52 protein-coding genes (1 of these 52 running past the window's edge) are annotated in these 57,671 nt (G+C 70.3%); 25 read left to right on the top strand and 27 right to left on the bottom strand.

Annotated features, from left to right (window positions below; translation table 11 throughout):
• Positions 1-331, top strand: the end of a protein-coding gene (locus MK177_04450) for a cytochrome P450 (GenBank protein MCH2426566.1). It extends 944 nt beyond the left edge of the window; only the last 331 of its 1,275 coding nucleotides appear in the window; the start codon falls outside the window, past its left edge; it ends in the stop codon at positions 329-331.
• A 55-nt stretch (positions 332-386) separates the two neighbouring features.
• Here the strand turns inward: MK177_04450 and MK177_04445 are convergent, their stop codons facing one another.
• Genes MK177_04445 through MK177_04435 form a run of 3 tightly spaced genes read right to left on the bottom strand, consistent with a single transcriptional unit; the run spans position 387 to position 4,091 of the window.
• Complete coding sequence (locus MK177_04445; protein ID MCH2426565.1) at positions 387-1,424, bottom strand: hypothetical protein; 1,038 nt, start codon at positions 1,422-1,424, stop codon at positions 387-389.
• A 34-nt stretch (positions 1,425-1,458) separates the two neighbouring features.
• Complete coding sequence (locus tag MK177_04440; GenBank protein MCH2426564.1) at positions 1,459-2,628, bottom strand: acyl-CoA/acyl-ACP dehydrogenase; 1,170 nt, start codon at positions 2,626-2,628, stop codon at positions 1,459-1,461.
• Positions 2,625-4,091 (bottom strand): aldehyde dehydrogenase family protein, encoded by a 1,467-nt coding sequence (locus MK177_04435; GenBank protein ID MCH2426563.1) that lies wholly within the window; start codon positions 4,089-4,091, stop codon positions 2,625-2,627. Before MK177_04435 ends, MK177_04440 begins: the two co-directional genes overlap by 4 nt.
• A 93-nt stretch (positions 4,092-4,184) precedes the next feature.
• Between MK177_04435 and MK177_04430 the strand changes: the two genes are divergently transcribed.
• Positions 4,185-5,606, top strand: a complete 1,422-nt coding sequence (locus MK177_04430; protein ID MCH2426562.1) for an aldehyde dehydrogenase family protein — start codon at positions 4,185-4,187, stop codon at positions 5,604-5,606.
• 82 nt (positions 5,607-5,688) lie between these two features.
• On the opposite strand, the gene MK177_04425 is transcribed toward MK177_04430, so the two are convergent.
• Positions 5,689-7,101, bottom strand: a complete 1,413-nt coding sequence (locus MK177_04425) for an amidase family protein (protein MCH2426561.1) — start codon at positions 7,099-7,101, stop codon at positions 5,689-5,691.
• A gap of 43 nt (positions 7,102-7,144) precedes the next feature.
• Here MK177_04425 and MK177_04420 point away from each other — a divergent pair, with 43 nt between their 5' ends.
• A complete protein-coding gene (locus MK177_04420) occupies positions 7,145-8,083 on the top strand; it encodes an alpha/beta fold hydrolase (protein ID MCH2426560.1) in 939 nt (312 codons plus the stop codon).
• 64 nt (positions 8,084-8,147) lie between these two features.
• A complete protein-coding gene (locus MK177_04415) occupies positions 8,148-9,548 on the top strand; it encodes an amidase (GenBank protein MCH2426559.1) in 1,401 nt (466 codons plus the stop codon).
• 33 nt (positions 9,549-9,581) lie between these two features.
• Here MK177_04415 and MK177_04410 read toward each other — a convergent pair whose 3' ends face one another.
• Positions 9,582-10,211 (bottom strand): class I SAM-dependent methyltransferase, encoded by a 630-nt coding sequence (locus MK177_04410; protein MCH2426558.1) that lies wholly within the window; start codon positions 10,209-10,211, stop codon positions 9,582-9,584.
• A gap of 101 nt (positions 10,212-10,312) precedes the next feature.
• Here MK177_04410 and speB point away from each other — a divergent pair, with 101 nt between their 5' ends.
• The 4 genes from speB to MK177_04390 all read left to right on the top strand — a co-directional run bounded on the left by speB (position 10,313) and on the right by MK177_04390 (position 14,913).
• Positions 10,313-11,263: an agmatinase gene (gene speB, locus MK177_04405; protein MCH2426557.1), complete on the top strand. Its 951-nt coding sequence runs from the start codon at positions 10,313-10,315 to the stop codon at positions 11,261-11,263.
• On the top strand, positions 11,244-12,470 hold the full coding sequence (locus MK177_04400; protein MCH2426556.1) for an MFS transporter: 1,227 nt from the start codon (positions 11,244-11,246) through the stop codon (positions 12,468-12,470). Before speB ends, MK177_04400 begins: the two co-directional genes overlap by 20 nt.
• Positions 12,467-13,672: an aminotransferase class III-fold pyridoxal phosphate-dependent enzyme gene (locus MK177_04395; GenBank protein ID MCH2426555.1), complete on the top strand. Its 1,206-nt coding sequence runs from the start codon at positions 12,467-12,469 to the stop codon at positions 13,670-13,672. Before MK177_04400 ends, MK177_04395 begins: the two co-directional genes overlap by 4 nt.
• 248 nt (positions 13,673-13,920) lie before the next feature.
• Positions 13,921-14,913 (top strand): HNH endonuclease family protein, encoded by a 993-nt coding sequence (locus MK177_04390; protein MCH2426554.1) that lies wholly within the window; start codon positions 13,921-13,923, stop codon positions 14,911-14,913.
• Positions 14,914-15,010: 97 nt separating this feature from the next.
• On the opposite strand, the gene MK177_04385 is transcribed toward MK177_04390, so the two are convergent.
• The 5 genes from MK177_04385 to MK177_04365 all read right to left on the bottom strand — a co-directional run bounded on the left by MK177_04385 (position 15,011) and on the right by MK177_04365 (position 19,685).
• Positions 15,011-15,826 (bottom strand): xanthine dehydrogenase family protein subunit M, encoded by an 816-nt coding sequence (locus tag MK177_04385; protein ID MCH2426553.1) that lies wholly within the window; start codon positions 15,824-15,826, stop codon positions 15,011-15,013.
• Positions 15,823-18,204, bottom strand: coding sequence for a xanthine dehydrogenase family protein molybdopterin-binding subunit (locus tag MK177_04380; protein ID MCH2426552.1), 2,382 nt, complete (start codon positions 18,202-18,204; stop codon positions 15,823-15,825). Before MK177_04380 ends, MK177_04385 begins: the two co-directional genes overlap by 4 nt.
• Before the next feature lie 10 nt (positions 18,205-18,214).
• Positions 18,215-18,667 carry a (2Fe-2S)-binding protein gene (locus tag MK177_04375; GenBank protein ID MCH2426551.1) on the bottom strand — a complete coding sequence of 151 codons (453 nt, stop codon included), beginning with the start codon at positions 18,665-18,667 and terminating at the stop codon, positions 18,215-18,217.
• A gap of 140 nt (positions 18,668-18,807) precedes the next feature.
• A complete protein-coding gene (locus MK177_04370; protein MCH2426550.1) occupies positions 18,808-19,062 on the bottom strand; it encodes an NrdH-redoxin in 255 nt (84 codons plus the stop codon).
• A complete protein-coding gene (locus tag MK177_04365) occupies positions 19,059-19,685 on the bottom strand; it encodes a TetR/AcrR family transcriptional regulator (protein MCH2426549.1) in 627 nt (208 codons plus the stop codon). The genes MK177_04370 and MK177_04365 overlap by 4 nt, the downstream gene beginning before the upstream one ends.
• A 69-nt stretch (positions 19,686-19,754) precedes the next feature.
• On the opposite strand from MK177_04365, the gene MK177_04360 reads away from it, so the two are divergent.
• The 5 genes from MK177_04360 to MK177_04340 are packed head-to-tail and all read left to right on the top strand — an operon-like array spanning position 19,755 to position 24,513.
• A complete protein-coding gene (locus MK177_04360; GenBank protein MCH2426548.1) occupies positions 19,755-20,906 on the top strand; it encodes an acyl-CoA dehydrogenase family protein in 1,152 nt (383 codons plus the stop codon).
• A 23-nt stretch (positions 20,907-20,929) separates the two neighbouring features.
• The gene (locus tag MK177_04355; GenBank protein MCH2426547.1) at positions 20,930-22,054 is read left to right on the top strand and encodes an acyl-CoA dehydrogenase family protein; all 1,125 of its coding nucleotides are present in this window, start codon (positions 20,930-20,932) and stop codon (positions 22,052-22,054) included.
• Positions 22,055-22,091: 37 nt separating this feature from the next.
• Entirely contained in the window at positions 22,092-22,883 is a 792-nt protein-coding gene (locus MK177_04350) for an enoyl-CoA hydratase-related protein (protein MCH2426546.1), read from the top strand.
• Positions 22,884-22,897: 14 nt separating this feature from the next.
• Positions 22,898-23,584, top strand: a complete 687-nt coding sequence (locus MK177_04345; GenBank protein MCH2426545.1) for a nitroreductase family protein — start codon at positions 22,898-22,900, stop codon at positions 23,582-23,584.
• Positions 23,581-24,513, top strand: coding sequence for an LLM class flavin-dependent oxidoreductase (locus tag MK177_04340; protein ID MCH2426544.1), 933 nt, complete (start codon positions 23,581-23,583; stop codon positions 24,511-24,513). The genes MK177_04345 and MK177_04340 overlap by 4 nt, the downstream gene beginning before the upstream one ends.
• A 52-nt stretch (positions 24,514-24,565) precedes the next feature.
• On the opposite strand, the gene MK177_04335 is transcribed toward MK177_04340, so the two are convergent.
• The 6 genes from MK177_04335 to MK177_04310 form a co-directional block, all read right to left on the bottom strand.
• Positions 24,566-26,647: an amino acid permease gene (locus MK177_04335; protein MCH2426543.1), complete on the bottom strand. Its 2,082-nt coding sequence runs from the start codon at positions 26,645-26,647 to the stop codon at positions 24,566-24,568.
• Positions 26,648-26,713: 66 nt separating this feature from the next.
• Complete coding sequence (locus tag MK177_04330; GenBank protein ID MCH2426542.1) at positions 26,714-27,694, bottom strand: alpha/beta hydrolase; 981 nt, start codon at positions 27,692-27,694, stop codon at positions 26,714-26,716.
• Positions 27,691-28,116, bottom strand: a complete 426-nt coding sequence (locus tag MK177_04325; GenBank protein MCH2426541.1) for a PIN domain-containing protein — start codon at positions 28,114-28,116, stop codon at positions 27,691-27,693. Before MK177_04325 ends, MK177_04330 begins: the two co-directional genes overlap by 4 nt.
• 27 nt (positions 28,117-28,143) lie before the next feature.
• On the bottom strand, positions 28,144-28,371 hold the full coding sequence (locus MK177_04320) for a hypothetical protein (GenBank protein MCH2426540.1): 228 nt from the start codon (positions 28,369-28,371) through the stop codon (positions 28,144-28,146).
• Between the two features lie 55 nt (positions 28,372-28,426).
• Entirely contained in the window at positions 28,427-29,533 is a 1,107-nt protein-coding gene (locus MK177_04315; GenBank protein MCH2426539.1) for a TauD/TfdA family dioxygenase, read from the bottom strand.
• Complete coding sequence (locus tag MK177_04310) at positions 29,530-30,063, bottom strand: hypothetical protein (protein MCH2426538.1); 534 nt, start codon at positions 30,061-30,063, stop codon at positions 29,530-29,532. Before MK177_04310 ends, MK177_04315 begins: the two co-directional genes overlap by 4 nt.
• 99 nt (positions 30,064-30,162) lie before the next feature.
• Between MK177_04310 and MK177_04305 the strand changes: the two genes are divergently transcribed.
• On the top strand, positions 30,163-31,485 hold the full coding sequence (locus tag MK177_04305; protein MCH2426537.1) for an acyl-CoA dehydrogenase family protein: 1,323 nt from the start codon (positions 30,163-30,165) through the stop codon (positions 31,483-31,485).
• Positions 31,486-31,538: 53 nt separating this feature from the next.
• The gene (locus MK177_04300) at positions 31,539-33,461 is read left to right on the top strand and encodes an MBL fold metallo-hydrolase (protein MCH2426536.1); all 1,923 of its coding nucleotides are present in this window, start codon (positions 31,539-31,541) and stop codon (positions 33,459-33,461) included.
• A gap of 41 nt (positions 33,462-33,502) precedes the next feature.
• On the opposite strand, the gene MK177_04295 is transcribed toward MK177_04300, so the two are convergent.
• Complete coding sequence (locus MK177_04295) at positions 33,503-34,690, bottom strand: CoA transferase (GenBank protein MCH2426535.1); 1,188 nt, start codon at positions 34,688-34,690, stop codon at positions 33,503-33,505.
• Between the two features lie 108 nt (positions 34,691-34,798).
• On the opposite strand from MK177_04295, the gene MK177_04290 reads away from it, so the two are divergent.
• The 6 genes from MK177_04290 to MK177_04265 are packed head-to-tail and all read left to right on the top strand — an operon-like array spanning position 34,799 to position 41,894.
• On the top strand, positions 34,799-36,346 hold the full coding sequence (locus MK177_04290) for a trimethylamine methyltransferase family protein (GenBank protein ID MCH2426534.1): 1,548 nt from the start codon (positions 34,799-34,801) through the stop codon (positions 36,344-36,346).
• A 38-nt stretch (positions 36,347-36,384) separates the two neighbouring features.
• Positions 36,385-37,416, top strand: coding sequence for a dihydrodipicolinate synthase family protein (locus MK177_04285; GenBank protein MCH2426533.1), 1,032 nt, complete (start codon positions 36,385-36,387; stop codon positions 37,414-37,416).
• Positions 37,413-38,909 carry an aldehyde dehydrogenase gene (locus MK177_04280; GenBank protein ID MCH2426532.1) on the top strand — a complete coding sequence of 499 codons (1,497 nt, stop codon included), beginning with the start codon at positions 37,413-37,415 and terminating at the stop codon, positions 38,907-38,909. The genes MK177_04285 and MK177_04280 overlap by 4 nt, the downstream gene beginning before the upstream one ends.
• 33 nt (positions 38,910-38,942) lie before the next feature.
• A complete protein-coding gene (locus MK177_04275; GenBank protein ID MCH2426531.1) occupies positions 38,943-40,262 on the top strand; it encodes an FAD-binding oxidoreductase in 1,320 nt (439 codons plus the stop codon).
• A 31-nt stretch (positions 40,263-40,293) separates the two neighbouring features.
• Positions 40,294-41,091, top strand: a complete 798-nt coding sequence (locus MK177_04270) for an SDR family oxidoreductase (GenBank protein ID MCH2426530.1) — start codon at positions 40,294-40,296, stop codon at positions 41,089-41,091.
• Entirely contained in the window at positions 41,088-41,894 is an 807-nt protein-coding gene (locus MK177_04265; GenBank protein MCH2426529.1) for an SDR family oxidoreductase, read from the top strand. Before MK177_04270 ends, MK177_04265 begins: the two co-directional genes overlap by 4 nt.
• 19 nt (positions 41,895-41,913) lie before the next feature.
• On the opposite strand, the gene MK177_04260 is transcribed toward MK177_04265, so the two are convergent.
• The 4 genes from MK177_04260 to MK177_04245 form a co-directional block, all read right to left on the bottom strand.
• Complete coding sequence (locus MK177_04260) at positions 41,914-42,702, bottom strand: TIGR01458 family HAD-type hydrolase (GenBank protein ID MCH2426528.1); 789 nt, start codon at positions 42,700-42,702, stop codon at positions 41,914-41,916.
• A gap of 73 nt (positions 42,703-42,775) precedes the next feature.
• Positions 42,776-43,405: a GNAT family N-acetyltransferase gene (locus MK177_04255; GenBank protein MCH2426527.1), complete on the bottom strand. Its 630-nt coding sequence runs from the start codon at positions 43,403-43,405 to the stop codon at positions 42,776-42,778.
• A 4-nt stretch (positions 43,406-43,409) separates the two neighbouring features.
• Positions 43,410-44,501 carry a C45 family peptidase gene (locus tag MK177_04250; GenBank protein MCH2426526.1) on the bottom strand — a complete coding sequence of 364 codons (1,092 nt, stop codon included), beginning with the start codon at positions 44,499-44,501 and terminating at the stop codon, positions 43,410-43,412.
• 33 nt (positions 44,502-44,534) lie between these two features.
• A complete protein-coding gene (locus tag MK177_04245; protein MCH2426525.1) occupies positions 44,535-47,906 on the bottom strand; it encodes a bifunctional proline dehydrogenase/L-glutamate gamma-semialdehyde dehydrogenase in 3,372 nt (1,123 codons plus the stop codon).
• Positions 47,907-47,958: 52 nt separating this feature from the next.
• Between MK177_04245 and MK177_04240 the strand changes: the two genes are divergently transcribed.
• Positions 47,959-48,717 carry an AraC family transcriptional regulator gene (locus MK177_04240; GenBank protein ID MCH2426524.1) on the top strand — a complete coding sequence of 253 codons (759 nt, stop codon included), beginning with the start codon at positions 47,959-47,961 and terminating at the stop codon, positions 48,715-48,717.
• A gap of 6 nt (positions 48,718-48,723) precedes the next feature.
• On the opposite strand, the gene MK177_04235 is transcribed toward MK177_04240, so the two are convergent.
• Positions 48,724-49,059 carry a hypothetical protein gene (locus MK177_04235; protein MCH2426523.1) on the bottom strand — a complete coding sequence of 112 codons (336 nt, stop codon included), beginning with the start codon at positions 49,057-49,059 and terminating at the stop codon, positions 48,724-48,726.
• Positions 49,060-49,194: 135 nt separating this feature from the next.
• On the opposite strand from MK177_04235, the gene MK177_04230 reads away from it, so the two are divergent.
• Both MK177_04230 and MK177_04225 read left to right on the top strand, forming a co-directional pair.
• Positions 49,195-50,136, top strand: coding sequence for a pseudouridine-5'-phosphate glycosidase (locus MK177_04230; GenBank protein ID MCH2426522.1), 942 nt, complete (start codon positions 49,195-49,197; stop codon positions 50,134-50,136).
• On the top strand, positions 50,133-51,830 hold the full coding sequence (locus MK177_04225; GenBank protein MCH2426521.1) for an amidohydrolase: 1,698 nt from the start codon (positions 50,133-50,135) through the stop codon (positions 51,828-51,830). Before MK177_04230 ends, MK177_04225 begins: the two co-directional genes overlap by 4 nt.
• Here MK177_04225 and MK177_04220 read toward each other — a convergent pair.
• Complete coding sequence (locus MK177_04220) at positions 51,739-53,433, bottom strand: thiamine pyrophosphate-dependent enzyme (GenBank protein ID MCH2426520.1); 1,695 nt, start codon at positions 53,431-53,433, stop codon at positions 51,739-51,741. The two genes, MK177_04225 and MK177_04220, sit on opposite strands and share 92 nt — an antisense overlap.
• 15 nt (positions 53,434-53,448) lie before the next feature.
• A complete protein-coding gene (locus tag MK177_04215; GenBank protein MCH2426519.1) occupies positions 53,449-53,616 on the bottom strand; it encodes a hypothetical protein in 168 nt (55 codons plus the stop codon).
• Between the two features lie 92 nt (positions 53,617-53,708).
• On the opposite strand from MK177_04215, the gene MK177_04210 reads away from it, so the two are divergent.
• On the top strand, positions 53,709-54,452 hold the full coding sequence (locus MK177_04210; GenBank protein ID MCH2426518.1) for an SDR family oxidoreductase: 744 nt from the start codon (positions 53,709-53,711) through the stop codon (positions 54,450-54,452).
• An 18-nt stretch (positions 54,453-54,470) separates the two neighbouring features.
• Here MK177_04210 and MK177_04205 read toward each other — a convergent pair whose 3' ends face one another.
• The 3 genes from MK177_04205 to MK177_04195 are packed head-to-tail and all read right to left on the bottom strand — an operon-like array spanning position 54,471 to position 57,474.
• Complete coding sequence (locus MK177_04205; GenBank protein ID MCH2426517.1) at positions 54,471-54,902, bottom strand: VOC family protein; 432 nt, start codon at positions 54,900-54,902, stop codon at positions 54,471-54,473.
• A gap of 26 nt (positions 54,903-54,928) precedes the next feature.
• On the bottom strand, positions 54,929-56,017 hold the full coding sequence (gene hisC / locus MK177_04200) for a histidinol-phosphate transaminase (GenBank protein ID MCH2426516.1): 1,089 nt from the start codon (positions 56,015-56,017) through the stop codon (positions 54,929-54,931).
• Entirely contained in the window at positions 56,014-57,474 is a 1,461-nt protein-coding gene (locus MK177_04195) for an FAD-binding oxidoreductase (protein MCH2426515.1), read from the bottom strand. Before MK177_04195 ends, hisC begins: the two co-directional genes overlap by 4 nt.
• Between the last annotated feature and the right edge of the window lie 197 nt (positions 57,475-57,671).

Genomic DNA, 57,671 nt, shown 5'->3' with positions numbered 1-57,671 from the left:
GCGCACCGCCACCAGCGACCAGGAACTGGGCGGTCGCACGATCGCCGAGGGCGACAAGGTGGTGCTTTGGTGGGTGTCGGCCGACTACGACGACCGGAAGTTCGACGACCCGTACCGGTTCGACATCGGTCGCGACCCCAACGACCACGTGGCGTTCGGCCGAAACGGACCACACCTCTGCCTGGGGGCCTGGCTGGCCCGCATGGAGATCAGGATCACCCTGCAGGAGTTGCTGAAGCGCACCACCGAAATCGAGATCACCGGGACCTCGGACCGCCTGCGCTCAAACCTGATCAGCGGCACCAAGCACCTCACCATCCGCACCTCCTGACCTGACCGATCGATCGTCACGCCGGTGCGGAGACCAGGCCAGGTCGCCCCGAGGGTCAGGCCAGGTCACCCACCAACCTGCCGTCAACCACCACCGGTTCGCCGTCCAGGGCCACCGTGCAGTTCCGCATGGGCAGGTCGAAGTGGCCACGGCAGAACCGGCCTGCCACCTCGTTGGCGCCGGTCGACCACAGGAAGTTGCCGGCGAAGGCACGCAGCTCGGTGCCGTTCAGGTCTGCCTTGTCGTAGAGCGGGAGTACGTCCCACCGGCAGTCCGGGTTCATGCCCCAGCCCACGTGGCTGACGGCGTAGGCCTCCGGCTCCTCCCAGGCGGCCAGGTACGAGGCGAACAGCTCCGCGTCCAGGCCGTCGCCGGACACGTCGACCACGTGGTCGGCCTCCAGCGTGCAGGTGATCGGTGACCGTACGTACTCCTTGAAGGTCAGGTTGGCGTCGCCGGGCGCCATCACCACGGTGCCCGACACCGTTCCGGCGGCGGGGAAGCACAACACCAGGCCACCGGGCCAGTGCGCTATGCCCCCCGGCTTCGGGACGGTCCCGTCGGAGCCGGCCACGACGGCACCGGCCAGGTCCACGGTGAGGTCGGTGCCGGCGGCCGAGGTGACCCTCATGGTCGAAGCAGCCGCCAGCCGCGCACGCCCGCGGGCCACCCGCTCACCCATTGACGGATCGTGGCCGACCCGGTCGAATACCTCCGGGTGCTCGTTGGAGAGCATCAGGACCCTGGCGCCGTCGGCCAGGATGGCCTCCTTCTCGACTGCGTGGAGCAGGCCCTCGACGGTGCAGTCCACGATGAAGTCCGCCGCGGCCAGGCCGGCGATGGCCGCCCTGTGACCACCGACGGCTACCGAGGCACCTGTGGAGCGGATGGGCACAGGCCCGCGGTTGGGCGGCGTGGGCATGACCACGGTTGCCACCAGGGCACCGAGGCGTTCCAGGGCGATGGTCGCCACCTCGACCAGCTCAGGACGGCTGTCGGCCTCGGCCAGCACCACGGCCGTCTCACCGGCGGTCACGGCACAGCGCGCGAAGTGGTCGGAGAAGGCCTCGATCCGGTGCCATGGCACGGCCACGTCGTTCCCCTCCTCGAGTCGGTTCGGTCGTCGGTCAGTCGTCGTAGAGCCCGGCTCGGCCGAGGCGGCCGAGGCAGACCTCGACGCTCCACGGAAGCATCGTGGCACCGCAGCGGGCATCGCGGTACATCCGCTCCAGCGCACTGGGCCGCAGCAGCGACCGGCCACCGCAGACCCGCACCGCGGTCGACGCCACCTCCGGCGCCGTCTCCATGGCCGTCACGGTGGCCGCCCACGCCCGCCAGACCTGCTCGTCGGTCGGATCCACCCCCGCCTCGCCCAGCACCCGGTAGGTCAGCGCCTGCGAGCGCTCGTAGGCGAGGCGCATCTCCGCCCAGCCGTGTCGCTTCTGCGGATGCTCGCGGCGCTCGTCAGGCCCACCGGCGCCGCGGAGATAGGCCGAGGTGAAGTCCAGGACCGCCCGTTGGATGCCCAGGTACGAGAACGTGAGCGTCATGTAGAAGTACGGCCACCGGTCGGCCATCTGGTCAAAGCATCCCGGAGGTAGGAACTCGTTGTCGGCGGGCACGAACACGTCCTCGAACAGCAGGTTCTTCGACACGGTGCCCCGCATCCCCAGTGGGTCCCAGTCGCCCTCGATCGTGATGCCCGCCGCTTCGGCGGGCACGCCGAGGAACCGCACCACGTCCTCGCCCTCGACCATGCAGGTCACGTTGTGCAGGTCGGCGGCCTCGGACAGCGAGGCGAAGATCTTGCGACCAGAGACCCGGAAGCCGCCGTCCACCGGCACGGCCCGGGTGGCGAAGCCGGTCGTCTCGCCCGGGGCCCGACCCTCGCTGAACGGCTGTGCGTGGATGTGGCCGTCCTCGACGACGCCCCGCCACATGGCGGTCCGGCGCCGGTCGTGGGTGACCCGGTCCTCGTCGGACATGGACAGGTCGTCGGCGATCTGGCCGGTGAGGAGCATGGTCGCCGTGTGCATGTTGAAGGTCAACGCCGTGGAGCCGCAGTGCCGGCCCAGTTCCTCGGAGACCAGGGCGTAGGTCACGAAGTCGGCCCCCAGCCCACCGTGCTGCTCGGGGATGCACAGGGCCAGGAACCCCGCCTCGCGCATGTCGGCGAAGTTCTCGTGGGGGAACGACGCCTCCCGGTCGTAGCGCTCGGCGCGCGCCGCGATGGTCGGCCCCAGGTCGGCCATACGACCGACTAATTCGCGACGAAGGGGCGTCCAGATATCGCTCATGTGGTGGTGTCGTCCCTGATCTGGAGGGTCTTGAGGTCGGCGTGGAACTCCAGGGCGTGGTCGCCGCCCTCCCGACCCAGGCCACTGATCCCGAGGCCTCCGAACGGGGCGGTGAGGTCGCGCACCAGGAAGCAGTTCACCCAGGTGGTGCCGGCCCGCAGCGCCGAACCCACCCGCTCGGCCCGGTCGGCCGACCCGGTGAAGAGGGTGGCCGAGAGTCCGTAGGCGGTGCTGTTGGCGAGGGCCACAGCTTCATCCTCGTCGGCAAAGGCCTGGAAGGTGAGCACCGGTCCGAACACCTCGTGCTGCACGATCTCACTGTCGTTGGAGGCCGGGGCGATGAGCGTGGGCTCGTACCAGAGTCCGTCCGGTGCATGCCGTTGACCGCCCCGCAGGATCGTGTCGCCGGCGGCACGGGCACGGTCCACGAACGCCTCCACCCGGGCAAGGTGCTCGGGGTGGATCATCGGCGTGATGGTGGTCGCGTCGTCGTGGGCGTCGCCCAGCACGTGGGCGTCGACGTGGGTGTCGAACCGCTCCAGGAATTCGTCGGCCACCGATGCCTCGACCAGCAGGCGGGTGGCGGCCAGGCAGACCTGCCCCGAGTCGTCGTACTGGCCGGCAGCGGTGCGGGCAGCCGCCTCCAGATCGCTGTCGGCGAACACGACGAGGGCGCCCTTGCCGCCCAACTCCGCGGTGAACGGCACGATGTTGGCCGCCGCAGCCGCCCCGATGAGGCGTGCCGTCTCCGGGGATCCGGTGAACGAGAGGCGCCGCACCCTCTGGTCAGACGTCAGGGGCGGGCCCACGTCGGAACCGATGCCCTGCACCACGTTGAGCACGCCGGGCGGCAGGCCGGCCTCGTCGGCCAGGTCGGCCAGGAGGCTGGCCGAGAGCGGTGACCACTCGGCGGGCTTGAGGACGACCGGGTTGCCGGCGGCCAACGCCGGTGCCACCTTCCAGGTGGCCAGCATGAACGGGGCGTTCCACGGGGTGATGACCACCGCCGGTCCGGCCGGGAGCCGCTGGACCCGGTTGGCCGTGCCGTTGGAAGACCAGGACCGCTCCTCGTGCTGTTCGGCCAGGTCCGCATAGGCCCGGAAGTTGCGGGCGCCGCGTCCGATGACCCGGTTGCGGAGGCTCTCGTGGCGCATAGCCATGTCCACGCACTCGACCGCGGCGATGTCGGGCACCCGTTCGTCGATCAGGTCGGCTAGGCGTCGCAGGTAGGGACCACGACCGGCCGGGCCGAGGGCCGCCCAGCCCCTGAAGGCGGCGGCGGCCGCGGTGACGGCCTCCCCGGCGACGTCCGCGTCGCCTGCGGAGACCTCGGCCAGCAGCGTCGACCAGTCCAGCGGGGAGCGGTCCTCGAACGTGGTGGCCGACGACACCCGGCGGCCGCCCACGTAGTGGTCGACCGACACCGGCACTCCGGCAACGGTGACCCGTGGTCGCTCGCCCATCTCCTGCGGCCTTCCTCGACTCGTTCATTTGGATCCAAAGGAGTCTGGTCAGTGTAGGTTGTCACCAGAAGACGTGCTGCCTCGGAGGTGCCCATGAGCGAACACCACCTGATGATCATCGGCGCCGACCGGGTAGACGCCGAGGAAGCCACCGAGGTCCGATCCCCCTACAACGGACGGGTCCTGGGCACCGTGCCCGTCGGCACCACCGACCACCTGGACGCAGCCATCGCCACTGCGAAGGCCACGCTTGCCGCCGGGGTCATGCCCACCCACGAGCGGGCATCCATCCTGGACCGCATGGCCGACTCGCTCGCCGCCCACCACGAGGAGTTCGCCCAGAGCATCTCGGCCGAGGCGGCCAAGCCCATCTCGACGGCACGCATCGAGGCGGCCCGGGCCGTCGACACCGCCCGGTTCGCCGCCGCGGTGGCCCGCACCCTGGGCGGCGAGCTGGTGACCATGGACGCCAGCTCGGCGGGTGAAGGCAAGACGGGCTTCGTGAAGCGGGTGCCGATAGGCGTCGTCGGCGCCATCTCGCCCTTCAACTTCCCGTTGAACCTCGTCTGCCACAAGGTCGCCCCCGCGATCGCGGCCGGCTGCCCCGTCGTGTTGAAGCCGGCATCGGCCACCCCGCTGACGGCCATCCGCCTGGCCGAGGTCCTCCTGGACGAGTGCGGCCTTCCCCCCGGCTGGCTGAACGTCGTGACATGCCCCGGTCGGACCGCAGCCCACATGGTCGAACACGACGACGTGGCCATGATCACCTTCACCGGTTCACCACCCGTCGGCTGGAACATCCGGGCCACCGCACCCAGGAAGAAGGTGTCGCTGGAGCTCGGCAACAACTCGCCGATCATCATCGAGCCCGACGTGGACGTGGCCGTCGCCGCGGCCAAGTTGAAGGGCGCCGCCTTCGGCTTCTCAGGCCAGACGTGCATATCCACCCAGCGGATCTACGTGCACGATGACATTGCCACCGCATTCACCGAGGCCATGGCCGCCGAGGCGGCCACCCTGACGGTGGGCGACCCCGCCGACCCGGCGACCGACCTGTCGTCGCTCATAGACGGCGACGAGACCGACCGGGTGGCCTCCTGGGTGGACGAGGCCACGGCGGCCGGTGCCACCCTGGTCTGCGGCGGCACCATGGTCGACGGCGTGCTGGCCCCCACCATCCTCGCCGGAGTCACCGACGACATGAAGGTCAGCTGCATCGAGGTGTTCGGACCGGTTGTCGGCATCGCCACCTACACCGACTTCGATGACGCCCTGGCCCGTGCAAACGCCAGCACCTACGGCCTGCAGGCCGCGGTGTTCACCAACGACCTGGCCAGGGCCCTGCGGGCCGCCGAGGTCCTGGAGTACGGCGGGGTGCTGATCAACGAGTCGCCGTCGTGGCGTGCCGACCACATGCCGTACGGCGGCATCCGGGACTCGGGCAACACCCGGGAGGGGCCCGCCTACACGGTGCGCGAGATGACCGAGGAGCGCCTGGTAGTCATCCAGGCCTGACGGCACTCCGACCCGGCCGGAGCGTCCCGGGCCCCGGGGTATTCCGCCCCCGGTACCGAATCGACAGGACGCCGCTGCCTGATCAGCCCGTGGCCGGGTCGATCGGGGTGAGCGGTGGGAATGCCGCCTCGACGATCGCCGCTGCGACCAGGGTGAGGTCCTCGCGATGGCGGTCTGCGAGGCACTGGACTCCCAGCGGGGTCCCGTCAGCGCCCAGACCGACCGGGACCTGGGTGGCCGGGAGGCCCAGCAGGTTGGCCGGGACGATCGGGGTGAACACACCGTCGTAGAGCGATCGCAGGGCGTCCCTGTCGTCGGCCAGGTCTTCGTGGTGGTCGAAGGGAGGTTGGTACCAGGTGGGAAGGACCACGACCGGGTGGTCGGCGAGGAACTCGGCCCAGAGCCTGGCCAGCCGGAAGCGCTCGGCGTGTGCGACGTGGGACGGCATGCCGGACGCAGGCCAGAAGTCCACCAACGCCCGCATCAGGTGGCTGCCGTCAACGGACATGGCATCGTCGAGGCTGGCCAGCGTCGCCGGGAAGTCGTGGCCGAGCAGGTGGCCCCAGACCTCCAGGCAACGTTCCACCTCTGGCGGCAAGGTGTCGACCACCTCCCAGCCGGCGTCGACCAGGGCGTCGGAGGCCCGCTGGATCGCCTGTCGTGCATCCGCGTGGACCGGACCGCCGGGCAGGTCGGTGGGGATCGCCACCCGCCTCGCCACCGGCGCTCCGTCGTACGCCACGTCCACCGTCCGGGGGTCCCTGGGGTGGCGACCGATGGTCACCCGGAGCATGGCCTCCAGGTCGGCGACGCTGCGTGCCATCGGGCCGGCGACCGCCATGAGTTGGCGGGCCACCATCGGTTCGGCCGCATTCGGCGACGAGCCGCATACCGGAAGGCGACCGAGAGAGGTCTTGGTGGCGGCGATGCCGCAGCAGTAGGCGGGGTTGCGGACCGAACCCCCGAGGTCGGTTCCCATCCCCATCGGGGACATGCCCGAGGCGATGGCCGAGGCCTCGCCGCCCGACGAGCCCCCGGCCGTCCTGTCCGGGTGCCACGGGTTCCGGGTCAGGCCGAACAGGGGGTTGTCGGTGGCGAGGCGCATCCCCATCTCCGGGAGGTTGGTCTTGGCGATGGGGATGGCCCCTGCGGCCTTCAGCCGTCCGATGCCCGGGTCGTCGAGGGCGGCGATCCCGTCGGCGAAGGCCTCGACGCCATAGGTGGTGGGGTGGCCGGCCAGGTCCAGGCCGTCCTTGACCGTGATGGGCACCCCGTGCAACGGACCCGTGGGAAGCCCTGAGGAGATGACCCGGTCGGCGGCATCGGCGGCGTTCCGCGCCTCGTCGGCCAGGATCAGCACGGCGGCGTTCAGCCGGCCGTTCACGGCATCTATGCGCTCGAGGTGGGCGTCGACCACCTCCCGGCTGGACACCTCGCCCCCGGCGATCATGGCGGCCAACTCCAGCCCGGTCCGGTTCCAGAGAACGTCGTCCACCGTGGCAACCTAACCACCGTCCACCAGGCGGCGAGGAGCGGGGATGGCGAAGGTCCGGGCCAACGGGATCACCATCGAGGTCGAGGAGACGGGCGATCCGGCCGATCCCCCGATCCTCCTGATCATGGGGCTGAACGCCCAGTTGACTGTGTGGCCCGAGGGGTTCTGCCGTGGGCTGGCCGACCGGGGCCACCGGGTGGTCCGCTTCGACAACCGGGACGTCGGGCTCAGCTCCTGGCTGGACGACCATCCGCCTGTCGATCCGATCGAAGCCCTCTTCACCGTCCTCGGCGGTGGGACCGTCGAGGCGCCCTACTCGTTGGCCGACATGGCCGACGACGCCGTCGGCGTTCTCGACGCCCTGGGCCTCGGATCGGCACATGTAGTCGGGGCGTCTCTAGGCGGCATGATCGGACAGCACGTCGTCACACGACACCCCGATCGGGTCAGGACGTTCACATCGATCATGTCCATGCCCCGGTTCATCCCCATGGAGATCGATGTGGCGATGTCCCTGCAGCCCCCGGACGTGGACCCGACCGATCGCGAGGCCATAGTCGCGGCGGGGGTCGAAGCGGCCCGGCTCATAACGGGCACGGGCTTCCCCTTCGACGAGGCGTACGCGCGGCGGGAGGCGCTGGCCAACCTGGATCGGGCCTGGCATCCGGACGGAGGCGTAAGGCAGGTGGTTGCGGCCCTGGCCGATGGCGACCGCCGGCCAGCGCTCGGAGCGGTCACCGTGCCGACGCTGGTGGTCCACGGCACCGACGATCCGCTGGTCCTACCCCAGGGTGGTCAGGAGACCGCCGACGCGATTCCCGACGCAGAGTTGGTCTGGATCGAGGGCATGGGCCACGAGCTTCCCGAGGGCGCCTGGCCCCAGATCCTGGACCCGATATGTGCGCTCATCGCCCGTGTCGAGGCCGCCCGGACCGGTCACGGACAGGAACCGGCAGTGCCACCGAGGACGGTCGCCGGGTAGACCACGCCCGGCGGTACCGCCGACCGGGTGGACACCGGCTCGTCGATCCTGTTTCGATACCGCCATGGTTGACGAACTGTGGACTCGGGCAGCGAACGAGTTGGCGGCGATGATCGCCGGCGGCGAGACCTCCAGCCGGGAGGTGGTCGACGCCCACCTTGCCCGGATCGACGAGGTGAACGGAGACCTCAACGCGGTCGTTCGCGTGCTGGCCGACGGTGCCCGGGCCGGCGCAGACGCCGCCGATGCTGCTGTGGCGGCCGGCGGACCCCTGGGGCCCTTCCACGGCGTGCCGTTCACCATCAAGGAGAACCTGGACTGCACCTGCTCGCCCACCACCCAGGGCGTGCCGGCCTTCGCCGAAGCGGTGCCGACGGTCGACTCCCCGGTGGTCGAGCGCATGAAGGCCGCCGGAGCGATCCCGCTGGCACGCACGAACCTGCCCGAGTTGGGGCTGCGGATCAGCACGAACAACCCACTCCACGGCCTCACCCGCAACCCCTGGACGCCCGACCTCACCGCCGGTGGTTCGAGCGGTGGCGAGGCCGCGTCGCTGGCGTCCGGCATGTCGCCGTTCGGACTCGGCAACGACCTGGGCGGCTCGCTTCGCAACCCTGCCTACTGCTGTGGCATCACGTCGCTGAAGACCTCCTTCGGCCGCCTTCCGGGCGCCGGCTGCCTCCCACCTGCCGACACCCAACCGCTGTCATTCCAGCTGATGGGCGTCGAGGGCCCGATGGCCCGACACGTAGCGGACCTGAGGCTCGGGTTGGAGGTGATGGCGGGCCGACACCCCCGTGATCCGCGCTCTGTGACCGTGCCGTTCGACGGTGCACCAACGGCCAGGCGAGCCGCGATCCTCACCGAGGTTCCGGGCGGTCCGATCCACCCCGCCGTCGCCGACGGTGTCAGGAAGGCGGCTGATGCCATGGAGGCCGCCGGCTGGGAGCTGGTCGAGGCGACGCCACCCGAGATGGAGCAGTGCCAGGAGGTCTGGGCCCGGATGCTCAGCTGCGACATGCCAGCCATGGTCGGCGCCGCCACCGAGATCATGAGCGAGGGCGCCCTGGGGCTGCTAAATGACCTCATCGGGCGCTTCCCACCCGACGAGGTACCGGCCATCCTCGTGCACACCGAGTACCACCGCCTCGCAACCGCATGGGCCGGGTTCTTCGACGCCAACCCTGTTCTCGTGGCGCCGACGTGGACCCGAACGCCGTTCGCCCACGATGCCGACGTCTCCGAGGGTGGAATCGACCTGATGCTCGACGTGATGCGCTGCATCACCCCCGTGAACCTGCTGGGAATCCCCGCCGCGGCGGTCCCGGTGGGGGTGGCCGACGGCATTCCCCAGGGGGTGCAGGTCATAGCCGACCGCTACAGGGAGGACCTATGCCTGGATGCTGCAGCCGACATCGAGGCGGCACTCGGCACCATCACGCCGATCGACCCGGTCACAGGCTGACCAGCGGGCCGGTCGCCTCACGACCCGGCCCGCTCAGGCGGTGCGGACCGCCCGGATCACCTTGGCCGGAACCCCGGCGATCGTCATGTGCTCCCCGGTGGCCTCCAGGCCGACCTCGGCCATCGCAGCGGCTATCAACTCAACGTCAACCGGTGTCATCTCGGCCTCGTGGCCGCTGCGCTTCTCGTGGTCAGGATGGGTCGGGTCGTCGAAGTCCTCGTCGACCAGCACCAGGCGACCGCCCGGAGCCAGCACCCGGGCGAACTCCCGAAACGCCGCCCCATGGTCGACCCAGTGGTGGACGGCGTTGACGGCCCACAGCACCTCGGTCGACCCTCCGGCCACCGGGAGGTCCTCGGCCACTCCGGACTCGACGGTGATCCGGGCCCTGGCACGCTGTAGGAGACGTCGGAACCCGCAGAAGGCCCGCATGAAGGCCGACGGGTCCACGGCAACCACGTGGGCTCCCCGCTTCGCGGCCAGGACGGTGGCCGGACCCATGCCGGCACCCACGTCCAACCCACGCTCGCCGGGCTTCGGGTCGGCCAGGTCGACGACCGCACGGTTCACGTCCGACATCCAGAAGTGCCCGATCAGGAACAGCCAGTGAAGCTTGGCCATCAGGCCCTTGTCGTGGTCGTGTCTGTGATGGTCGTGGGCCATCAGGGCCTGCTCCTCGGATCGCCGGCGCCCACCGGTCGCCAGCCGGGAGCCTGCCACGATCCGACGGGGTGAGGCTGTGACCGGCATGGGAGACTCTGCCGGTGCCTCAGAATCCCCAGCCACTCAGCGGAAACGAGATGCCCCGGTTCGGCGGCATAGCCACGTTCATGCGCCTACCGGGAACCACGGCACCGACCGACCTGGACGTCGCCGTGGTCGGAGTCCCGTTGGACACCGGCACCTCGAACCGCCCGGGCGCACGGTTCGGCCCCCGGGGGATACGCGACGAGTCGGTGCTGCTACGCCCCTACAACATGGCCACCCGGGCCGCCCCGTTCGACAGCCTGCGCATCGACGACACCGGTGACGTGGCGGCCAGCCCGTACGACCTGATGGCCGCCGTAGAGGCCATCGAGGACCACTTCGACGGCCTCCTGGACGACGACGTCATCACCGCCTCGATGGGTGGCGACCACACCGTGGTGCTGCCCATCCTGCGCTCCATGGCGAAGAAGCACGGGCCGGTAGGCCTGGTCCACGTCGACGCCCACACCGACATCAACGACACCATGTTCGGCTCCAAGGTCGCCCACGGCACCCCGTTCCGGCGGGCCGTCGAGGAGGGCCTGCTGGACGGCGAACGGGTGGTCCAGATCGGCGTCCGGGGCACCGGCTACGCCGCCGACGACTTCGACTGGTCCAGGGAGCAGGGCTTCCGCGTGGTGCAGGCCGAGGAGTGCTGGTACCGGAGCCTCGAACCCCTCATGGCCGAGGTCCGGGACCAACTCGGCGAGGGCCCCGTCTACCTGAGCTTCGACATCGACGGGCTGGACCCGGCCTTCGCTCCTGGAACCGGCACCCCGGAGGTCGGCGGGCTGACCATGCCCCAGGCCCTCGAGGTGGTACGGGGATGCCGGGGCCTCGACCTCGTGGGCTGCGACCTGGTCGAGGTCGCCCCCATCTACGACACCAGCGGGATGACCAGCCTGGTCGGCGCCAACCTGCTCTACGAGATGCTCTGCGTGCTGCCCGGTGTCGAGTTCCGCGCCTGAGTCCCCCGCGCCCGGAGGCCCGGCCGGACCCAGCCTGTTTCCCTACTACCTGATCCTGTTCGGGTCGTCGGCCGGCCTGGCCTGCATCATCGTGCTGCTCGCAGATCTCCGGGACCAGTTGGGCTTCTCGGAGATCGGCATCGGCCTGGCGATCGGCTCGGGGTTCGGAGCGGCGTTCGTGGCCAACCTGGTGATGGCCCCTCACGCCGACCGGGGCCGGGCCCCGGCCATGCTGCGAGCCGGCCTGGCCCTGGCCGTGGCCGGCATGGTCCTGCTGGCCGTCGGCCAGGAGCTGTGGCACTACGTGGCCGGTCGGGTCGTGTTCGGCTTCGCGCTGGGCACCGCTGGCCCGGCCGCCCGGCGCACGGTGATCGTGGCCGACCCGGAGAACCTGGGCCGCAACATAGGTCGGCTGGGGGCGTGGGACGTCGGTGGCTTCGTGGCCGGGCCGATAATCGCCACAGGCCTGACGGCGGTTGGCGGCTTCCGGTTCACCTTCTGGACCATGGCCGGAGCCCTGGCCCTCCTCCTGCCGGTGGCCTTTCGGGCCCAGCCGGACGTGGCGGCTCAAGACCAGGAGCGCCTCGGGCTACAGGGACTCCTTCGGATCCGGCGCCTAATCGGCGCCTTCTTCATGGTGGCCGCCTACTTCGTGTTCATCGGGGCCTTCGAGGCAGTTTGGGTACTGGAGATGGACACGCGAGGCGCCTCACGGGCCGTGCTGGGCGTTGCCCTCACGGTCGGTGCCCTTCCCATCGCCCTTCTATCACCTCTCGGTGGCATGCTGGCCCAGCGATATGGGGCCCGACGGTGGGCGGTCGGATCTCTCGGGATAATCACGCTGATGGTCATCTTCTGGGGGATCGTGCCCGGAGTGGTCGGCCTGATCGCGCTGACCGTCGCCACCTCGGTCGTAGAGGGATTCGGATTCCCGTCCACCCCCATGCTCGTGGCGGCCGCCGTCCCCGAGAACCGCCAGGCCGCGGCCCAGGGCCTGATGGTGGCCGTCGAGGTGGCCTCGGGGGCCGTGGCCGCCATGGTCATCGCCATCGTCTACGACGCCCACGGCGACGCCGTGGCCTGGAGAACGACGGCGGTCACCATGGCAATCCTGCTATCGATCGGTGCGATACTCACCCGTCCGACCGACCGTCAACCCGTCCGGCCCGGTGTTCCGACCGACCCGATCAGGAGGCCCTTCCAATGACCGACGCCCTGCTCCACCCGTTCTCTCCACCGGGCATGCCCGAGGGCGACTTCGTCGAGATCGTGCGGGGAGAGGGATCGCTGGTCTTCGACTCCAACGGTCGGGAATACGTCGATGGCATGGCCAACCTGTGGCTCTGCCAGGTAGGCCACGGGCGGACCGAGATCATCGACGCCGTCACGGCCCAGATGCACCAGATGGAGGCCTACAACACCTTCGCTCCGTTCACAAACGGGCCGGCCGCCCGGGTGGCCGAGATGATCGCGGAACGGTCGCCACACCCCGACGGGCGGGTGTTCCTGGGCTGCTCCGGTTCCGAGGCCGTCGACACGGCCCTCAAGATCGCCAGGCAGGTCCAGCAGCGCCGTGGCCAGGAGGGCCGCCAGGTCATCGTGAAGCGCACCAACGGCTACCACGGCACCAACTTCGGTGGAACCTCCGCACAGGGCATCGCCCCCAACCGTGAGGGCTGGGGCGACCTGGTCCCCCACTTCGTGGAGGTACCGCACGACGACCTGGAGGCCGCCGCCTCGGTCTTCGCCGACCACGGTGACCGCATCGCGGCCGTGCTGACCGAGCCGGTCCAGGGTGCCGGGGGCGTCTTCCCGCCGGTGGACGGATACCTGGAGGGCCTGCGTCGCCTCTGTGACGACAACGGGGCCCTGCTCATCTTCGACGAGGTGATCTGCGGGTTCGGTCGGATCGGCGAGTGGTTCGGCGCCCAGGCCTTCGGCGTCACCCCCGACCTGATCACGTTCGCCAAGGGCGTCACCTCCGGCTACCTCCCGCTGTCGGGCGTGATCCTTTCGCGCCACGTCTGCGAGGAGCTGGAGGAGCCCGGCTTCCTGCTGCGCACCGGCTACACCTACTCGGGCCATCAGGCCTCGTGTGCCGCAGGTATCGCCAACCTGGAGCTGATGACCAGCGAGGGCCTCGACACACGCGCCAACCACGTCGGCGACCGGCTCCAGGAGGGCCTCAGGGCCCTGGAGGCCGACGGCCTCATCGAGTCGTGGCGCGGGATGGGAGCCGTCTACGCCGCCGAGCTGGGCCGGGACTCGATCCCGGTACGCAACGAGATCCTGGCCAACGGAGTGATCGTGCGACCCATCGGTACGTGCCTGGCCATCTGCCCGCCGCTGGTCATCACCGACGACGAGGTGGGCCGCATCATCGACGCCACGGAGGCGGCGCTCCGCTGACCGCCGCCTATCCGGGGCTGAACCCTCCGACAGGATCAGGCCCCCATCTAGACCATGGCCTCGAGGAGAACCTGGCGCAGAGCTGCAACGAAACGACCGCCTTGTCGAAGCGCATGGCCTCTCCGGCCAACCGATCGATGTCCGGGGTCCTCGTCAGCGTGTCTGTAGCAACGCCACATAACTGTCGCGGCAGTTGGTCAGCCACCACGTAGACATTTGTTGGCCTCCGGGCCTGCGAGGATGGGCCGGTGCCGCACTTCCCCGGGCGTACGGGAGCCGCCGCGCTGGCCCTCACCGCACTGCTGGGCGCCGGGTGCGCCGCGGGCGGCGAGGACCCCGACCCCACGACCACCGCACCGACGACCAGCGCACCCGCCACGACCAGCGCACCGACGACCAGCGCACCGACGACGACCACCCGGGAACCGCCAGACACCAGCTGGCCCGGGTCGGTGCTCGACCTGCTGGTCGTGGAGGACACCCCGAGAACCGGGGGCTACGACCGCGACGACTGGGGCGGGGGCTGGTCGGACGATGACGGCGACTGCCTGAACACCCGGCACGAGGTGCTGATGGCCGAAGCCACTGCCTCGCCGGTGCTGCGGAACGACGGCTGCCTGGTGACCGGCGGTCGGTGGCTGGCCGCCTTCACAGGGTCCACCGTGGACGACCCCCGCGCCCTGGACATCGACCACCTCGTCCCGTTGGCCAACGCCCACCGCAGCGGCGGTTGGGCGTGGGACGGAGCCACCAAACGCCGCTACGCCAACGACCAGGCCGACCCGCGACACTTGATGGCCGTGACGGCCTCGGCCAACCGGTCCAAGGGCGACCGGGGGCCCGAAGCCTGGCGACCGCCGGACCGGTCGTACTGGTGCACCTACGCCGACACCTGGGCTGACATCAAGGTCCGCTGGGCGTTGACCGTCACCAGCGCCGAACTGGCCGCCCTGCACCAGATGCTCGAGACCTGCCAGGGCGACCCACAGCCGATGGTCGTCGCCCTCCCCGAGATCACCCTCGGCGACCCGATTGACCTCGGCGACCCGATCGACCTCGACGGGACCACCGACGGCGGTCCGCCCCCAAACCCCGGCGACGTGCGGAACTGCGGCGACTTCGACTCCTACCCCGAGGCGAAGGCCTGGTTCGACCGGTTCTTCACCGCCTACGGCGACGTGGCCCGACTCGACGGGGACGGGGACGGGGAACCCTGCGAGTCCCTCCCGGGAGGCCCCTGAACGGCTACCGACCAGCCGGCCGTGTCGGGGGCCGGACCGGGATCCCCTTCACCTGGCATGTCCGGACCGGTCCCGCGACAGGCCTCTCCGCCTCGTCCTAGGCCCCGGCGACCTCCAGCGCCCGGGCCGTAAGCACCCGGGCCAGGTGCTCCCGGTACGCGGCGTCGGCCTGCGTGTCGGTCGGCGGCTCCGTACCGTCCGCCGCTCCGGCGGCCGCCTCTGTCACCGAGGCTCCCGAGGCCACGGCGGCTTCCACCGCCGGGGCCCGCAGCGGCGTGGATCCCATGTTCACCAGCGACACACCGGCGCCGCCCTCGGCCACGACCACCCCGACGATGGCCCAGTCCTGGGCCCGGCGGTTGAACTTCTGGTAGGACCATCCACCGGTCGAGACCGGCACGCGAACCTCCGTCAGCACCTCGTCGACAGCCAGTACCGACTCCAGGAAGCCGGTGAAGAAGTCGGTCGCCGCGATCTCACGCGTACCACCCGGACCGGCGGCCACCAGCGTCCCTCCGAGGGCCAGCACGGCCGCCGGCAGGTCCGATGCCGGATCGGCGTGAGCCAGCGAGCCACCCAGGGTGCCACGGTGGCGCACCGCCGGATCGCCCACCACCGAGGCCACGTGGGCCAGCAGGGGACAGGCCGCTGCCAGGTCCGCCGAGTGTTCCAGCGTGCTGTGGGTGGTCAGGGCACCGATCGAGACCGTTTCGCCGTCCACCGAGATGCCGGCCAGGTCGGCCGCCCGGCCCACGTCCACCAACACGGTGGGCGTGGCCAGTCGCAGCCTCATCAGCGGAACCAGGGACTGGCCACCGGCCAGCAGCTTGGCCTCGTCGCCGTGCTCGACGAGCGCGGCGATCGCGGCCTCGGCTGAGTCCGCCCTGACGTAGTCCACCGCCGCCGGGATCATGACGCACCTCCCGCCGCCTCGATGGCCCGTCTCACGGTCATGGGCGACGCCGGCATCCGCACGTCGGTGATACCCATTGGCCGCAGCGCGTCGACCACCGCGTTCATCACTGCCGGGGTCGAGGCGATGGTCCCCGCCTCGCCGATGCCCTTCACCCCCATCGGGTTGGTTGGCGACGGCGTGACCGTGTAGTCCAACTTCATGTCGATGCACTCGGCGGCCGAGGGAACCAGGTAGTCAGCCAGGTTGGCCGACCGGAGTTGCCCGTCGGCGTCGTAGACGGCGTCCTCCCAGAGTGCCTGGGCCACCCCCTGGACGATGCCGCCGTGCAACTGGCCCTCCACGATCAACGGGTTGATCTGGTTGCCGCAGTCGTCCACCGCCGCGTAGTCGAGCAGCTCGACGGCCCCGGTCTCCTCGTCGACCTCGACGACGGCTATGTGGGTTCCGAACGGGAACACGAAGTTCCCCGGGTCCCACGTGACCTGGGCCTCGAGGTTCGGCTCCATCCCGTCGGGAAGGTCGTGGGCGGTGAACGCGCCGAACGCCACGCCGGCCAGCGGGACCTCCTTGTCGGGGCTGCCCTTCACCGTGAAGGTGCCACCGGCGAAGTCCAGGTCGTCGGCGTTGGCCTCCAGCATGTGGGCCGCTATGGCCCGGGCCTTGTCGATGACCTTCTCGGTGGCCATCCACAGCGCCGTCCCGCCAACCGACAGCGACCGGGACCCGTAGGTGTCCATTCCCAACGGGCTGATCGCCGTGTCGGAGTGCAGCACCTCGACGTCGTCGGGATCCACCCCCAGTTGGTCGGCCACGATCATCGACCAGGAGGTCTCATGGCCCTGGCCGTGGGGCGTGGAGCCCGTTACCACCTGGACCTTGCACGTCGGCAGGATCCGGACGGTGGCCGACTCCCAGCCGCCGGCGCCGTAGTTGAGGGCGGCCAACGTGCGGCTGGGGGCGAGGCCGCACATCTCGACGTAGGACGAGATGCCAATTCCCAGGTGCAGCGTCGACCCGGCGGCCCGGCGTTCGGCCTGCTCGGCCTGGCGACCGTCCCAGTCCACGAGCTCCTTTGCCCGATCCAGGGTCGGCTGGTAGTTCCCGGAGTCGAAGATGAGGCCGGCCGGTGAGTCGTAGGGGAACTTCTCGGTCGGGATGAAGTTCCGGGACCGGATCTCGTCCTGGCCGACGCCGACGGCCACCGCCAGGGCGTCCATGGCACGTTCGATGGCGTAGGTGGCCTCCGGCCTACCGGCACCCCTGTAGGCGTCGGTAGGCGCCAGGTTGGTGAACACGCTCCGGCAGGTGAACGAGTACGCGGGCACGTCGTAGAGGCCGTGGTAGAGGAACGCCCCGAGCAGCGGTACGCCGGGGGCCACCAGCTGCAGGTATGCCCCCATGTCGGCCAGGAGGGTGGCCCGTACGGCCGTCAGCTTCCCGTCGGCGTCGGCGGCCAACTCGATGGTCTGGCGCTGGGCCCGACCCTGGATCGTGGACGTGGCGGCCTCCGTCCGGGTCTCGGTCCACCGCACCGGCACGCCGTGGCGGTTGGCCAACGCCATGCAAACCAGTTCCTCGGCGTAGACGTTCAGCTTGCAACCGAAGCCACCGCCCACGCTGGGAGCGATGACCCGCAACTTCTGCTCCGGCATGCCCAGTGTGAGGGCTCCCATGACCTTCAGGACATGGGGGATCTGGGTCGACGAGTAGAGCGTCATGTCCCCGTTGTGCGGAGCAGGTACGGCCGCGACGCCGCGCGGTTCCATGGGCGCCGGTATGAGCCGCTGGTGTACGTAGGTCTCGGTCACGTGGTGGACGGCGTTCTCGAAGGCTGCGGCGACGGCGTCGGGGTCCGGTACCAGCGGCCAGTCGTAGCAGACGTTGGTTCCGCAGTCCTCGTGGATGACCACCCTGTCGCTGGCCGCGTCATCGAGGTCGACCACGGCCTCGAGCGGCTCGTAGTCGACGACCACGCCCTCGACACCGTCGGCGGCCGTGTAGCGCGAGGTGGCCACCACGACGGCGACTGCATCGCCTGCGAAGTTGGCCTTGCCCACGGCCACCGGCAGGTGGGCCGGGTTCTTCATGTCATCGGTGACCGGCCAGGCACAGGGCAGGGGTCCGGCCCAGTCGCCCTCCAGGTCGGCACCGGTGTAGACCGCGACCACGCCGTCGGTGGCCAGTGCAGCCGAGGCGTCTATGGCGCCGATGCGGGCATGGGCGTGCGGGCTGCGGACACACGAGATCCACAGTGCGCCCGGGAGGTTCAGGTCGTCTATGAACTTCGACTCCCCGGTCAGCAGGGCCGGGTCCTCCTTGCGGAGTCGCGGCGTACCGACGATGCCGCCGGTGAACGGGTTCATGGTGTCTGTCATCTCGGCCCCCTCACTCGCTGGCGGCCAGGACGGCCTTGACGATGTTCTGGTAGCCGGTGCAGCGGCAGAGGTTGCCCTCCAGGCCGACCCGGACTCCGGCCGCGTCCAGGTCGTCGTACTCGTCGACCAGCGAGACGGCGGCCATGACCATCCCAGGGGTGCAGTACCCGCACTGCAGCGCATGGCACTCGTGGAAGGCCTGCTGCATGGGGTGCAGGCCGTCGTCGCCGGCCAGGCCCTCGATGGTGGTGACCTCGGCGCCGTCCACCTGGGCGGCCAGCAGGGTGCACGACTTGGCCGACCTGCCGTCGACCAGCACGGTGCACGCACCGCAGGAACTCGTGTCGCACCCGATGTTGGTGCCGGTCAGGCCCAGGTCGTCGCGCAGGTAGTGCACCAGCAGCGTGCGCGGCTCGACGTCGGCTGAACGCGTCGTCCCGTTGACGGTGACGGAGACCTCCATCTCCAACCCCTCTTTCGTGTCCCCGGACGGTTCGTCACAACGCCGTCGGTGCGATCCCCCGATCCCGCCCGGACTCCGCATCGTCGCGCGTCTTTCGGACGCGCGCCACCGGACCCGGCGCCACCTCCAACCGTGGCCCGTCAGGCCTGTAGGAGGTGGGCGACCAGCTGGTCTGGCGGCGGGTTGGTGTAGGCGGTCCCGTCGACTACAACGGTCGGCACGGTCTCCGCACCGTCGTTGACGGATCTGACGAACTCGGCAGCCTCCGGTTCCTCCCAGATGTCGTGCAGTTCCGGGCGGATGCCGGCGGCTTCGAGCGCCTGGAGGAGTCGCAGGCTGAAGCCGCAGAGCGGACGCCAGTACACGACGACGCTCTCGGTGGTTGGTTTGCTCACGTCGTCGGTCCTCCGGGTTCCAGGATGGCCACCAGCGCCGCCGTCATGTGGCCCACGAGTCGGCCACGGCGGACCGACCCGAGCAGCACCGGGTTGTTGAGGCCCTGGCCCAGGACGACAAGCACGTCCGCCAACTCGTCGGTATCTCCGTCGACGATCCGACCAGCGGCCTGGCCGAGTTGGACGAAGCGGTGGTTGCGGGAGCGGGCGTCGGCCTCGTGCCGGCGGTAGGACTCCCGCAGCATCCGGCTCTCGGGCAGCCTGGCTAGCCCGGCCCGCATTACGAGGGCCTCGTCGGCGAACACGGCGACGAGGCCCTCGACCATTGCCCGCAGGGTGGCCTCGAGGCCGTCGTCCAGCAAGCGCTCCACGGTCAGCACGGCGCCGACGGCGACCACACGGTCCAGCGCCCGGTCAAAGGCTGCGGCAAGCAGGCCGTCGCGCCCCTCGGGAAAGCGGTTGTAGATGGTGGCGACGCTCACCCCGGCATCGGCGGCCACCTGCTCGGCCGTGAAGGCGCCGTCAGAGCGCAGGCGATCCACGGTCGCATCCACCAGGATCCGCCGGGTCCGCTCCGACCGGCCGACCGGTGCGCCTTCGTCGAGATCTCCACCGACCCCCATCACGGGCATGACTCTAGGTCACTTATAGTTCTATTTGCTTCTTTTGGAAGTCTCTTCTAGTTTTGTCCCATGGCCGACCTACTCCAGCGGGCCCGAGACCTCGGACCCACGCTGGCTGAACGCTCCGAACGCATCGAGGCCCACCGCACGCTGCCCGACGACGTCGTGGCCGACCTCACCGACGCCGGGCTGTTCCGGCTGCTGACTCCTGCGGACCTGGGCGGGCCGGAACTGGACGTGGCAACGGCCATCGACGTCATCGCCGAGGTGTCCCGACACGACGGAGCTGCCGGATGGTGCGTGATGATCGCCGGCACCACATCGCTCCAGGCCGGCTTCCTACCCCTCGACGTGGCCACCCTGATCTTCGGCCCGGCCGACTCGTGCGTCGGGGGCTACGCCGCGCCGGTCGGGCGGGCGGTCGCCGTTGACGGTGGGCTCCGGGTGACCGGGACGTGGGCCTGGGGGTCCGGAACGCACCACTGCACCTGGATCGGCGGCGGGGCCCGGATCGTCGACGCCGACGGGACGCCCACCAGGCGGGACGACGGCCTGTTCGCGCCGTTCGTCTTCTTCGACCGGGACGACGTGGAACACCTCGACACCTGGCACGTGACCGGGCTGGCGGGCAGCGGGTCGGCCGACTACCGGGTCGACGACGCCTTCGTCCCTGAGGGTCGGTGGCTCCAACTCCCCACCGCCGTGCCCCGCCTGGACGGCCCGCAGTGGCGGTTCCCCTTCTACGGGATGCTGGCCGCCGGGGTCGCCGCGGTGGCCGTCGGCCTGCTGAACGGGGCCGTGGACCGGTTCGCCGAGATCGCCGTGGCCAGGAAGCCCGAGGGTTCCGGCCGCACGCTCTCCGAGCGGGCCTCCGGCCAGACCGTGCTGTCCAGCACCGAGGCCACCGCCCGTTCCTCCCTGGCCTTCCTCCACGACGTGCTGGGCGAGGCCTGGGAGACCGCCCGAGCCGGCGACCCCCTCACCGTCGAGCACCGGCGGAGCCTGCGACTGGCCGCCTGCGACGCCGCCCAGCGGTGTGCCGACGCCCTGGGACACCTGCAGCGGGAGGCCGGCGGCAGCGCCGTCTACCTCCGCGAACCCCTCCAGCGCATGGTCCGGGACGGCCAGGTGGCGGCCACGCATGCCATGGTGGCTCCCCGCATCCGCGAGTTGACCGGTCGGCTCCGGCTCGGCCTGGACACCGACACCGCGCTGCTCTGATCGGTGCGGGAGACTGCCCGACCATGGACTTCGCCCTCCCCCCGGACGACGACCCCCGCCGCCTCGAGGTCCGCGCCTGGCTCGCCTCCAACCCGTCGCCGTCCCGACGAGACCTCGCAGAGGGCGGGTTCATAGCCCCCCACTGGCCCGGACCGTGGGGCCGCGACGCCGATGCCGAGGCCCAGCTCATCATCGACGACGAGTTCAGGGCGGCCGGGGTGAAGATCCCCGGAGCTTCGATAGGCGTGGGGTGGGCCGGACCGACGATCCTCGCCGGTGGCACCGAGGCCCAGAAGCGGCGCTTCCTCCCCCCGATGCTCGATGACACCGAGGACTGGTGCCAGCTGTTCAGCGAGCCGGAGGCCGGTTCCGACCTGGCGTCGCTGCGTACCCGGGCCGTAAGCGACGGGGACTGCTACGTGGTGAACGGCTCGAAGCTCTGGTCGACCCGGGCCGACGTGACCGACTGGGGGATCCTCCTGGCCCGGACCTCGGACGACGGCCCGCCACAGAAGGGCATCTCCTACTTCCTCCTGGACATGACCACCCCAGGCATCGAGGTTCGCCCGATCATCGAGATGACCGGGGGCCGGCACTTCAACGAGACGTTCCTGACCGACGTCCGCATCCCTGCCGAGCACCTCGTGGGGGCGGAGAACGAGGGCTGGCGCCTGGCCAAGGTGACGCTGGCCAACGAGCGGGTCTCGCTCTCGGAGGGCGGCGTGCTTTGGGGTCGCGGGCCAGACGACGACACGGTGCTGGACCGGATCAGGACGTTCGGCTGCGACGACGCCGTGCTGCGGCAACGCATCGCCGACCTGTACACGGAGATGGTGATCCTGCGGCTCCTGAACCGGCGGATCATGAGCGCCAGGGTGGCTGGCACCGACCCGGGGCCGCTGTCGTCGGTTCGCAAGGCCATTGGCGACGTGCACGGCCAGAAGGCCATGTCGCTGGTGAAGGACCTCGAGGGCCCGTCGACCATGCTGGACGGGCACTACCCGTACGACGAACATGAGGACCCATGGGCTTGGGGCCACTACTTCTCACGGGCCCTGACCATCGGCGGTGGCACCAGCGAGGTGCAGCGCAACATCATCGGCGAACGGCTCCTCGGTCTCCCCCGGGAGCCACGACCCGCCGCCTGACCAGCCAACCGACGAACTACCGACCACGGGAGCGACCATGACCGACTTCGAATACCTCCGCTTCGACCGGGACGGCGACGTGCTGGTGGTGACCGTCGACAAGCCCGACGACGACCTCAACAAGGTCGACGAGCAGATGCACCACGAGCTCACGCACCTGTTCAAGCACCTCCGCAACGAGCGGGAAGCCCGGGCCGTGCTGCTGGCCGGAACCGAGCGGGCGTTCACCGCCGGCGGCGACTTCGGCTGGTTCCCGGAGTTCTCGAAGCCCGGCTACGCCGCCGACATCCGCCTCGACGGGAGGTCCATCGTGTGGGACCTGCTGGACCTGCACCTACCGCTGGTCTGCGCGGTGACCGGACACGCGATGGGACTCGGGGCCAGCATCGCCCTGCTCGCCGACATCACGGTCATGTCCGAGACGGCCCGCCTGGGCGACCCCCATGTACGGGTGGGCATCGTGGCCGGCGACGGTGGCACCATCGCATGGCCGCTGGCCCTCGGCCCGCAGCTGGCCAAGCGTTTCCTGCTGACCGGAGACCCGGTGACGGCCACCGAGGCCGTGGAGATGGGCCTCATCGTGGAGTCGGCACCCGACCCCGGAGCCTGCGTTGCCGCCGGCCTGGCCTGGGCGAAGCGCCTGGCCGCAGGAGCACCACAGGCGGTCCAGTTCACGAAGCAGGCGGTGAACGCCTGGATCAGGCAAACCTGCGGCCCTGCCTTCGACCTGTCGACCGCTCTGGAGACCGTGACCTTCGGCTCCGAGGACTTCACCGAGGCCCTCTCGGCCCTGTCCGAGAAGCGCGAGCCCCGGTTCACCGGGAAGTAGGGAGGACCGCAGCGATGCCATTCGAGACCGGAGGACCCCGGGGCAACGACATCGGGCTGCTGGACGGCCTGATGACCAACCGGGCCATGCGCCGCTACACCGACGAGCCTGTCGCCGACGAGGACATCTGGACCTGCCTGCAGGCCGCCGTACAGGCGCCCAGCGGTGGCAACATCCAGCCCTACCAGTTCATGGTGGTGCGGGACCCCGGGCTGCGGCTCGGCCTGGCCGAGATCTACCGGCGGGGCTGGGCACGGTACGAGCCGGCGATCGCCCCGTCCGAGTTCCCCAACGACGAGGTGCGCGAGGGCTGGGAGCGCAACAACCGGGCCACCGTGCACCTGGCCGAGAACCTCGAGCACGTCCCCGCGATCGTCCTCCTGCTCATGCCGTCCATCGACATGACGGTTCACGACGACGAGGGACCGATGCCCGTCGGTCCGACGCATGCCTCGGTGTACCCGGCCATCCAGAACTTCATGCTGGCCGCCCGCTCGCTGGGCCTCGGAACGGCGATGACCACCCTGCACCGCATCTACGAGGACGACGTGCGCGACCTGCTCGGCATCCCGGAGCGCTACGAGGTGCTGGCGCTGCTCCCGCTCGGACACCCGACAGGGAAATGGGGGGTGGCCCCCCGCCACCGGGGAGCCGAGAGGATCACCTCCTGGGACCGCTTCGGGGAGAAGCGCACGCCTTGAGCGCGCCCCCGCCGACCGGGATCCGGGTCGGGCTGTCCATACCACCCGCCGGGTTCGCCTCACACGGCGAGGCGGTGGCCTACGTGCATTCGGCAGCCGAAGCCGGCCTGGACCACCTGGTCACCGCCGACCACATCTCCTTCTTCGGCGGTCGGGGACGCGACGGCCTCATGACCGTTTCCTGGCTGGCAGGCCTGCATCCGACCATCGGCGTCTACGTGGGCGTCTACCTCCTGGCGCTGCGACACCCGGTCGCCGTGGCCCGACAGGTCTCGACGCTCGCAGACCAGGCCCCCGGGCGCCTCACCTTCGGCGTGGGCGTGGGTGGAGAGGACCGCCACGAGATGGAGGTGGTGGCCGTCGACCCTGCCACCCGGGGGCGCCGCACCGATGAGGCCCTCGACGTCCTGCGACCGCTCCTGGCGGGCGAGACCGTCGACCACCACGGCGAGTTCTACGACGCACCTGAGGCGGCGGTACTCCCGGCACCCGCACCTCCGGTCCCGATCACCGTGGGTGGTCGCTCCGATGCCGCCGTCCGGCGGGCCGGCCTACGCGGCGACGGCTGGCTGGCCTCGTGGTGCTCTCCCCGGCGGTTCGCCGAAGGCGTGGCCCTGGCCGAGGCCACCGCCGCCGAGGCCGGGCGCACCGGGGTGTTCTGGCAGCACGGCTACCAGATCTGGGTCGGGCTGGGCGACACACCTGCAGAGGGCGCCGCACTCCTGGGTCCGGCCATGGAGAGGTTCTACGGTGCCCCGTACTCGGCATTCGAGAGGTACTCCCCGGTCGGAACGCCGGCCCAGATCGCCGACTGGCTCCGCCCGTACGTGGACGCCGGTGCCGTCGACTTCAACATCGCCCCGATCGCTGTCACCGACGCCGAGCGCGTGGCCGGCACAGCCGAGATCCGCAGCCTTCTGGTCGGGTGACCAGGCGCCGGGCGTTCGGCCGAGGGAGTCAGGGTCGCCGGCGACAGGACACTCAGCCGACGGGCGCAGGGGCGCCGGCTGCCGGCATCACGTCCTCCGGGCCGACGACGGTGAGTTGGTCGTCGGGTTCCAGCACAAGGCTGTCGTCGACCAGCAGGGGTACCCCGAACCGGGTCACCGCCGCCACCTCGACCCCGTCCGGTAGGTGAAGACCACCCACCCGCCTGCCGATCAACTCCGCGTCACGCCCCTCGGGCAGCAGGGCGTACTGCCGGACGGTCCAACCGGGCAGCAGCGACGACTTCACGTCGGCCTCGGATGCGGCCAGCCCGCAGGCACGGGCACCGGTGTGCAGGAAGCCGGCCAGCTCGCCGGCCAGGCGCAACGACCGACCCGGGTCCGACGACGTACCGGCCAGGAAGAACAGGGCGTTCACCAGCTCGCCGGACCCTCCCCACGCAGCCGGGATGCGGATGCCCGACGCCGCCCGGACGATCACCAGCTGGTCGGTCTGGATGGCGTCGAAGAGGGCCACCGGCGTGGCCGTGGGGTGGTCGTCCGACGGCTGGATCCACAGCGATCCCGTCTCCAGGAACTGTTCTGTGACCCGCTCCGTCGGCACGCCGATGCGGTCCGACAGCACGGCTGCCGCCCTGGCCGCCGCCTCCGTGATGTCGGTGCCGGCCGGGATGGAGAGGACCACGGCCCGGGCGATGAGGCCGGGATAGTCGTCGTTGGACCGCAGGCCGTGTCCGGCCATCGCAGCGCTGATCTCCCTCTCCAGGGCCTCGTCGGCCTCCCGGCCCCAGCGCCGGAAGACGTGGCGGATGGCGCCGGCCCGGTCGGTCCGCGGGGTGGCGTAGAGGTGGTGCCACGCCCAGCCCACGGCGGCCACCGCTGCCACGAACATCAGGGCCTGAGTTCCCAGGCGCACGATCAGGTAGCCCGAGATGGCCATGCCGGCCAGCTGGGTGAACGGGTAGAGGGGCGACCGGAACGCCGGTGCGTACGACCGGATCTCCGAGGCCCTCAGCACCAGGACGGCGAGGTTGACCAGGCCCAGGGTCAGGAGCACGAAGGCGCTGGCCATCTTGGCGATGGACTCGGTATCGAACGCCACGACGACCACGGCGATGGCCGATCCCGTCATGACCACGCCGACCACCGGGGTCCCGAACCGGCTGAGGCGCCCCAGGCGGGCCGGCAGGAGGCCGTCGCGGGCCATGGCCATCGGATACCGGGCGGCGGCCAGGATCCCGGCGTTCACGGCCGAGGAGAAGGCTGCCAGTGCGGCGACCACCACCAGCCACACGCCGACCTTCGGCAGGACCGCCTCCGCGGCGGTGTGGATGGGAGCCAGGTTGCCGTGCAACACGTCGGGCGGTACCAGGGCGACGGTCACCAGGACCCCGAGTGTGTAGAGCACCGTGGCGGTGGCCAGCGAGAGGGCCATGCCCAACGGAATGCGCTGCGAGGGGTCCTCCACCTCCTCGGCGGCGCTGGCCACCTTGGTCAGGCCGCCGAAGGAGACGAACACCAGGCCGATAACCGCGGTGACCCCGGATAGGCCGGTTGTGAAGAACGGGTCGAGGTTGGAGCCGTCGACGCCGCGCGAGGCCGTTTCCGCCAGGCCCTCGACGATGAACCAGGCCATGGCCCCGAGCACCACCACGACAAGGGCGAGCTGCATGGAGGCGCTGGCCTTCGAGCCAACGACGTTGACCAGGGTGAACAGCGCGATGAGCACCAGGGCGAGGGTGGTGGCATCCACGTCCAGGATCAGGACCAGGTAGGCGCTCATGCCGACCATGGCGAAGGCGTCCTTGAGCACCAGCGACAGCCATGTCCCGAATCCGGCCACCGTGCCGACCGCCGGGCCCAGCGCCCGCTCCAGGAAGTAGTACGCCCCACCGGCCTTGGGCAGGGCGGTGGCCAGCTCTGACACGCTGAGCATGGCCGGCACGGCCAGAAGCCCTGCCAGGAGGTATGCCAGCACGGCCGCCGGTCCGGCCTTCGCTGCAGCGAGGCCCGGCAGCAGGAACAGGCCCGACGAGAGCATCGCCCCCGTGGAGAGGGCGAAGACGTGGCGGAGGCCCAGCGAGCGGGTCAGCCGGCCGTGGTCGCCCTTCCCCATGGGTGGACCCTAGGCGACGCCTGCCCGGAGGCCCGGAGGCCCCGCCGACCTCCTACCTGACCGGGGTCAGGAACAGGCGTCCAGGAAGTCCAGCAGGAGCGCGTTGACACCAGCGGCGTCCTCCTGCTGCATCCAGTGGCCGACGTCGGGCAGGACCACGGAGTCGTGCAGGCCGGGCAGGGTCTCGGGATACCGGGCGATGCTCCCGGCTCCCCAGATGGTGGGGCCGTCCTTCTCCCCGCCGATGTAGAGCGAGGGCTGGTGGATCGGCGCCCCACGCCATGCCCGCAGGTCGACCCAGTCGTGGTCCACGCAGCGGTACCGGTTCAGGCCACCGGAGAATCCGGCACGGGCGAACTCGCCGACATAGAAGGCGAGGTCGTCGGCGCCCTGCCATGCCAACGGTCCTTCCGGGTAGCGGAACCGGTCGTCCAACCGGCCTCCGCTGGCTACGGCGAACCCCGCAGGTTCTCCCGGGAGCGGCGGCGGCGCGTCCCCGGAGGCGCTGAAGATCATCCCCTCCAGCCACCGGGCCGGATCAGTGCCGATCTCGGCCTCCGCCACCCCGGGTTCCTGGAAGTACTCGATGTAGAACGTGTCGTCGCCGCCCATCATCCGGAAGATGTCGGTGGGTCTGACCTCGTTGGGCGGGGTGTAGGCCACGCTCAGGAGAGCGACGGCCCGGAACACCTCGGGACGCAGCAACGCTGCAGTGCTGGCAATCGGCGACCCCCAGTCGTGGCCCACGATCACGGCTCCGGTATCGCCGAGCGCCTCGACCACCCCGACGCAGTCCCCGACGAGGTCGACCAGGCGGTAGGCGTCCACGTCAGCGGGGGCCTCGGACGACCCGTAGCCCCGGACGTCGATGGCGACGGCCCGGTAGCCGGCCGCAGCGACCGCTGGCAGTTGGTGGCGCCACGAGTACCACGACTCCGGGAATCCGTGGACGAAGAGCACCATCGGCCCGTCGCCCACCTCGGCCACGTGGATCAGGGTGCCGCTCGCGTCCACGTCGTGGCGGACCAGCCCGTCGATCTCCATCATGGGTCGCTCCTCTCGGCCGGGTCCTCCACTAGGAGGCCGCGGACGATGGTGCCATGTGGGAGGGCCTCGGTGAGCACCCGGTCGCACCCGCCCACGGCTGCAGCCTCCAGGGTGAGGGCGTCCCGGAGGGCCAGGCCGCACTCGTCGGCGGTGTCGGTGGCAGCCAGCACCAGGGCGGCGTCGGCCGCGACGACGGTCAGGTCGGCCAGCTCGGCCACCACCCGGCGTGCCACCAGCGGGGCCAGCGGTCGGGCCATCCCCGACGTCACCGCCTCGTGGAACTCGGCCAGCACCGGGGCCGAGGTCACAAGGACCGGGCCGTCGACGTCACCGACCAGGGCCCGCGCCGCCGCCTGGAGGACAGGCTCGTCGTCGTCGAACAGCCGGACGAGGACCGAGGCGTCCAGGAAGGACCGGCTCACCCGGGTTGGCTCCGGTGGCGGTCCACGTCAGGCCCGGGGCTCCGGGCCGCCGACAACCGACCGACGTCCGGAGCCGGAGGCCGAGGAGATCGACAGGGCGACGAGCCGCCGACGGGTCGCTCCCACCCGGTCGGCCGCCGAATAGGCGGTGAGGAGGTCGCGGACCACGGCGTTCACCGAGGTTCCCTGCTCCGCGGCACGCACGCGGGCCCTGTGGAGGAGGTCGTCGTCGACGGCCAGGGTCAGGTTCGCCATATATGACCTGTGTATCACATATTCCGTGTTACACAGGTCATACTTGTGCAGGACCTCAGTCGGGGAGTGCGCCGACCCGCCCGTGGACCCAGTCCCGATCGATGTAGCAACCCTGGAGATACCGCTCCGAGTCGGACTCGCCCTCCCGGCCGTGCAGGATCCGTTCGTTGTCGAACACCAGGCACTCGCCGGGCAACAGCTTGAACCGGAACTCCAGCTCCGGACGGTGCAGCAGCCGGGCGAAGGTGCGGTAGGCCTCGTAGAAGCCGGACATCTCGTCGTATGGCAGGTCGAACGGCGCGGCCGAGCGGTTGTTGTAGTGGACGGCCAGCACCACCCCCCGGTCGTCCACCTCGATGACCGCCGAACGGCTCCTCAGGTCGAAGCCGTCGCCCCGCCACCGGAACGGCACCCGGTGGCCGGCCAGCATGTCGAAGGCCGCCGGGTCCTCGACCCGCAGCGACTCAGCGGCTCTGAAGCCGTCGACAAGCACGGTCACCCCACCGGTTCTGCTGGCAACCAGGCAGTGCAGCAGCTGGAAGCCGGGCACCGGTCGGCGGTACGGGTTGTCGGTATGGACGTTCAGAGCCCTCGGTGTGAACGCCAGGTTCACCGGATCGGCCTCGGCCCGCACGTGGAACACCTCGCCGTAGCTGGTCTCCCGGACCGGGCCCCAGATTCCGGCGACGTCGGAGATGGACGGACCCACCCCATCGGAGCCACCGGCAAGGCCGTCGACGATGGCCAGGCCGTCCCGCACGAGCGCCGTGGTCGCCGCCGACCTGGCAGCCGGATCGTCCTGTCGTGACCACGCCAGGCGGTGCGGGTCGAACCCCGCCGCCAGCCAGGGAACGGCCCCCTGCGACCGGCACCCCCCTCCGTCGTACCGGTGGGCCTCCAGCCACCCGACGTCGAAGGTGCTGACCGCACCGTCCGGAGCGAACTCCACGCACAGGTGGCCGTCCACCACCTCGGCAGCCAATATGGCAACCTCGTCCGGGAGCTCGGACACGTCGAACAGGCGCTGGTCGTTGGAGGCATCACGCGAGGCGTCGTCACGGGCGTTGTCCCGCAGCCAGATGGCATGGAACCTGGCTGGTCCGTCCGCCAGCTCCACGGTCAGCACGTCGGCCTCCAGCGCCAAGACCGTGAACCCGGTCATCTACGGACCTCCGGTGCGTCCAGGAGTGGGCGCCATCCATCCAGGGCCGGTATCGCCAGGCCAGCGACCTTGCCCCCGTCGTCGAACGACCGCACCGCCAGGGCGTCGGCGGCAAACGGCTCGGCCTCGAACGCCTCGGCCTCGGCAGCCGACATGGGGCCACCCTGGAGCTTCAGCGTCCCGACCGAGGCCGGGCTCAACTCGTCCTCATAGCCCGGGTCCACGAAGCATCGGAACCGCTTGGCCTCCACGTGCAGGCGAACGGGCTCGCTGACAGCGGCGACGAACCGCTCGGCCAGCCAGGCCCCACCCGAGGTTCCGTGGTCGGTGACCCCGAACTCCGAGTCGGGTTCGTCCAGGAAGTGCCCGACGTCGTGGAGCAGGGCAGCCAGCACGAGTGCGTCAGGCGCGCCGGCGGCGCGGGCCAGGGCCGCGGCCTGCAAGGCGTGCTGCTCCATGCTCACCGACTCGGCGTAGGTGTTCCCACCGCGTGCCGCGAACAGCCCCAGGACCTCGTCCGTGACGTGCATCGCGCGCATTCTGCCCGCTGGGGAGGCGTGCGACCAGCGCGCCTAGGTTCGGCCCGGTTCCGCCCGTCAGAAGGCGCCACCCAGCATGAGGACGCACCCATGGCAATCGGCCCCGGCCTGCACATAGAGGACCCCACCGACCCCTCGTTGGACCTCACCATGTCCGAGGGGGCACGTCCCATCTACGACCGGGTACGGGCCTTCATCGCCGGCGAGGTGGAACCCGTCACCATGGAATTCCACCGACTCGGAACTGAACGGACGGACCACTGGGGCTACCACCCGGGCCAGCTGGACATCCTCGACGGGCTCAAGGTGAAGGCCCGCGAGGTCGGGCTCTGGAACCTCTTCCTCCCCGACGCCGAGACCGGTGAGGGCCTCTCGAACCTGGACTACGCGTACATAGCCTCCGAACTGGGCAAGAACCCGCTGGCGTCAGAGAGCCTCAACTGTTCGGCCCCCGACACCGGGAACATGGAGGTGCTGGAACGGGTCGGTACGCCGGAGCAGAAGAAGCAGTGGCTGGAGCCGCTGCTGAACGGTGAGATCCGGTCGGCCTACGCCATGACCGAACCCGACCTGGCCTCGTCGGACGCCAAGAACATCGCCTGCCGGGCGGTCCTGGACGGCGACGAGTGGGTCATCAACGGCACCAAGTACTACATCTCGGGAGCCGGTGACCCCCGCTGCAAGGTGATGATCACCATGGTGCAGACCAGCCCCGACGGCCCGCCCCACCGTCGCCAGTCGCAGATCCTCGTCCCCATCGACACTCCCGGGGTCACCATCGACCATCCGATGCAGGTCTTCGGCGACGACGACGCCCCACACGGCCACATGCACATCACGTTCGACGACGCCCGGGTTCCGGCCTCGAACATGCTGCTGGGCGAGGGCCGGGGATTCGAGATCTCGCAACTCCGCCTGGGGCCCGGCCGCATCCACCACTGCATGCGATCCATCGGTGCCGCCGAACGGGCGATCGAGATGATGTGCCGCCGAGGCATCAACCGGGAGGCGTTCGGCAAGCCGATCGCCCACCTGGGCAAGAACATGGAGGTCATCGCCCGGGCCCGGATCGAGATCGAGGCCATGCGCCTCATGGTGCTGAGGGCCGCCAAGGCCATGGACACGATGGGCAATGCTGAGGCCCGGGTGTGGATCAGCGCCGTGAAGGCGATGGTCCCGGAGAAGGTCTGCCAGATAATCGACGCGGCCATCCAGATACACGGCGCCACCGGCGTATCGCAGTGGACGCCGCTGGCCGGCATGTACACCCGCCAGCGCACCCTGCGCCTTGCCGACGGTCCTGACGAGGTGCACCACTTCGTCGTCGCCCGGTTCGAGCTGAACCGCTACCAGGACGGCCCCGGCGAGGTCCCGACACTGGATGCGACCGGCCCGGTCTTCACCGGTCCCTGATCGACCATGGTGTCCCCACCCAGCGACGCCCACCCCGGCCACGAGGAGCTCCGATGACCGACGAGCCACGCGCCCGCAAGCCGGCCAGCGGGCACGCCCGGGCCGACATCGCTGCCTTCGCAGCGACCCTGCCACCCGACGACGGCACCGACGCCGCCAACGTGGCCCGGGGCTTCATCGCCACGAGAACCGAACCGGTCATCCAGAAGTTGGTCCCCAACCCCTGGCAGCCCGTCACCTGGGACCTCTCGGCGTCTGACTTCGTGCACGGCCCCTGCCCCGACACCGTCAACCCGTCGCTGTGGCGCCAGGCAGGCTTCAACGCCCAGCACGGCCTATACGAGGTCCTCGACGGCTTCTACCAGGTGCGGGGCTTCGACACCTCCAGCGTCACGTTCATCCGGGGGGACGAGGGGTGGGTGGTCATCGACCCGTTGACCACCACCGAGACGGCCACGGCGGCCTACGAGCTGGTCACCGAGCACCTCGGCGAGCGGCCGGTCACCGCTGTCATCTACACCCACTCCCACGTCGACCACTACGGCGGCATCCTGGGCGTGGTCGACCGGGCCCGCGTAGACGCCGGCGAGGTACCGGTGGTGGCCCCGGAAGGCTTCCTCCACGAGGCGGTCGCCGAGAACGTGGTCGCCGCCCCGGCCATGGGTCGCCGGGCCACCTACCAATTCGGAATGCTCCTGCCGGCCGACGAGCAGGGCCACGTCGACCAGGGCCTGGGCAAGGGGGTACCCACCGGCTCCTCGGCCCTGGTACCCCCGACCATCGAGATCACCGAGACCGGACAGGAGCTGGTGCTGGACGGCGTCCGGATCGAGTTCCAGCTCACCCCGGAGTCCGAGGCGCCGGCCGAGATGCACTTCTACTTCCCGGACCACCGTGCCCTTTGCATGGCCGAGAACTGCACCGGCACCATGCACAACGTGCTCACCCTGCGCGGCGCGCTGGTGCGCGACGCCCTCATGTGGAGCCGCTACATCGACGAGGCCATGGACCGCTGGGGCGACGTCACCGACGTGGTGTTCGCCAGCCACGGCTGGCCCCACTGGGGCGCCGAGGCGGTCCACGGCTACCTCACCCGCCAACGGGACCTCTACCGCTGGCTCCACGACGAGGCCATGCGGTTGGCCAACAGGGGCCTGACGCCGAACGAGATATCGGCCTCCATCGACCTGCCACCCGGCCTCTGGGACGACTACCTCTGCCACGGCTACTACGGCACTGTCAGCCACAACGTCCGGGCCGTGTACCAGCGGTACCTCGGCTTCTACGACGGGCACCCGTCCAGCCTCGACCCCTACGAGCCGGTCGAGGCTGGGAAGCGCTACCTCGGCTTCATGGGTGGGATGGACAGCCTCCTGGAAAAGGCCCGGGCCTCGTACGAGGCCGGCGACCACCGCTGGGTGGCCGAGGTGCTCCGCCACGCCGTGTTCGCCGACCCGACGTGCGAAGAGGCCCGCCTGCTCCAAGCCGATGCCTTCGAACAGCTGGGCTACCGGGCCGAGTCCGGCCCGTGGCGCGACATCTACCTGACCGGCGCCCAGGAACTCCGGAACGGGCCCATCGACGTCCCAGCCATCCAGCGCCCCAAGGAGGAGGTGCTCCGGGGCATGAGCCTCCAGCAGATCTTCGACTTCCTGGCCGTCCGCCTCGACGGTCCTGCCGTAGTGCCACTGGGCCACCTGGCGATCGACTGGGTCCTCCCCGACGTCGCCGACACCGTCCGGGTAGAGCTCTCCAACGGAACGCTGCACTCGCTCCCGGGCCGGGTCCACGCCTCGCCGGACGCCACGGTCACCGGGGACCGGGCGTCGCTCGAGGACATGATCGCCCGCGGCACCCCGTTCGCAGAGGTGGTGGATGCCGGATCGGCCACCATCACGGGCGACACCGGGCGGGTACTGGACCTCTTCGGGAACCTGAACGACTTCCCGCTCTTCTGGAACGTAATCGAGCCGTAGCCCGATCGTCCCGGTCTCCGACGGCAGGGACGACGGGCCTGTCAGGAGTCCAGTTCGGCACGGACCTCGACACCGTGCTGGTCGTTGGTGGGTGGTCGTCGTCGGACCGTCGGGGGCGTGGCCGACATGCGGATGGGCGACCGTACCGACCGGAACTCCCCCGCTCCGTCGTCCAGCACGTCGACCGGATCCAGGCCCAACTCGGCAGCTTCCAGGAAGGCGCCGCGCACGGTGTTGATCCGTCCGGCCGGGATCCCGGCGACCCGCAAGCGCTCCAGCCACGCATCCGTGGAGTCCGTGGCCAGGACGGCCTCGACCTCGGCCTCCAACTCGTCCGCATGGAGTATCCGGGAACCGTTGTCGACGAAGCGGTCATCGGCCAGCCAGCCGTCGCGGCCCAACAGGACACAGAACTTCTCCCACAGGGCGGGGCTGGCCGCGGCGATGGCCAGCACGCTGTCGGCGGTCCGGTACGGCTGGTAGGGGACGATCGACGGGTGGCGGTTTCCCTGCCTGGCGGGATCGGTGTCGGCCACCACGTGGCCGGAGCCCACGTTCAGCAGGCCTGCCAGCCCGGCGCTCATGAGCGAGACCTCGACGTGCTGGCCGCGGCCGGTCTGGCGGCGCTCCTCGATAGCGGCCAGGATTGCGATTACCGCGTAGAGGCCTGTCAGGTTGTCGACCATGGCTGAGCCGATCTTGGTCGGTTCTCCGTCGGCCTCGCCGGTGATGGACATCACCCCGCTCATGGCCTGGACCAGGAAGTCGTAGCCGGCCAGGCGGGCACCCTCGCCGGTGCTGCCGAAGCCGGTTATGGAACAGGTGACCAGGTCGGGCCGTCCGGCGACCAGCGACTCCCTGTCGAGGCCGAACCGGGCCATGGTCCCCACCCGGAAGTTGTCGACCACGACGTCGGCGCCGAGAGCGATCTGCCGGGCCACCGCCAGGTCGTCGGCATCCCTGAGGTCCAGGGCGATGCTGCGCTTGTTGCGATTCAGGCCCAGGTAGTAGGTGCTGGTCGCCGCATCGCCCTCACCCCACCAGGGTGGCCCCCAGGTGCGGGTCTCGTCGCCCACGCCCGGCTGCTCGACCTTGACCACGTCGGCCCCCAGGTCGCCGAGCACCATCGTGGCCACCGGCCCCGCCAGCACCCGGCTGAAGTCGGCAATCCGGAGGTGGCCGAGCGCACCCCTGTCGGCGCGCTGCTGGTCGTCAGGGCTCTCCGGCACGGGCGGGAGTCTCGCAGCGACGGCGGAACACGGCAATGCAGCGGCCCCCCTTGCTTTCACGACCGATCATGGCAAGCATCCGACGGTGCGAGCCCGCCAGAGAGACCGATGACGGAAACGAGGGTCGACCAGGCTTCGGGCAGGGTCCGCCGCGGTCGCAACGCCCGGGCCGCGCAGCGCCGTACCCGGGTCCGCACCTGGCTGCCCGAGCTGGAGAGGAAGATCCCCTGGGTGGACCTGCTCACCGAGGACCAGGTCCGGACCATCCACGACGCCTCGATGGACGTCATCGAGGAGGTTGGCGTCGAGTTCCGGTGTGATGACGCCCTGGCCATGTGGAAGGCGGCGGGAGCCCGTGTCGACGGCGCCACCGTGCGCATCGACCGCGAGCACCTGATGGCCCTCGTGGGCACCGCCCCCTCGTCGTACACGATGGTGGCCCGCGATCCCGCCCACAGCGTCACGGTCGGCGACGGGAAGACGATCTTCACCCCGTCCTACGGAGCCCCCTACGTCCTGGGCCTGGACGGCGTCCGACGCCCGGGCAGCCTCGAGGACTTCCGCAACTTCACCAGGCTCAACCACCTGTCGCCGGCACTGCACATGTCGGGCGGGGTGGTCTGCGAGCCGATGGACGTGCCCGTTCCGAAGCGGCACCTATACATGACCGAGAGCCTGCTGAAGTACTCCTCGAAGCCGTTCATGGGCGCAGTCACCTCAATGGAGCGGGCCGAGGACAGCCTGTACATGGCCGGGATCGTGTTCGGCCAGGAGTTCGTGCTGGAGACCACCGTCATGACCTGCCTGGCCAACGCCAACACCCCCCTGGTGTGGGACAAGACCATGTTGGACAGCGTCAGGGTGTTCGCCGGGGCCAACCAGGCAACCCTGTTCAGCCCGTTCGTGCTGGGTGGTGCCTCCACTCCGGCCTCCACGGTCGGAGCGGTCATCCAGGTCAACATTGAGGCACTAACCGGTGTGGCGTTCTCCCAACTCGTCAGGACCGGGGTGCCGGCGCTCTACGGCCAGTGGTTGTCCACGGTGTCCATGCGGACGGGAGCCCCCCAGGCCGGTACGCCTGAGATCTGCCACATGAACCTGCTGACCGCGCAGATGGCTCGCCACTACCGGCTGCCGTCGCGCTGCAGCGGCTCGTGCACGAGCTCGAAGATGGTCGACGCTCAGGCCGGCTACGAGGCGGCACGCAACATGTACGGCGTGCTGATGGCCGGAACCAACTTCGTGCTGTCGACCACCGGCTACCTCGAGAGTGCCATGTGCCAGTCGTACGCCAAGTGGGTACTGGACAGCGAGCAGCTGGAGATGATGTACCGCCTGGGCAGTGGGGTGTCGTTCGACGACCTGGACGAGGTGCTGGACACGATGCGCGAAGTACCACCTGGTGGACACCACCTCGGCACCAACCACACGCTGGCCAACTTCCAGACCGCCTTCTCGATGCCCGAGATGATGAACAGCGACAACTACGAGCAGTGGCTGGCCGACGGTGCGCGGAGCGCGGAGGACCGGGCCACGGCGCGGTGCCGTGAGATGCTCGACGAGTACGAGGAACCCGCCCTGGACGACGACGTACGCGACGAACTCGACGAGTACGTGGCCCGACGTGACGCCGAGCTGCCCGACCTGGTCACCTGAGACCGAACCGGCCGATCGAGGACCCCGAGGAGCACGAGATGACGACCACGAACGGAACCGCCCCTGAACTCCCGCTGCTCCACGGCGTCTGCGCCGCCATGAGCAGCCCGTTCGACGACTCCGGTGAGTCGATCGACGAGGGTCGCATCCGCGACCATGTCGAGAGCCTGATCGAAGCCGGCGTCCACGGCCTGGTGCTGGCCGCCGGTACCGGGGAATTCGCCTTCCTGTCGACGGACGAGAAGCAGCGCATCTTCGAGGTCGGTATCGACCAGGTGGCCGGTCGTATCCCGGTTATCTGCCAGACGTCGGCAATCACCACCGTGGATGCCATTGGGAATTCACGGGCGGCCATCGACATGGGGGCCAGCGCCGTGATGGTCCTCCCACCGTACTTCGAGGGCCCGTTCGAGCGGGGCGTCATGTACCACTACGAGAAGCTGGCCCGGGCCATCGACGCCCCGATCGTGCTCTACAACATCCCGGCACAGTCCGGCTTCGACATAACCCCGGACCTGTACCGGAAGCTCATCGCCATGGAGAACATCGACTACATCAAGGACTCGACCGGTGACCTGATCCGCATCCAGCAGTTGCTGGGGATCGGTGGCCACGTCCTGGCCGGCGCCGACCCTCTCGCCCCGTACGCCCTGATGGCCGGCGCCGCCGGCTGGATCTGGGGGGCGGCCAACGTCATGCCGCACGAATGCGTGGCCCTCTACGACCACCTCACCGCCGGCCGTCACGCCGAGGCACTCGAGCTCTGGTCCCGGATGCTCCCGGCCAACCTGTTCTTCTGGGACAACGCCGTGGGTGCCGAGTACAACGCTGCGGTCAAGACCGCCGCCAACATGGTCGGTCGGCCCATCGGCCCGTGCCGCCGACCGGTGATGCCCATGACCCGACAGGGTCGCGTGGCCCTGACTGCCGCCCTGTCCACGCTGCCCACGAACCGGGTTGACCGGGACCGCCTGGTCTTCCGGGAATGGGATGACGAACGGGACTGGCTGGTCCGCATGACGGACCGGGCCGGAGTCGGCAGGACCAACTCGAAGAGGAGCACCCCATGACCACCGACCTCGCCGATCCGGCGGCCCTGGCCGCCTCCGTGCGACCGCCGACCCGGGCCGTCATCGGCGGTCGCAGCGTGGATGCCGCCAGCGGGAAGACCTTCGCCACCCTGGACCCTGCCACCGGTCGCGAGCTGGCCCAGGTAGCCGAGTGCGACGCCGTCGACGTCGACCGGGCGGTCACCGCAGCCCGTACCGCCTTCGAGGAGGGACCGTGGGGCCGCATGGCTCCGGCCGACCGCAAGCGACTCCTGCTGCGGTTCGCCAGCCTGGTCGAGGCCCACACCGACGAGCTCGCCATCATCGAGACGCTGGAGGCCGGCAAGCCGATCAGCGACTGCTCGGGCATCGACGTCCCGGACCTGGTCATGACGCTGCGCTGGCACGCCGAGGCCTGCGACAAGCTCTACGATCAGCTCTCGCCGTCGGGCCCCGGCAAGGTCGGCATGGTGGTACGGGAGCCCGTCGGCGTGGTCGGAGCCGTGCTGCCGTGGAACTACCCGCTGATGATGGCTGGCTGGAAGATCGGCCCCATCCTGGCCGCCGGCAACACGTGTGTCGTCAAGCCGGCCGAGCAGACGTCCATGTCGACCATCCGGATCGCCGAGCTGGCCGTTGAGGCCGGGGTCCCCGACGGCGTGCTGAACGTGGTCCCCGGCTTCGGCGAGACGGCCGGCGCGGCCATAGGCCTGCACCCGGACGTGGACTGCGTCGCCTTCACCGGCTCCACCGAGGTGGGTCGCCACTTCCTCCGCTACTCGGCCGATTCCAACCTCAAGGAGGTGCTGCTGGAATGCGGTGGCAAGAGCCCGGTGATCGTCATGGCCGATGCCGATGACCTGGATGCCGCCGCGACAAGCATCTGCGAGGGCATCTTCTGGAACGGCGGCCAGAACTGCAGCGCCAACTCCCGGCTCATCGTGCAGCGCTCGGTCGAAGACGACCTCATGGAGCGCATTGCCGAACGCAGCCGCGACTGGGTGGTGGGCGACCCCCTGGTTTTCGAGACGACCGTCGGGGCCATGATCGAGGAGGCCCACATGGACAAGGTGCTGGGCCACATAGCGGACGCGCGTTCGGCCGGCTCGACGTGTGCCATCGGAGGCAACCGGGTACGCGAGGAGAGCGGCGGATGGTTCGTCGAACCCACCGTGTTCACCGACGTCGACCCTTCCAGCCGCCTGGCTCGCGAGGAGGTCTTCGGACCTGTGCTGGCGGTGACCACCTTCGACAGCCCGGAGGAGGCCGTACGCCTCGCCAACGACACCGACTACGGGCTGGCTGCCACCATCCACACCACCGACCTGCGGACGGCCCACCTGGCCTCCCGGGCCATCCGGGCCGGCACGGTGGCCGTCAACTGCTACGGCGAGGGCGACATCACCACGCCATTCGGTGGCTTCAAGCAGTCGGGCTTCGGTGGCCGGGACAAGTCGATCGCCGCCCACGAGCAGTACACCGAGCTGAAGACCATCTGGATGGACCTGTCCTGACAGCGGCACGCTGATCGGACGAAGGACGCCGCCATGGGTGCCGTCACCCTCCTACCCCGCTACGACCGGAACAACGGCTGGTTCGAGACGCTGCCCGAGGTGCCGCCGGCTGCGCCGCTGATCGGCCCCACGGAGGCCGATGTCGTGGTGGTCGGCGCCGGGTTCACGGGCCTGGCCGCCGCTCGCAGGCTGGCCGAGCTGCGCCCCGGAGCGCGGGTGCTCCTCGTCGAGGCCGGCCGGATCGGCAACAGCGCCGCCGGACGGTCGTCGGGCTTCGCCATCGACCACGCCCACAACATCCGCTCAGAGGGATTCGCCGACTCGGCCGCGTACGAGAGGCAGCAGATCGCCCTGAACCGTGCCGGGCAGGCCTACCTCGCCGAAGCGGTGAAGGCCCACGGCATCGACTGCGACTGGACCTGGGCGGGCAAGACGCATGCTGCCTGTACCGACCAGGGTGCTCGGGACCTGGACCGCTTCGCCGCCAGCCTGGACCTCATCGGCGAGGACCACGAGCTGCTCGACCGGGACGCCACCGTGGACCGCCTGGGGATTGACTACTACCACCGGGCGCTGCACACGCCGGGAACCGTCCTGCTCCAGCCGGCAGCGCTCTGCAGGGGCCTTGCCGCCTTCCTGCCGACAAACGTCACCGTCCACGAGGAGACCCCGGTGACGTGGCTGGACGAGGGCCCGCCCCACGAACTGCACACCGACGGCGGCACCATCCGCACGCCGGAGCTCGTGCTGGCCAACAACGGCTTTGCCGCCGGATTCGGGTTCTACGCCCACCACCTCATCCCGGTCGTCACCTGGGGGTCGATGACACGGCCCCTGACCGACGAGGAGTCGGCGTCGATCGGTGGCGACCGCACCTGGGGCGTGATCCCGGCGGCACCGTCGGGTACGACGGTCAGACGCCTTGTCGACGGTCGCATCCTGGTCCGCAACGTCTACAGCTACAGCCGCCACTCGATGGCCGGAGGCCGCTACCGGCGTCGGGCCGCCCAGGCCCACCGGGTGGCCTTCGAACGCCGGTTCCCTGACCTGGCACACGTGCCCTTCGACTATTCGTGGGGCGGCGCGCTGTCCATGGCCCGCAACGGCGAGCCGGTCTTCGGTCGCCTGGCCGACGGGATACACGGGGCCCTGGTGCACAACGGCACGGGGCTGAGCCGGGGAGCGATTTGCGGGAAGCTGATCGCCGAGATGGCCTGGGGCGAGGGCTCGGACCTGCTCGACGCCATGCTTGCCAGGGGAAGGCCGAACCGGAACGTCCCCGACCCGCTCCTCGGATGGGGGGTCAACCTGTACGCCCGCCGCCTGCGCCGACAGTCCGGTCGGGAGATGTAGGGCCGCCTCAGGGCCCGGAGGGAGCATCGAAATGACACATGCCGACACGCAGCGGGAAGCCCCGGTCACCGGATCGACGCCGGGCGGGCGGGTCGCCCTGGTCACCGGCGCCACCTCGGGCATAGGAAGGGCCTGTGCCATCCGACTGGCGGCCGACGGCTTCGCAGTCCTGGTCGGCGGACGCGACGTCGAGCGGGCCGGCGCCGTGGTTGACGACATCACCGCCGCCGGTGGTACGGCCACCACCGCGCTGGGCGACGTGGCCGATCCCGGCTACGGCGACGCCGCCGTGGCCGCCGCCCTGGACGCCTTCGGTCGCCTCGACGTGCTGGTCAACGCCGCCGGGGTGATCACCCGGGCCGACGCCGAGGGCACGTCGGACGCCGAGTGGCACCGGGTCATGTCCACCAACCTGGACGGCCTGTTCAGGACCAGCCGGGCGGCCCTACCGGCCATCCGGGCGGCCGGCGGTGGGTCCATCGTCAACATCAGCTCCACCAACGGCCTGGTCGGTGCGGCCGGGCTGGCGGCCTACTGCGCCTCCAAGGGCGCAGTCACCAACCTCACCCGTGCCATGGCGCTGGACCATGCCCACGAGGGCATCCGCATCAACGCCGTCTGCCCGGGCGCCGTGGACACCCACATGCTCTACTCGGAGCGGAGCGACACCGTAGACGAGGTACGGGCTGCCAACCTGACGACCATCCCCGAGGGCCGCATACCGGCCGGCGAGGAGGTTGCCGAGGTGGTGGCCTTCCTGGCCGACGACCGGTCCCGTCACGTCAACGGAGCGAACCTCAGCATCGACGGGGGGTACACGGCAGCATGAGCGGACAGGACGCACCGGGGCGGATGGCCGATCGGATCGTCGTGGTGACCGGTGGTGCACGGGGGATCGGCCGGGCCATCGTTGACCGACTCGCCGCCGAGGGCGCCACGGTCGTGATCGGCGACCTCACAGACCCGGGCGACGTGGGGGCGGGCCTCGACGTCGCCGGACACCGCGAGTGGGTGCCCCTGGACGTCACCGACGAGACCTCGGTCCTGGAGTTCGCCGAGTCCGTGCAGGCCGGGCACGGCGGCGTGGACGTGCTGGTCAACAACGCCGGGATCATGGACACCCGGTCGATCACCGACGAGACGGTCGCAGACTGGGACCTCACGATGGCGGTCAACCTGCGGGGCCCATTCCTGATGGTCAAGCACCTGCTGCCCCTGATGGAGGGACGGGACGGTCCGTCGATAATCAACATCGGCTCGATCGAGGGGCTGGCCGCCAACGCCCTGCACGCCGCCTACGCGACGTCCAAGGCAGGCGTCCACGGCCTCACCCGGGCGCTGGCCGTGGACCTCGGCCCCGTGGGCGTCCGGGTCAATGCCATCGCCCCGGGGTGGATCGACACCGAGCTGAACCGCGGCTACGTGGACAGGCACCCGAACCGGGAGATGGCGATCGCCGAACTGGCCTCCCTCCACCCGATGGGCCGGATCGGCGACCCGACAGACATCGCCGCCACCGCCCTCTGGCTGGCCTCGACCGACGCCGGCTTCGTGACCGGACAGGTGGTGGCCGTCGACGGCGGCCGCATGACCCGGCTGTCGATCCCCGCCTCGCTGGCCGACGACGCCTGACCGGACTACCGGAACCCGATCAGCCGTCGAGCAGGGACGGAACGTCGGCGAACGAGTCGACCACGTGCTCCGGCGTCGCCGAGGCCCGATCCAGTGCCTCGGACCTGAACTTGCCGGTCCGGACGAGCACGCCGCGCAGGCCGCACCGCTGGGCGGCCGCCACGTCGTTCTCCACGTCGTCGCCGACCATGGCCACCCGATCGGCCGCCAGGCCGAGTTCGGCCAGGCAGGCGACGAAGAACTCGGGCGAGGGCTTGCCCAAGACCACCGGCGTGAGCCCCGAGGACTCCTCCAGTGCCGCCACGTAGGCGCCGGTGTCCAACTCCATTCCCGCCGCGGTGCGCCAGTAGAGGTTCCGGTGCATGGCCACGAAGGCGGCTCCGTCGAGCAGGTGCCGGAAGGCCCGATTCAGCTGCGTGTGGGTGAAGTTGAGGCCGGCACCGCCGACGACCACGACGTCGACCGGTCCGTCGTCCACGTCGCCCCGGACCACATCGATTCCCTCCAGGTCCTCGGACAGGTCGCCGGAGTTGAGGACAAAGCATCGGGCCCCCGGATGGTGACGCCGGAGGTGGGCCGCCGTCGCGACCGGCGCGGTCAGGATCTCGTCGGCGCCCACGACCATGCCGGCGGACGTCAGCAGGTCGGCCACCTGGGCGCGGGTCCGCGTGGTGGTGTTCGTGGCGAACCGCAGCGGCAGGCCCCGATCACGGAGTTCGGCAAGTGCCCCGGGCGCGCCGTCGATCGCCTCCCACGAGACGGACAGCACCCCGTCGATGTCGATGAGCAGGCCGTCGACCCATGTCACGGGTCAGCCTCCGGTCGGTCGTCGTCGTCGCAGAGCCTAGGCGGGGGTTGCCGACCGTTCCCACGGGTCGGGGTCAGGTATCGACCAGGTCGGGGTTGCGCCAGACGATGAGAACGGCGTTGTTACCCACGGCCGGATCGTCCATGTAGTCCGGGATGGCGCCGACGGCCTCGAACCCGTTCTCCAGCTGGAAGCTCAGCGTCGGGTCGTACAGCTCGCCGGCCCGCACTCGGCCGACGTACTCGTCTGCCGTCATGTCGTCGATGTGGTCCTTGTACCCGGGAATGACTCCGCCGGCCACGATGCCCTTCTTGCCGAGGCGGCGGACGACGTCCTTGCGGCGGATATACAGCTGGTGGCCGATCCCCAGGCGCCGGTAGTTCGAGTCGACGGCGATGGTGACGCCGTAGTACCAGTCGGCGTCGTCGGAATGGTTGCCGCACGAGTTCTCGCCGGTGAGGTCGTCCAGCGAGTGGTTCGGCTCGTCGAAGTCGAAGTCGATGAGGATCCCCACTCCCATGCCGACCGGGGTGTCGCCGTCCAGGGCCACGAACCCGCCGTCTGGGAACTTCTCGCAGAGGGCGATGATGTCCGCCTCGACCATAAGGTCGGCGATCCCCGCTGTCGGGAAGGCAGCCCGCTCGATGGCAGCCAACTCCGTTGCCCAACGGACCTGGATCGGTGCATAGGTGATCTCGGGCATCGGATCAGGCGGCGAACGGAACGTGGACGTACTCGTTGTGGCTGGGCAGGCCCCATACCGCCCAGAAGTCCAGCGTGCGGGGGCGCATGATCGCCGCCCCGCTGGATTCGATGTGGAACGGCTCCCGGGAGGTCTGGCAGATGGCCCCGCCATCGCGGGTCACCGCCATCAGGTCGTCCACGCCGATTCCGTCGCGGTCCAGCAGCTCGAGTGCCCGGGCCCTGCGCCGGGTCGAGCTGTCCTTCAGATCACCGTGCTTGGGCGCCTCCACGGCGATGGCCTCCTCCCAAAGGGCGTGGTTTGTGTGGACGAGGGCGTCGGCGTCGAGGCTGGCGATCGGACGGGACGAGGGGAAGGCCTCGACCATGTGGCCGTCCCCGCTGGCGTCGAAGACCAGGAAGCTGTGGGCCCCGGCAAGGTCGGCGTCGAGGATGGCGTCGCGGGCGGCGGCGGCCGAGTCGCAGAGGAGGGCATCGCGCACCACCGAGGTCCACATCACGCCCGGACAACCGTCGATGGCCACGAGGTTGTTGATCCCCACGCAAACGCCGGCCTCGTTCATGCCCAACTGGCCGACGCAGCCCGTGGTGGTGAACACCAGGGCGGCCGGTCCGCCGCCAGGGTGGATCCGGAGCAGCACGACGTGCTCTGTGGCGGTGTCGTGCATGTCCCAGGTCTGGCCATAAAAGCCCTGCCCGTCGCAACGGTGGTCGGGGACGATGAACGCCGTGCAGTCATCCTCGACGACCTCGTCGGGGTGCCGTCCGCCGACCACGGAGCGCACCGTGTCGACGAAGTCGGTGAAGCCCCCGACCACCACGGCCTCCTCGGGGGTGATCCCGGCGCCCTCAGCGATGCCGCACAATTCGGCGTAGAGATCAGCCGAGTGGGCCTCGTGGGCCGGGAGACAGGACCGGGCGATATCCAGGACGTCGCCCCGGCCGATCCGCCCTCCGGTCCAGAACTCCGATCCGGCGAGACGGACCCGCTCGTCGGTGTAGGTACGGATCTCGTCGGCGAACGCCGCGCCGTGGGCGTGGCCCCGGGCCTCCGGGCTGCCGACCAGATCCAGGATCCGAAGGGGAGGACGTCGCATGCGCTCAGTATGGCCTCCGTTGGATTCTGGCGATCAATTGATGGAATCGGTGCCCCGAACCCCTATCAGGTTGCCGAAGCGGTGCAGGGTCCGGCTGATGGCCTGTTCGCGGAGGTGGTGGCGGAGCTCAAGACGACCGCTGGCCGTGACCGACTCGTCAACTAGCTCCACCTCGGCGGCGATGGCCGCCCGTCGGATCGTCTCCGATACGAAGCCCACGGCCCGGATCCGGCCGAACCTGTGGGCCGTCAAGGTGCCGGCGAACGTGGCGTCGTCGTCGTCGGTGGCCCGGCTGATCCGGGGCGCCACCCCGCACCGGGTCGCCGCTGCCAGCACCCGGTCCACCTCGGCCTGCGTCGCTCCGGGTCCGACCCGTACGATCAGGTCGGGGAACGGCAGGTAGCGCAGCACGTTCGCCTCGCAGAAGAGGCCCGCCGGATCCTGCGGGATGCCGTATCGACCCTCCCACCACCCGTCGTCGGCGATCGCCAACTCGGTCGGATCCACCTCGGAGAGGTCCCTGGTCGGCGTCCAGGTGCCGAGCTGCAGTAGGTAGTCGGGCCCGCCGGCCTTGGCCCCCACCCCGACCGACGACCTCTTCCAGCCTCCGAACGGCTGACGCTGCACGATGGCACCCGTGATGGCACGGTTCACGTAGGCGTTGCCCACCTCGACCCGCTCCAGCCAGGCATCCACCTCCACCGGATCCAACGAGTGGATGCCCCCCGTCAACCCGTAGTCCACGGCGTTCTGGACGTCTATGGCCTCCTCCAGGGTGTCGGTCGCCATCAGGCCCAGCACCGGTCCGAAGTACTCGGTCCGGTGGAACTGCGAACCGGGCCGGACACCCGCCTTGATCCCGGGCGTCCAGGTGCGGCCCTCGTCGTCGAGGCAGCGGGGTTCGAGCAGCCACTCCTCGCCCGGGGCGAGCACGGTCAGGGCATCCAGCAGCTTGCCGGAGGCCGGCGCCACCAGGGGACCGAACATGGTGGCCGGATCGGTGGTGGGACCGACATGGAGCGAGGCCGCCGCGTCAACCACCTGGCGGAGGAACCGTTCGTCGGTCGCCACCGTTCCGACGAGGATCCCCAGGCTGGCCGCCGAGCACTTCTGGCCCTGGTGGCCGAACGCCGAGCGCACAAGGTCGTCAGCCGCCAGGTCCAGGTCGGCCTGGGGGGTGACGATCAGGGCGTTCTTGCCGCTGGTCTCGGCGAACAGGCGCAGGTTCGGGTCCCAGCACCGGAACAGGTCCGCCGTCTCGTGGGACCCGGTCAGGATCACCCCGTCGACGGTGGTCACCAGCCGACGGCCCACCTCGTCGTCGTGGGTACGTACGAACCGCAGCACCTCGGTCGGAACGCCGGCCGCCCAGCAGGCCTCGGCCACCACCTCGGCGCAGCGGGGCGTCTCGGGCGCCGGCTTGAACACCACGGCGTTGCCGGCTGCCAGGGCCGCCAGCGTCCCACCGGCCGGGATGGCCACCGGGAAGTTCCACGGAGGGATCACGGCCACCACGCCCAACGGCGTGAACTCCGCGCCGTCGATCCGTTCCAGCTCCGCGGCCCGCTCGGCGTACCAGCGGGCGAAGTCGACCGCCTCGCTGATCTCCGGGTCCGCCTCGGCCACCGTCTTGGTCGCCTCGTGCACCATGGCCAGCAGCAAGTCGTCGTGTCGGGCCACGAGCTCGTCGGCCACCCGACGCAGCACGTCCCGTCGCTCGACGGCCGGTCTGGCAGCCCAGTCGACCTGCGCGGCACGGGCTGTCGCCACCTCGGCGTCAATACCGTCGACCGTCGTCGTCACCGGAGTGCTGACCGGTTCGAACGGGCGGGCGGCCAGGACGGCCAGTCGCCGGCGGGTGGCGGGAAGCGTCGGATCGTCATCGGGCTGGTTCCGGAAGGTGCCACCGCCCGACGGTGGCACCTCGGCCTCCCGGCGGGGCAGGTCGGCGACGTTCCAACGATCGGCCACCGCTACGCGGAAGCACCCGGCCTGCTCCTCGAAGTCCGCCGTGCCCGGACGCAACGTGAACAGGTGGTGGAGGAAGTTCTCCTTGGAACTGTTCTCCTCCAGCCGACGGAAGAGGTAGCTGACGGCCACGTCGAAGTCGTCCCGTCCCACGATCGGCGTGTACAGGAGGAGGCCGTCTGCGTCGGCCCGGACCGTGCGGGCCTGGGATGGCGCCATGCCCTGGAGCATCTCGAACTCCACCCTGTCGGCCACGCCCCGGGCCTCGGCCAGCAGGTGGGCCCACGCCACGTCGAACAGGTTGTGGCTGGCCAGCCCGATGCGGACGGCCCGGGCGTGGACGGGTCGCAGCGCCCAGTCCACGCACCGCTTGTAGTTGGCGTCGACTTCGGCCTTGGTGCCGTAAGGCGCCTGTACCCAGCCGTGAATCGCCGCCTCCACCTTCTCCATGGCCAGGTTGGCGCCCTTGACCAGCCGGACCTTCACCTCGCCGCCGCCGGAAGCGGAGCGGGCACCGGCCCACGCCGTGATTCGCTGCAGGGCCCCGAACGCCTCCGGCAGGTAGGCCTGCAGCACGATGCCGGCATCCATGTCCCGCAGGTCGGGCTCGTCGAGCAGTTCCATGAACGCCCGGATGGTGATCTCCAGGTCCCGGTGCTCCTCCATGTCGAGGTTGACGAAGGTGGTCCGACCGGTGTCGGTAGGCGCCACGGCCGCCCGCTGGTACAGGATCCGGAGCCGGTCCTTGACGCGCTCCAGGGTGTGGTCGAACGCCCACATGTTGAGTTGGCTGGCGATGGCCGACACCTTCACGGAGACGTAGTCGACCGCCGAATCCTCGATCAGCGCCAGGGTGCGTTCGAAGCGGCGGGCAGCCTCACCCTCGCCCAGGACGGCTTCGCCCAGGAGGTTGACGTTCATCGAATAGCCCTCGCCCCTCCGCCGGGCCAGGTGGTCGTGAACAGGACCAGGTGCGGCATCCACGACCATGTGGCCGACCAGTTGGCGGAGCCGTCGTCGCGCCACCGGCATGACGAGGCGGGGCAGCACGGGCGCGAGACGGGCCCCGACCTGCAGCATGAGGCGGTCGAACCGACCCAGGAACCCCGGCAGGTCCCGGTCGGTGACCAGGCGAACCAGCTGGTCGGCCGCCAGGCGATCATGGCGGTGACGGGCCACCCGGTCGACGAACCGCATGGTGAACCCGATGCCCTCCGGGTCGGCGATGATCCCCCGCATGCGGTCGGCCGACCGTCGTTCGGCGGGCGTCTCGGCCGAGTGGGACTCTGTCAGCCAGCGGGCGACGACCGCCACGGCGTCCTCGGCAAGGGCCTCCGGGTCGACGTGGCCGAGTGCCCTGTCAGCGGCCGGGTCAGTGGTTCCGGGGACGGGTTCGTCGGCATCGGAGGCGCGGCGCGCAGCATCGGTCATGGCCATGCCTACATCGTCGGGATCGGACCGGTCCGGGTCTTGTACGATCCGCGCGCAGATGACCCCGGTATCGGACAAATCGACGGCGGACCCGGCGCCAGACGGATCGGCGGCCCCCGGCTGTCCACCGGAACTGCTCGACCTGTTCGACGCCCTCCCAAACGTCATGTTCTGCTGGAAGGGCCCAGACGACCGGTACGTGGCCGTCAACCACGCCTTCGTCCGACGGTCGGGCCGAACCGACCGGCGGGACGTGGTGGGCGCCAGGGCCGTGGACCTCTTTCCGGGGCCGCTGGCCGAGCGCTACGAGGAGCAGGACCGCCAGGTGTTCGCCGAGGGCGAGGCTCTACGCGACGAGCTGGAGCTGATCCGACGGCCCGACGGTTCCACCGGCTGGTACCTGACCACCAAGTTGCCGGTGGTACGTAACGGCGAGGTGGTCGGCCTGGTCAGCGTCAGCCGCGACCTCGAGACGCCCAGCGACGAGGGCATCGCCGTCGAGTCGCTGACACGGGTGGTGGAGCTGGTGCAGGCGCATAGTGGCGAAGCCCTGAAGGTGGCCGACCTGGCCGCAGCTGCCGGCTGCTCGGAGGGCCAGCTGGAGAGGCGGATGAAGAAGGTGTTCGGCCTGACCGCGACGCAGTACGTGCTGCGGACCCGCGTGGACCGTGCAGCCGGCCTGCTGGTCGACACCGACAGGCCCATAGCCGAGATCGCCGCCGAGTGCGGGTTCTCGGACCAGGCGAACCTGACCCGTCAGTTCGGACGCCTCATCGGGGAGACACCGGCACGCTTCCGGGCTGCCAAGGGCGGCTGACCGGGTTCAGGCGACGGACCGCTCCACGCGTATCGGCACGCCCAACTCCCAGAGTCCGAGGGCGTCGGCCACCGGCACCGGCCGGTTCACCTCGCCGTTGTGGTTGACGCCGTAGAGCTCGGCCGAGATGTCGTCGGCATCGGCCCTCACGACCACCGAGTACACGTCGTGGAAGGCCTTCAGGCGACGCTCGGCACCGCTGATGTTGGGCCTGGCATCGACCACGAGCGTCGCCGTGGTGGACGAGTCGCCGAAGCTCAGGACCGAGCCACGGTCATCGATCTCTACCGACTTCACGATTCCGATTGCCGCCGCCGTGCTGGACTTAGAGGTACTTGCCACCAGGGTGCCTCCCGCAGGTGTGGACCCGTCGATTCTACCGGCGGTACCTCCCGGCCCCGACCGCCGTCAGATGTCCCGACCGCCAAATCGGCTCCATCCAGCGGCAACACTGTGACGATGGTGGACGGAATCAGTATGGATCGGAGGCTGGTGGTCGCCGATGAGGTGTCAGGGGCTCTGGCCGACGGGCGGGCGGTCGTGGCCCTGGAGTCCACGATCATCAGCCACGGGATGCCCCCTCCCGGCAACGTCCAGACGGCGATGGCATGCGTACGGGAGGTCAGAGACGCCGGGGCGGTCCCGGCCACGGTCGCCGTGATCGACGGAGCGATCCGGGTCGGCCTGGCCGCCGACGAGGTGGAGAGGCTGGGCCTGGCGGACGGGGTGGCCAAGGTGAGCCTCCGCGACCTCGGCGCCGTGGTTGCCGGTGGTGGACTGGGTGCCACGACGGTTGCCGCCACCATGCACGCGGCGGCCCTCGCCGGCATCCCGGTCTTCGCCACCGGCGGGATCGGTGGCGTGCACCGCGGCGACGACCACGACGTGTCGGCCGACCTGACGGCACTCGGAACCATCCCGGTGGCCGTGGTCTGCAGCGGCCCCAAGGCCGTGCTGGATGTGGCCCGCACCGTCGAGGCCCTGGAGACGCTCGGGGTGCCCGTCGTCGGACAGGGCACCGACGTGGTCCCGGAGTTCTGGACCTGGGGAACCGACGTGGCGGTGAGTACCAGATCCGACGACCCGGCGCAGACCGCCGCCATCCTGGAAGCCCACTGGGGTTGCGGCCTCACCACCGGTGTCGTGGTGGCCAACCCGATCCCCGTCGGGCACGTGGTGGATCGCGACCTGATCGCCGCAGCAATCGAGTCCGGCCTCGCCGCCGCTACCGCCCACGGGATACGGGGACGCGAGGTCACCCCGTTCCTGCTCGCCCACGTCGCGGAGGCCACCGACGGCCGGAGCCTGGATGCCAACGTGGCCCTGGCGCGCCACAATGCAGCCACCGCCGGTCACATCGCCGTGGCGCTGGCGGCCCGTCGCGGCCGCCCGCATGGTCGGGACGGGGACGCCGGATGACGCCTGGTGGGGTGATCCTCACCGGTGGGCCAGTCCATCCGATGGCCGTCGACGCCGCCGGCGCCGTCGAGGCGATCCGTCTGGACGGTCGTCGGATCACCCACGTCGGGAGCCTCGCCGAGGCCCGCTGCATGGGCGACGCCGACCTCGTTGACCTCGACGGTGGGTGCCTGATGCCCGGGTTCGTCGATGCACACACCCACCCCCTCATGCACGGCCAGTGCAGGAGCTGGGCCGACCTGTCCATGGCCTCGAGCGTGGACGAGGTGGTGAAGCTGCTGGGCGAGCACGCCCGGACGGATGGTCGGCCGGGTCCGATCCGGGGCTTCGGCTACGACCACCACAGGCTCGCCGAGGGCCGCCACCCGACGGCAGCCGAGCTGGACCGGGTGGCCGACGACCGGACGGTCACCGTCATGCACGTCAGCGGCCATGGGTTCTCGGTCAACACCCACGGCCTCGCCGCGGCCGGGATCACGGTCGACACCGAGACCCCCACGGGAGGCCTGATCGACCGCGACACCGCCGGGAGGCCGACCGGACGGGTCTTCGATGCCGCCTGCGACCTCCTTACCGGCGTCGACGGGGTGAAGGTCGGCAGCCACGGACCGAACCTCCACGTCCCGGACCATCCCGACGACCTGGCGCGGATGCTGGACGTGGCCCAGGAAGAGTTCCTCGCCGCCGGGATCACGTCGGTCGGCGACTGCCAGGTCACAGAACGCGAGATGCGGACCTTCCTGGCCGCTCGTGACGACGGTCGCCTCCAGCTGCGCGTCACCATGTACGTGCTCTCCAGCCACGTGGACGCCCTACGGCGCCTCGGGTTGGACTCCCGCCTGGGCGACGACCTGCTGGCCTTCGGCGGCGTCAAGCACTACGCCGACGGGGCGCTGACCGGTGGCACCGCCTACCTGCCGTGTGGCTGCGGGGCCACGCACGGCTACCTGTACCACCAGGCGGGCCGGCTCGAGGACCTGCTGGCTGCCTCGGCGGCGACCGGCCTCCAGACCGCCACCCACGCCCAGGGACCGGACGCCATCCAGCTGGTGCTGGACGCGCTGGACCGGCTGCCTCCACGGCCAGGGCTCCGCCACCGAATCGAACACTGCGGCTTCCCCACCGACGACCAGCTGGTGGCCATGCGGCGCCTCGGCGTCGTCCCGGTACCACAACCCACCCAGGTCCACCTCTTCGGCGAGGGGGTCCGCCGAGACCACCCGGACCTGGCCGACCGGATGTACCCATCGGGTCTGATGGCAGACGCCGGCCTCCCGGTCGTGCTCTCATCTGATGCCCCTGTGACCACTCCGGACGTGCCGATGGCCTGCTGGGCCGCCGAGACGCGGACCACCTCGGCGGGACGGGTCCTGGGCGAGGCGTGCCGGATCACCCGCCGGCAGGCATTCGAGGGCTACACCCGGGGTGGGGCCCACGCCCTGCGCCGCGACGACGTGGGATCACTGTCGGCTGGACGCCTCGCCGACCTGGCGATCCTGGACGCCGACCCGTTCGAGGTCGCCACCGACCGACTCCCGGACGTGTCGGTCATCGGGACGTGGGTCGACGGGCGCCCGGCGTGGACCGCCGCCGCCGGGCTGGTCAAGCCGGAGGGTCGACCTGACCGGCGGCCTGTCCGGACCGGCGGGCCGCCTCCACCGTCAGTCGGGGGTTCAGCTGGTCGGTGGCCGTGATCAGGTGCAGCAGGGCGCCGGTGGGCGAAGCCATAGCCCGCTCGAAGGCCGGAGCGAACCCCTCGGTCCGGGTGACCCGCTCGGCGTGCATGCCGTAGGCCCCGGCAATGGCCACGAAGTCCGGGTTGACGAGGTCGGTGGCCGAGACCCGTCCGGGGTGGTGCAGTTCCTGGTGCATACGGATGGTGCCCCACGAGGAGTTGTCGATCGCCAGGATGATGGGCCTGGCGTCAGCCTGGAGAGCGGTGCCCAATTCCGGCAGGTTCGTCTGGAGGTCGCCGTCGCCGGTGAAGCAGATGACGGTCCTGGAGGGATCGGCGACCTTGGCGGCCACGGCGGCCGGCATCCCATAGCCCATCGTCCCGTTCTGCGAGGCCAGGAGCCGGGCATCCTCGCCGTAGAGCAGGAACTTGTTGGGCCACACCGAGTAGTTGCCCGCACCGTTGGTGACCACGACGTCGGCCGGCAGGCGGTCGCGCAGCCACGCCGACACCTCGCCCATGTCCAGTTCGCCCAACTGCGGCGGGCACTCGAGGGTCTCGAGGAAGGCGGTCCGGCGGTTGGCCCTCCAGTCGGTCCAACGGTCGGCTACCGCCACCTCGACGTCGGCCAGGGTGCGGCAGGCGGCGTTGGGGCCGGCGTGGACCGTCACCTCGGCCCTGACCACCTTGCCGAACTCGTAGGCCGAAGCGTGAACGTGGACGATCCGTTGGTCGCTGGACGACCCGTCCGTCCCGAAGAGGGTGTACACGTCGGTGGTGATCTCGCCGAACCTGGCGCCGATGGCCAGCACCACGTCGGCCTCGACCAGGGTCCGGCGTACTGCGGGCGGCATGCCCACGCCGGCCTCGCCGACGTACCGGTCATCGTTGTTGTCGAACAGGTCGTGTCGTCGGAAGGTCGCCACCACCGGCAGGTCGTACCGGATGGCGAGGTCGCGCAACGCCGCCCGGCCGCCGGTAGTCCACCCTCCGCCGCCGATCAGCAGGACGGGTCTCTCGGCGGCGGCCAGGACGGCTCGCACGGCCTCCACGTCGTCGGCCGAGGGTGCCCGTTCGACCGCCTCGACACGCGGCCCGGGCCGGGCGGACGCCACGTCGCGCAGCATGTCCTCGGGGAGCGATACCACCACCGGGCCGGGCCGGTCCGACATGGCCACGGTGAACGCAGTCTCCACGACCCTCGGGAGGTCGTCGGCGTCGTCCACCTCTACAACCCACTTGGCCAGGTCGTCGAAGAACGACGTGTACTCGATCTCCTGGAATGCCTCCAGGCCACGGTGGGACCGACCCACCTGGCCCACGAAGAGGATCATGGGGGTGGAGCACTGGTCTGCCGTGTGCACGCCTATGGAGGCGTTGGTCGCACCCGGGCCCCGGGTCACGAAACAGATCCCGGGCCGGCCCGTGAGCCGGCCCCATGCCTCGGCCATGTAGGCGGCGCCGCCCTCCTGGCGGCACGTCACGAACCGCAGCCGGTCCTCCACGTCGTGGAAGGCGTCCAGCACCGCCAGGTAGCTCTCGCCGGGCACCCCGAACGCCGTGTCGACCCCCTGGGCCAGCAGGCAGTCGACGAGGAGCCGGCCCCCGGTCCGTTCGGTCACCGCGACGAACGGGGCCTAGGTCCGGGGCGGGCGGTCACGCCCGATCAGGAACAGCACGCAGGCAGTCAGGAACAGCAACGAGCCGATGATGAACAGCGTGTCACCGGCCCGTATCGACCCGGCGGTGAAGAAGGCCGCGCAGGCCACGAACAGCCACCAGCTCATTCCCTCGGTGTCTCGCATCCCGACAGCCTGCCAGCCGGGATGCCAGGACGGCGACGCCGCGGCGCGAACGGACTACCGTCGGCCCCCACCACCGGACTGAGGAGCGACCTGTGGACCTGGGACTCTCGGGGAGGACAGCGCTGGTCACCGGTGCGTCGAGTGGGCTGGGGCTGGCAACGGCACGGGCACTCGCCGTCGAGGGCGTCCGGGTGGCCCTGGTGTCGCGTTCCGCCGAGAAGCTGGCAGCAGCCGTTGCCACCGTGAACGGCGACCCGCTTACCTCCACGGCGGACCTCTCCGACGGTACGTCGATCGACGCCATGCTCACAGAGGTAACGGGGGCCCTCGGCCACGTCGACATCCTGGTGGCCAACGCCGGCGGCCCACCGCCCGGCGGCTTCGCCTCCACGGACCTGGAGACCTACTCCCTGGCCCTGCAGCTGAACCTGCTGTCGGCGATCCGGATGTGCAGGGCACTCGTCCCGTCCATGCAGGAACGCGGTTGGGGAAGGGTGGTGGCCATCACCTCGTCCACGGTGCGCGAGCCCAGCCCGGTGCTGATCCCGTCGACCACGGCCCGTGCCGGCCTCACCGGCTTCCTCAAGACGATGGCCACCGAGGTGGCCCCAGACGGGGTGACCGTCAACTCGGTCCAACCCGGCCCTCATGCCACGGATCGCCTGGCCGAGATCTACGACGACCTGGATGCGGTGGCCGCGGGCGTGCCGGTGCGCCGTCTGGGCGACCCCGACGACTTCGGGCGGGTCGTGGCCTTCCTCTGCTCCGAGTCGGCCCGGTCGATCACCGGAGCAGCGCTGCCCGTGGAAGGCGGCTCGCTGCGGGCCATCCAGTAGGCGGCCCGGGCGGTTGCCTCAGCCGCAGCAGGTCGTGTCGGCCTCGTCTGTGGAATGGCTGCCGACCACGACGTTGGCGAACTGCTCGGTATCCGCGGTCTTGACGTACCACTCCCACCGGAGGTCGTCGGGGGCCTCCAGCCAGGTTTCGGTCTTTTCGGCGTAGCAGCACTCGGTGTCCTCGATGCCGGTGGTCTCCAGGTCGGCGCCAGCCAATCGGGCCTCGGCGGCCACCACCTCGGCGGTGGTGCCGACCTCCACGCCCAGGTGGTTGATCGTGCCGCCACCGCCGGGCTTCTCGAACAGAACCAACTTCAGCGGTGGTTCGTCGATGGCGAAGTTGGCGTAGCCGGGCCTCACCTTGGCCGGCCCGGTTCCGAACATCCTGGAGTAGAAGTCGACGGCCTCGTCGAGGTCGCCGACATCGATGGCCAACTGCAGCCTGCTCATGGGGGCTCCTTCTGGTGGATGCCAGCCTACGTACCGGCCGTCGTCACGGCGGCGAGCGTGGCCAGGAAGCGGTCGTTCTCAGCCGGAGTTCCGATGGTGACCCGCATGCCAACGGCGGGGAACGGCCTGACCACCACGCCCCGTCTCTCCATCTCACCGAAGACGACGTCGGTCCTCGGCCCTAGCGGCAGGTACACGAAGTTGGCATGTGCGTCGGGGAGGTCCCAGCCGTCGGCCCGTAGGGCTGCCACCACCCGGTCACGCTCGGCGGTGATCCGGTCGACCACCGCCTGCACCTCGTCACGGGCCGCGATCGCGGCCAGCGAGGCCACCTGTGCCAGGTGGTTCACCGCGAATGCGATGAGCACCTTGTCAAGCTCGACGACCACCTCTGGGTCGGCCACCGCGTAGCCGGTGCGCAGGGAGGCAAGGCCGAACGCCTTGGAGAAGGTTCGCAGCACGACCACGTTCGGGTGGTCGGGTTGCAGGTCGGCAATCGGATCGCCGAGCTCCGCGGTCACGAACTCCCGGTAGGCCTCGTCGACCACGACGATGACGTCGCCCGGGATCCGCTCGACCAGACGGCGGACCTGGTCCACGTGGACCGCTGTGCCGGTCGGGTTGTTGGGGTTGGCCAGGAGCACCAGCTTCGTCCTGTCAGTGACCGCAGCGGCCACCGCGTCCAGGTCGAAGGCGTGGTCGACGAGCGGCACCGTCACCTCCACCCCGCCGGTCAGCTGGACGTCGATGGGATAGGCCTCGAACGACGGCCACGGGTAGACCACCTCGTCGCCCGGATCCACGTAGGCCAGCAGGAGCTGCTGGAGGAGCCCCACCGACCCGCAGCCGGCGGTGACCCGATCCACGTCGACGTCCAGCCAGTCGGCGATGGCCGACCGCAGGTCGGCCGCCCGGTGGTCGCCGTACCGGTTGACGTCACCGGCCGCCGCGGCGATCGCCGCCACGATGGCAGGCACGGGCTGGTACGGGTTCTCGTTGGACGCCAACTTGATGGCATCTGTGATCCCGTGCTCGTCCTCCGCCTGTGCGGCCGACTTCCCCGGTCGGTAGCTGGCCATGGCGGCCACTGCGGGCCGGACGCGTCCGACGGTCATGGTCGCCCACCTTCTTCGGGGTGGCCGGACGTGGCCGCGACGGCGTGGGCACCCCGCCCAGGGTTGAACATGTCGTCGGGGTCGAGTGCCGCCTTGACGCGCCGCATCAGGTCCAGCTCGACCTCGGACTTCTGGCCGGCCAGCCGGACCAGGAGGTCCTGGCCGACGCCGTGCTCGGCGCTGATGGTGCCCCCGAGGCTCCAGATCAGGTCGTCGACGGCCGCCGTGGTCGTCGCCACCAGGTCGGGCGCCAGGCGTCCACCCCTATCCAGGGACGGCAGGACGTAGACGTGGAGGTTGCCGTCGCCCAGGTGCCCGAACGAGAAGACGACGGCGTCGGGTCCACAGAGGTCTCCGGCGATGGCCTCCGTCCCCCGCTGGAACTCGGCGATCCTGTCGATGGGCACGGCCGCGTCGAACTTGGCCCCCTTGCAGTCGATGAGGGTCTCCGGTGGCAGCTCGTCACGCATTCGCCACAGGTTCTCCTCCTGGGCGGCCGTGTCGGCCACGACCGCGTCCAGCAGCAGCCCCGCTTCGACCGCCTCGCCTAGGAACCGGGTGACCGTGCCGTCCACGGGTGCGCTGCCGCTGAACCGGGCCAGCAGGTACCAGTCGGCAGCCGTCGGAATTGGTCGGGCCACGCCGATCTCGGCAACCGCTGCGGCCACCCCCATCTCGGGAACCAACTCGAAGGCGGTTAGTCCCCCGTGGTCGATCGCGCACGCCCGGCCGTATAGCTCGTTCAGGTGCTCCAGGTCGCCAATGGCGGCGAACAGCGACCGGTGGTGGTCCTGGCGGGGATACAACTTCAGCACCGCCGCCGTCACCACGCCGATCGTTCCCTCCCCGCCGATGAACAGCTGCTTGAGGTCGTAGCCGGTGTTGTCCTTGCGCAGTGCCCGGAGCCCGTCGAACACACGACCGTCGGCCAGTACCGCGGCGAGACCCAGCACGTTCTCCCGGGTCGACCCGTAGCGCAGGACGTTCAGGCCTCCGGCGTTGGTCGAGACCGCCCCACCTACCGTCGCCGTGCCCCGGGCCCCCCAGTCCATGCCCAGTTGCCGATCCACTGCCGCCGCCGCCTTCTGGACCTGCTCGATGGTGCAACCGGCCTCGACGGTGATGGTGAACCGGGCCGGATCCACCGACAGGATCCGGTTCAGGCGCGACGTGGAGAGCAACACCGACGGCCGGTCGCTCGTCGGGACCGAACCACCGGACAGCGACGTGTGACCGCCCTGGGTGACCACGGCGACCCCGGACCGGGCACAGGCCCGCACGACCTCCTGAACGCCGCTGACTGTGTCGGGGCGGGCAACGAGGACTGGCGTGCCCGAGTAGGTGCCCCGCCAGTCGACGGTCAGGCCGGGGGCATCGGCGGGGTCCAACCAGCCGCCGGGACCCAGCAGGTCCCGCAGTTCGTCGGCCAGCCGGCCTGGGACCTCGGGACCGCTCATCGGCCGGGAGCCTAGGACAGGCATCCCCTGTGCGATCCTGCCCGGCACCGCGGCCACCTGCCGACGGATCCCGCGATCAGACCCAGGGGCAGTTGGAGTTGCGGTCCCCGAACGTCGTACCGTCCGCGTAGCATCCGAACCCGAACGGTCGCAACTCCTCGGGCTTCTCCCCGTGGACCAGCATCGAGGCCGTCAAC

It is taken from the genome of Acidimicrobiales bacterium (genome assembly GCA_022452145.1).
Taxonomy (GTDB): Bacteria; Actinomycetota; Acidimicrobiia; order Acidimicrobiales; family MedAcidi-G1; genus UBA9410.
Note: the sequence above shows the minus strand (reverse complement) of the source record. Positions and strands in the feature narration are given on the sequence as shown.

What these genes read in the sequence shown, in the direction of transcription:
- MK177_04385 (MCH2426553.1), bottom strand. Translation starts at nt 15,826, where the DNA reads ATGATCCCGGCGGCGGTGGACTACGTCAGGGCGGACTCAGCCGAGGCC.
- MK177_04230 (MCH2426522.1), top strand. Translation starts at nt 49,195, where the DNA reads ATGGATCGGAGGCTGGTGGTCGCCGATGAGGTGTCAGGGGCTCTGGCC.
- hisC (MCH2426516.1), bottom strand. Translation starts at nt 56,017, where the DNA reads ATGACCGTCGGACGCGTCCGGCCCGCAGTGGCCGCCATGGCCAGCTAC.
- MK177_04430 (MCH2426562.1), top strand. Translation starts at nt 4,185, where the DNA reads ATGAGCGAACACCACCTGATGATCATCGGCGCCGACCGGGTAGACGCC.
- MK177_04310 (MCH2426538.1), bottom strand. Translation starts at nt 30,063, where the DNA reads ATGCACGTCACGGACGAGGTCCTGGGGCTGTTCGCGGCACGCGGTGGG.
- MK177_04215 (MCH2426519.1), bottom strand. Translation starts at nt 53,616, where the DNA reads ATGCGAGACACCGAGGGAATGAGCTGGTGGCTGTTCGTGGCCTGCGCG.
- MK177_04205 (MCH2426517.1), bottom strand. Translation starts at nt 54,902, where the DNA reads ATGAGCAGGCTGCAGTTGGCCATCGATGTCGGCGACCTCGACGAGGCC.
- MK177_04360 (MCH2426548.1), top strand. Translation starts at nt 19,755, where the DNA reads ATGGCCGACCTACTCCAGCGGGCCCGAGACCTCGGACCCACGCTGGCT.
- MK177_04270 (MCH2426530.1), top strand. Translation starts at nt 40,294, where the DNA reads ATGACACATGCCGACACGCAGCGGGAAGCCCCGGTCACCGGATCGACG.
- MK177_04435 (MCH2426563.1), bottom strand. Translation starts at nt 4,091, where the DNA reads ATGGGCGAGCGACCACGGGTCACCGTTGCCGGAGTGCCGGTGTCGGTC.
- MK177_04410 (MCH2426558.1), bottom strand. Translation starts at nt 10,211, where the DNA reads ATGGCCCACGACCATCACAGACACGACCACGACAAGGGCCTGATGGCC.
- MK177_04255 (MCH2426527.1), bottom strand. Translation starts at nt 43,405, where the DNA reads ATGCCCGAGATCACCTATGCACCGATCCAGGTCCGTTGGGCAACGGAG.
- MK177_04275 (MCH2426531.1), top strand. Translation starts at nt 38,943, where the DNA reads ATGGGTGCCGTCACCCTCCTACCCCGCTACGACCGGAACAACGGCTGG.
- MK177_04330 (MCH2426542.1), bottom strand. Translation starts at nt 27,694, where the DNA reads ATGATGGAGATCGACGGGCTGGTCCGCCACGACGTGGACGCGAGCGGC.
- MK177_04245 (MCH2426525.1), bottom strand. Translation starts at nt 47,906, where the DNA reads ATGGCCATGACCGATGCTGCGCGCCGCGCCTCCGATGCCGACGAACCC.
- MK177_04195 (MCH2426515.1), bottom strand. Translation starts at nt 57,474, where the DNA reads ATGAGCGGTCCCGAGGTCCCAGGCCGGCTGGCCGACGAACTGCGGGAC.
- MK177_04280 (MCH2426532.1), top strand. Translation starts at nt 37,413, where the DNA reads ATGACCACCGACCTCGCCGATCCGGCGGCCCTGGCCGCCTCCGTGCGA.
- MK177_04300 (MCH2426536.1), top strand. Translation starts at nt 31,539, where the DNA reads ATGACCGACGAGCCACGCGCCCGCAAGCCGGCCAGCGGGCACGCCCGG.
- MK177_04415 (MCH2426559.1), top strand. Translation starts at nt 8,148, where the DNA reads ATGGTTGACGAACTGTGGACTCGGGCAGCGAACGAGTTGGCGGCGATG.
- MK177_04265 (MCH2426529.1), top strand. Translation starts at nt 41,088, where the DNA reads ATGAGCGGACAGGACGCACCGGGGCGGATGGCCGATCGGATCGTCGTG.
- MK177_04420 (MCH2426560.1), top strand. Translation starts at nt 7,145, where the DNA reads ATGGCGAAGGTCCGGGCCAACGGGATCACCATCGAGGTCGAGGAGACG.
- MK177_04290 (MCH2426534.1), top strand. Translation starts at nt 34,799, where the DNA reads ATGACGGAAACGAGGGTCGACCAGGCTTCGGGCAGGGTCCGCCGCGGT.
- MK177_04395 (MCH2426555.1), top strand. Translation starts at nt 12,467, where the DNA reads ATGACCGACGCCCTGCTCCACCCGTTCTCTCCACCGGGCATGCCCGAG.
- MK177_04250 (MCH2426526.1), bottom strand. Translation starts at nt 44,501, where the DNA reads ATGCGACGTCCTCCCCTTCGGATCCTGGATCTGGTCGGCAGCCCGGAG.
- MK177_04365 (MCH2426549.1), bottom strand. Translation starts at nt 19,685, where the DNA reads ATGGGGGTCGGTGGAGATCTCGACGAAGGCGCACCGGTCGGCCGGTCG.
- MK177_04345 (MCH2426545.1), top strand. Translation starts at nt 22,898, where the DNA reads ATGCCATTCGAGACCGGAGGACCCCGGGGCAACGACATCGGGCTGCTG.
- MK177_04305 (MCH2426537.1), top strand. Translation starts at nt 30,163, where the DNA reads ATGGCAATCGGCCCCGGCCTGCACATAGAGGACCCCACCGACCCCTCG.
- MK177_04440 (MCH2426564.1), bottom strand. Translation starts at nt 2,628, where the DNA reads ATGAGCGATATCTGGACGCCCCTTCGTCGCGAATTAGTCGGTCGTATG.
- MK177_04375 (MCH2426551.1), bottom strand. Translation starts at nt 18,667, where the DNA reads ATGGAGGTCTCCGTCACCGTCAACGGGACGACGCGTTCAGCCGACGTC.
- MK177_04350 (MCH2426546.1), top strand. Translation starts at nt 22,092, where the DNA reads ATGACCGACTTCGAATACCTCCGCTTCGACCGGGACGGCGACGTGCTG.
- MK177_04225 (MCH2426521.1), top strand. Translation starts at nt 50,133, where the DNA reads ATGACGCCTGGTGGGGTGATCCTCACCGGTGGGCCAGTCCATCCGATG.
- MK177_04315 (MCH2426539.1), bottom strand. Translation starts at nt 29,533, where the DNA reads ATGACCGGGTTCACGGTCTTGGCGCTGGAGGCCGACGTGCTGACCGTG.
- MK177_04240 (MCH2426524.1), top strand. Translation starts at nt 47,959, where the DNA reads ATGACCCCGGTATCGGACAAATCGACGGCGGACCCGGCGCCAGACGGA.
- MK177_04320 (MCH2426540.1), bottom strand. Translation starts at nt 28,371, where the DNA reads ATGGCGAACCTGACCCTGGCCGTCGACGACGACCTCCTCCACAGGGCC.
- MK177_04355 (MCH2426547.1), top strand. Translation starts at nt 20,930, where the DNA reads ATGGACTTCGCCCTCCCCCCGGACGACGACCCCCGCCGCCTCGAGGTC.
- MK177_04380 (MCH2426552.1), bottom strand. Translation starts at nt 18,204, where the DNA reads ATGACAGACACCATGAACCCGTTCACCGGCGGCATCGTCGGTACGCCG.
- MK177_04335 (MCH2426543.1), bottom strand. Translation starts at nt 26,647, where the DNA reads ATGGGGAAGGGCGACCACGGCCGGCTGACCCGCTCGCTGGGCCTCCGC.
- MK177_04285 (MCH2426533.1), top strand. Translation starts at nt 36,385, where the DNA reads ATGACGACCACGAACGGAACCGCCCCTGAACTCCCGCTGCTCCACGGC.